Genomic DNA, 56,506 nt, shown 5'->3' with positions numbered 1-56,506 from the left:
GCGGCGGCGCCACCAAGGACAAGGTGACCGAGGCGTTCAAGATCATCACCTCCGACCCGCAGGTGAAGGGCATCCTGGTGAACATCTTCGGCGGCATCATGCGCTGCGACGTGATCGCCGAGGGCGTGGTCGCCGCCGTCAAGGAAGTCGGGCTTCAGGTCCCGCTGGTGGTCCGGCTCGAAGGCACGAACGTGGAGAAAGGCAAGGAGATCATCAACACCTCCGGCCTCGACGTGATCGCCGCCGACGACCTCAAGGACGGCGCCCAGAAGATCGTCAAAGCCGTCAAGGGCTGAGCCTCGTAGGGTGGGTTTTTAACCCACCTTTCCCAAGATTGAATTAAGGAGAACGCCACAATGGCCGTCCTCGTCGACAAGAACACCAAAGTCATCTGCCAGGGCCTGACCGGGTCGCAAGGCACCTTCCACACCGAGCAGGCGATCGCCTATGGCACGCAAATGGTCGGGGGCGTCACCCCCGGCAAGGGCGGCCAGACGCATCTCGACCTGCCGGTCTTCAACTCGGTCCACGAAGCGATGCACGAGACCGGCGCCAACGCCTCGGTCATCTACGTGCCGCCGCCCTTCGCCGCGGATTCGATCCTCGAGGCCATCGACGCCGAGATCCCCCTCATCGTCTGCATCACCGAAGGCATCCCGGTTCTGGACATGATGCGCGTCAAACGCGCACTCGAAGGCAGCAGCTCTGTCCTCATCGGCCCCAACTGCCCCGGCATCATCACGCCCGACGCCTGCAAGATCGGCATCATGCCCGGCCACATCCACAAGCGCGGCTCGGTCGGCGTGGTCTCGCGCTCCGGCACGCTCACATACGAGGCCGTGAAGCAGACGTCGGATGTGGGCCTCGGCCAGTCCACCTGCGTCGGCATCGGCGGCGACCCGATCAAGGGGACCGAGCATATCGACGTGCTGGAATGGTTCCTTGCCGATGACGAGACGGAATCGATCATCATGATCGGCGAGATCGGCGGCAGCGCCGAGGAAGACGCCGCACAGTTCCTGAAAGACGAGGCCAAGAAAGGCCGCTCCAAGCCCTGCGCCGGCTTCATCGCCGGACGCACCGCCCCTCCGGGCCGCCGCATGGGCCACGCCGGCGCCATCGTCGCCGGCGGCAAGGGCGGCGCCGACGACAAGATCGAAGCGATGAAATCCGCCGGCATCACCGTCGCCGAATCCCCCGCGGGACTGGGCGAGGCGGTGTTGAAGGCGATCGGAAAATGACCTGTAGGGTGGGGGTCCACCCCACCCGTTCTTCCGCAGCGGCGGGATGAAATCCCGCCCTACGGTCAACCCCAACGAGGGAGGTTCGCCACGCGGATCGGATTGATACATTTGTATCTCCCCAAGGGGGCTGGCGCCATGGGCGAACACACCGCATAATCACCTCATTGACATGGCTTTTGTTCTTGGTATACCAAACACCAAGAAGCCATCGCAGAGGGGAGGCCGCGCATGCTGCTTGCAGAGTACCAGTCCAAGGAGTTGCTGGCCCAGTACGGCATGTCCGTGCCGCCCGGCAAGATGGCCTGCACCGCCGACGAGGCCGAGGCCGCCTGCGCCAACATCCCCACGCGCAAGTTCGTCGTAAAGGCGCAGATCACGTCCGGTGCCCGCGGGCTGGCGGGCGGCATCAAGTTCGCTGCCACCGCCTCTGCCGTCCGGGACGAGGCGGCCAAGCTTTTGGGAAAGCAACTGGTCACGCACCAGACCGGCGCCACCGGCGAGACGGTCCATGCCGTCTATGTCGAGGCCGACGTCAAGCATGACGCCCAGTATTACATCGCCTTCGCGCTAGATCCCGACACAGGCGCGCCGCTGCTCGTCGCCTCCCCCGATGGCGGGGTTGAGTTCGAGCAGAAGGCGCAGATGAACGCCAGCGAGGTCGCCAAGCACAGCCTGACCGGCACGCCCGACGCCGATCGTGCCGGGCTGACGGAGTTCCTTTCGGGCATCGGGATGACGGACGAGAAGGCGGTCGAGCAATTGCTGTCGGCCTGCGAGGCCTTCATCGAGAACGACATGGCCCTGCTGGAGATCAACCCGTTCGTGCGCACGCCCGACGGCGCATGGATGGCGATCGACGCCAAGGTCGCGCTGGACGCCAGCGCCGCCTTCCGGCACCCGGAATGGGACTCGATGGTGTCGGGCGAGGGTCTGCCCGCGGTGGAGACCACCGCGCAGAAGAGCAATATCAACTTCGTCAAGTTGACCGGCAACCTGGGCGTCGTGGTCAACGGCGCGGGGCTGGGCCTGGCCACCAACGACATGATCATCGACGCGGGCGGCAAGCCTGCCAACTTTATGGATATCCGCACCACGGCCACCAGCATGGACATCGCCCGCGGCGTGGAACTGTTGCTTCAGGAACCATCTGTCACCGCCATCCTGCTGAACGTGCACGGCGGCGGCATGACCGTCTGCGACACTGTCGCCGAAGGCGTCAACTTCGCCTATTCGCGCAACAAGGGCAGCAAGCCCGTGATCGCGCGGCTGGCGGGACAGAACGCGGAATGGGGCCAGCGCATCCTGGTCGACCGCAAGGTCCCGGTCGAGATTTGCAGCACCATGTCCGAGGCCGTCAACCGCGCGGTCGAAATCGCATCCAAGGGGGCACGCTGATGGCCATTCTCGTCGACGAAAACACGCGCCTTCTGGTGCAGGGCATGACGGGCCGCGCCGGGACCTTCTATACTGATCAGGCGATGCGCTATGGCACGAACTGTGTCGCCGGCGTGCGTCCGGGCCGCGGCGGCACCTCTCACCTGGGGCTGCCCGTCTTTCATACCTGCGCCGAGGCGGTCAAGGAAACGCAGGCCAATGCCAGCCTCGTCACCGTGCCGGCCCCCAAGGCGGCGGAAGCGATGATCGAGGCGATAGAGGCCGAGATCGGCGTCGTCGTCTGCATCACCGAACGCGTGCCGCAGCATGATATGCGCCGGGTGAAAGACGCGCTCAAAGGGTCCGACGCGGTCCTGATCGGCCCCAACAGCCAGGGCATCCTGACACCCGGCCAGTGCAAGATCGGCGTGATGCCGACCGTCGACGCCAAGCCCGGCCAGATCGGCATCGCCTCGCGCTCGGCCTCGCTGACCTCCGAGGTTCTGGCCAATTGCAGCGCCGCGAACCTGGGGCAGTCGACCACGGTCGGCGTCGGCGGCGACGTGCTGCACGGGATCGGCTTCGTCGGCTGCCTGGAACGGTTCCGCGAGGATGACGACACCAAGGCAGTCGTCCTGATCGGCGAGATGGGCGGACGCGAGGAAGAACTGGCCGCCGAATACCTGTCTTCGGTCGATTACGGCAAACCCGTGGTGGGGCTGGTGGTCGGACGCCACGCGCCTGTCGGGCGCCGTATGGGGCACGCGGGCACGCTTTCGGTCTTCGGGAACCTCTCGGCGGACGAAAAGATCTCGCTTCTGCGCGACGCGGGCGTCGTCATCGCCAAGGATGCCGGCGACGTGGTCGACACCGTGACGTCCTGCCTGTCCTGAGCGCCGTCACGCGTCCGGGTCTCTCGTGCCCCGGCAGGTGAACGGGCCGCGCGCGCGTGCGCCGCTGGTTTGACGCCATCGAGACCGGTCCTGCCGCCATGGCCGCACCCCCCTGCCCGGCTCAGAGGATCTGGCTGAGAAACTCTTTCGTCCGAGGATCGCTGGCCTGGTCGAAAAAGGACGATGGCGGTCCATGCTCGACGATGACGCCCCGGTCCGTGAAATAGACCTGGTCGGCCACCTCGCGGGCGAACCCCATTTCATGCGTCACCAGGATGCAAGTCATCCCGTCGGCGGCCAGTTCCTTGATCGTGACCAAAACCTCCTTCACCGTTTCCGGGTCGAGCGCGGCGGTCACCTCGTCGAACAGCATCACCTCGGGGCGCATGGCGAGCGCCCGGGCGATTGCGACACGTTGCTGCTGACCGCCGGACAATTCGCCGGGATAGGCGTCTTCCTTGCCCTCGAGCCGGACCTTCCGCAACAGGCCACGGGCGCGTTCGCGCACCGTCTCCCGGTCCTCGCGCAGCACCTTGAGCGGCGCCATCATGATGTTTTCCAGCGCCGTTTTGTGGGGAAAGAGGTTGTACTGCTGAAACACGATCCCGACCTCGCGGCGCAGCGCCAGCGTGTCGAGCCTGGCATCGTTCACCTCGATCCCGCCCACGGTGATCGAGCCCGAGTCGATCGGGTTCAGCGCATTGATGCAGCGGATCAGCGTCGACTTGCCCGATCCGGACGGACCGATGATGCAGATCACCTCGCCGCGGTGAACGGTCAGCGACACGCCCTTGATCACCTCCAGATCGCCGAAGGACTTGTGGACGTCCGTCATGACGACAATCGGCTCTCCCAGTTGATGTTCGGTCATTGGAAAGCTCCTTAGAATTTCACCGACACGCGCCGTTCCAGCCAGATGGTCAAACGTGCGATCGGGTAGCAATAGGCGAAGAACAGCACCAGGGCGAAGCCGTAGAACGGCACCAGCAGTTCCGGCTGGTTGTCCTCGGCGCTCATCGCCTGGCGGCTGAGGGTGATGATCTCCTCGACCCCCAGCAGCGAACAGAGCGGCGTTGCCATGGTCAGGATGGCGTACCAGTTCATCCAGGGCGGGATCATCCGCTTGAAGCACTGCGGCAGGATGATCTCGTAGAGGATCTGCCGCCGGGTGAAGCCCAGCGAATCCGCAGCTTCCCACTGACCCGACGGCACGGACAACACCGCCCCCCGGACGATTTCCGAGATGTTGGCCATCACCGGCAGGGACAGTCCGAAGACCGCTTTCATCCAGGCCGGAATACGGACCGTCTGACCAAAGAGGTTCAGCTCGTAGGGCAGCGCCAGTAACACGATGAAGAGCAGCACCAGCCAGGGGGAATTGCGGAAAAGCTGCGTGACGAACCACGCCAGTTTCCGCACCACGCCGACCCGGGATATCTGGCCCAGCCCCAGCATCACGCCCAGCGTCGTGCCGATCAGCATCGAGAACAAGGAGATCACGATGTTGAACAGAAACCCCTGGGTGACGAGAAACGGCATCCAGCGCCAGAGCGCCGCGAAGGCATCGGTCATCGCCATTCCCGACTGCGCCAGCGCCGCGGTTGGCCAGAGCAGCATCAGCACGGCCACCCAGCGCAGCCGGATGCCCGCCAGCCAGCGGGTGTGATAGAACGCATCGTAGGGCGCGCCTTCCATTCGGAAGGGCTTGAGCACCGGCAGGTCGGTCTTGTCGAAGGTCACGGCCATGTCAGGTGCTTCCGTATCCGGGGATCTTCAGGCGGCGTTCCCAGCGGTTCATCCCCATCACCAGGATGCCCACCAGCCCGATATAGGCCACGAACAGAAGCAGCATCGTCGGGTATTGCGCCGACGGGTAATCCGACCAGATCGAAACGCTTTCATACAGCAGTTCCGGCACCGCGATGGCGTAGGCCTGCGTGGTCGTCTTGACCAGGTTCACCAGGTTGTTGTTCAGCGCCGGCAGGCAGATGCGCAGGCTGAGCGGGAAGACAACGTAGGAAAACGTCTGCGTGCGCGTGAAGCCCAGCGATTCCGAGGCTTCGACCGTGCTGTCCGGCACCGCCTCCAGCCCCGCGCGGAAGATCTCGACATTGAAGGCGCCCGCGAAGAATGACAGCGAGATGATCGCCCAGCCCACGTTCGAGATGATCGGCACCTCGAGCCAGCCATCGGGGCTGTAGGACGGCGTAAACTGGCCCAGCGCGAAATAGAAGAACAGCAGCTGAACCATCGGCGGCGTGTTGCGGAAGAACTGGATGTACCCCTGCACGCAGGCCCGGCCAAAACGGTTCTTCACCCCCAGCAGCCAGACGCCCACGACCCCGATGATGACCGAGAAGATCACGCAGGCCACCGACAGCCATACGGTATAGTACAGGCCGGAAAGGATCCGGCCTGCTTGTCGTTCGTCGTAGAGCCAAATGAAATTCCAGCGCGGGTATTCGGCCGCGAGGTCCTGGAAATAACCCGCGATGTCGACCATGCAGGCTTACTCTTCGGCCAGGTGGTCGGCCATCTTCTCGGACATGGTCTGAAGGTATTGCGTCGGCTTGATGCCCCACTTCTCCTCCAGCTCGATCAGCGTGCCGTCGCGGTGCCAGTTGTACTGCACACCCGACATGAAGTTGCCGAAGATGCAATCCTCTTCTGCCTTGGGCACGGCAAGGCCCCAGGGCGCGTCGTCTTCGGACGCCAGCGGCATCTCGAAATCGTCCCAGTTGCCCGAGGCGATGTCGGACCCGATCGAGCTGTCGTCATAGACGAACGCCACGCATTTCTTGTCGCGCAGCGCCTGCTTGGCTTCGGCCGTGCCCGAGAACGCCACCACTTCGATGTCGTAACGGTCCTCGACGATCTTGTTGTAGAACGCCCCCTGGATGCCGCAGACGGGCTTGCCCGAAAGATCGCTCCACTCGGTGAATTCCAGCGCCTTGGGTGCCATCACGTTCGTGCCCGAGGTATAGTAATTGGGGCCGACGATGCCCACGATCTCGCGCCGGTCGGGGCGGTCGGTCATGGTGGCGATCATCAGGTCGATCTGGCCTTGTTCAAGAAACTGCATCCGGTTCGAGGACACGACCGGCACCAGTTCCAGCTCGACGCCCATCTTGTCGGCCACGTCCTGCGCCATGTCCACTTCCATTCCGACGACATTGCCGTCGCTGTCGCGAAAACCCCAGGGCTTGTAGTCGGCCTTGACGCCCACGGTCAGCGTGCCGCGTTCCATCACCTTCTTCCAGGTCTCGTTGGTGCAGTCCTGCGCGGTGGCGGTGCTTGCGATGGCGCCCAGCGCGGCGCTGCCGAGAATCGCCCTCATGATCCGTTTCGTCATAACAGTCTCCCCATTGGTGTTTTAAGATTGGTTAATGCCGGCAGCTTGGTGCGTCCCTCGCGTTGCGTCAACCACTCCCCTTCCAACGACCCCATGGTCTTTGCCCGCTGCAACCTTTTCAGGCAAACCAAAGGCTTGCCCGCACATCCCCGCCTCAGGCATCTTGCTTAGGCACATCCTAACCAGGCCTAAGGGACGTTTTTCTTTCGCGGCTGCCAGGGTCGTGGCACCACTGTGCAACCCCTTTGCGAAAGGCACGACATGACGGACTATATCGACACACTCGTGGTCGGCGCCGGTCAGGCCGGGATCGCCATGAGCGAACATCTCGGCCGCAACGGCATCCCGCATCTGGTCCTGGAAAAGCACCGCATCGCCGAGGCGTGGCGCACGCGACGCTGGGATTCGCTGGTGGCGAACGGCCCGGCCTGGCACGATCGGTTCCCCAACATGAAATTCACGGCCTCGCACCCCGAAGCCTTTCCGCCCAAGGAAGAGGTGGCCGGTTACATGGCCGATTACGCAAGGATGATCGACGCCCCCATCCGCACCGGCGTCGAGGTCACCCGGCTGGAGCGCAACGAAGGCCGCCCCGGCTTTACCGTGACCACCTCGGACGGCGTGATCGAGGCCGGTTCGGTCGTGGCCGCCACCGGCGCGTTCCAGCACCCCGTGATCCCCGACATCGTCCCGGCCAGCGCGGGCGTGACGCAAGTGCACTCCGCCGAGTACCGCAACCCCGAGGCCCTGCCCGAGGGCGCGGTGCTGGTGGTGGGTGCCGGGTCCTCCGGCGGGCAGATCGCCGACGAGTTGCAACGCGCGGGCCGCAAGGTATTCCTTTGCGTCGGGCCGCATGACCGCCCGCCGCGCATGTACCGGGGCCGCGATTATTGCTGGTGGCTGGGCGTTCTCGGCCTGTGGGACATCCCCGCCAAGGCGCCCGGCACCGAGCATGTGACGATTTCGGTCAGCGGCGCAGAGGGCGGCAAGACGGTGGACTTCCGCAAGCTGGCCCACCAAGGCATGACGCTTCTGGGCCGCGCCAACGACTTCAAAGACGGCAAGCTGATCATCGGAGACGACCTGCAGGCCAACATGAAGGCGGGCGACGATTACTACATCGACCTGCTCGACCAGTGCGACGCCTATGCCGCGCGCCACGGCCTCGACCTGCCGGAGGAGCCGCAAGCGCGGGAATTCCTGCCCGACCCCGACTGCCTGACCAACCCGGTCCGCACGCTGGACCTTGCAGCCGAAGGCATCGGCACCATCATCTGGGCCACCGGCTATCGCCAGGATTTCTCTTGGATGAAGGTCGACACGTTCGACGCCAAGGGCGCGCCAATTCACAATCGCGGGGTGTCGCAAGAGCCGGGCATCTATTTCCTCGGCCTGCCATGGCAATCGCGGCGCGGCTCGACCTTTATCTGGGGGGTGTGGCACGATGCGGCGCATGTCGCCGACCAGATCGCGATCCAGCGCACCTACCGCGACTATCGCCCGATGCCCAGTGCCGCCGCAGCCGAATGACCGGAGCCACAACATGACCCTCGCCAGGCCCATCGCCAACCCAATTGACGCCCTGCGCGCCAATGTCTCGGCGCCGTTCGAGCAGGCCCGCGCCATGCCGCCCGAGGTCTACAAGACCGATGCGTTCCTGCAGGCCGAGATCGAGCATATCTTCCGCAAGGAATGGTTCTGCGTCGGCCGGGCCGACGCCCTCACCAAGCCGGGCGACTACGTCACCTGCGAGCTGGCCGACCAGCCAGTCATCGTCCTGCGCGACCGCGAGGGCGGCCTGAAGGCGTTCTCGAATGTCTGCCGCCACCGCATGTCCACGCTTCTGCATGGCCGCGGGCATACGAAATCCATCGTCTGCCCGTACCACGCCTGGACCTACAATCTCGACGGATCGCTGCGCGGCGCGCCCGCCATGTCCGGCAATTCCGGCTTCTGCAAATCCGATTACGCCCTGCCCCAGATCCGCTGCGAGGAATGGCTGGGCTGGGTCTTCATCACCCTGAACCCGGAGGCCGAGCCTGTCGCCTCCCGCCTGTCGGAACTGGAGCGCATGATCGCCGGCTACGACATGACCAACTACACCGAGACCTTTTTCGAGGAACATGTCTGGGACACGAACTGGAAGGTGCTGGCCGAGAATTTCATGGAAAGTTACCACCTGCCGGTCTGCCACGCGGGCACCATCGGGGGCCTGTCGAAGCTGGAAGAGATGGTCTGCCCTCCGGGTCACGACGCGTTCAACTATCACACGATCCTCAAGGACGACTCCCTGCGCATCGCCATGGCGCACCCGAGCAACACGCGCCTGGCGGGCGACGAGCGTCGAATGACCTATCTGATCGCAGTCTATCCCAGCCTGATGATCACGCTTACGCCGGGCTATTTCTGGTATCTCAGCCTGCATCCCAAGGGGCCGTCGCGGGTAAGCATCCGCTTCGGCGGCGGCATGTCGAACGACTATGCCGGCGACGCCGAGGCGGAACAGAACCTGGCGGACCTTAAGGCCCTGCTGGACGACGTGAATGTCGAGGATCGCGGTTGTACCGAGAAGGTCTATCGCGGGCTTTGCGCCGACGGGGCCGAGCCGGGGCACCTGTCGCATCTCGAACGGCCCAATTTCGATTTCGCGCAATACCTGATGAACCGGATCGACCCGAGCTTCACGCCGAAACTCTAGCGCCTCGGGCAGGCAAGCCCCTGACAGGCCCGCGCGTTTCGGCTATGGCCGACCCATCATTCGTAACGGAGCAGCCCGCATGGCCCACACCCGCATCCGCAAGTTCAACACCTCGGATACCTACCCCGAACAGAATCTCGACAACGACCTCTGCCAGGCCGTGGTGACCGAAGGCTCCGGCAAGATCGTCTGGCTGCGCGGCCAATGCCCGCAGAACCTGGATGACGCCCGGAACATCGACAGTCACGACCCGGTCGAACAGACCCACAAGGTGATGCAGAACATCCGCCAGTTGATCGAGGAAGCGGGCGGCGACATGAGCCATCTGGTCAAGGTCGTGGTCTATATCACCGATGTCCGCCACCGCGAGGCGGTCTACCGGACCATGGGCGAATACATCAAGGGCGTGCACCCGGTATCCACCGGGCTGGTGGTGCAGGCGCTGGCGCGGCCCGAATGGCTGGTCGAGATCGACGGCACGGCAGTGATCCCGGCATGACCTTTTCCCTCGTCGCCCGCTGTGCCGAGACCGGCATGTTCGGCATCGCCATCTCGTCCTCGTCACCCGCCGTCGCGGCGCGCTGTTCCTACGCACGGGCCGGTGTCGGCGCCGTCGCCTCTCAGAACGTGACCGACCCGACGCTTGGACCCCTGACGCTCGACCTGATGGAAAGCGGGTTCTCCGCGCCCGACGCCATCGCAGAGGTGCAAAAGCGCGGCGCCTTCATCGAGTACCGTCAGGTACTGGCCGTCGACGCGCAAGGCCGCACCGCGATCCATTCCGGCCCCAACTCGCTGGGCATCTGGACCCAGGCCGAAGGGCCCGACGTGGCCTCGGGCGGCAATCTTCTGGTCAACGAGGACGTCCCCGCCGCCATCGTCGCGGGCTTCATTGAGGCCAGGGGCCATATCGGCGACCGCCTGCTGGCGGCGATGCGGGCCGGGCTTGCGGCAGGGGGCGAGGCCGGGCCGGTGCATTCGGCGGGCATGAAGATCGTGGACCGCGTCGCCTGGCCGGTGGCCGACCTGCGCTGCGACTGGACAGAGGACTGCCCGATCGAGGCCATCGCCGCCGCCTGGGCCGTCTACAAGCCGCAGATCGACGCCTATGTGCAACGCGCGCTCGACCCGCGCGAGGCGCCGTCCTACGGCGTGCCCGGCGACGATTGAGGCACTGGACGACGACCCGCGAAAACGCCACCATGGCCGGACCCAGCAAGAGCCCGCCCATGCCCCTCAGGTTCACCCTGCGCCAGTTGGAATATTTCGTCACCGCCGGGGAAAGCGGCAGCATCGCCGCGGCCAGCCAGAAGCTGAACGTGTCCTCGCCGTCGATTTCCGCCGCCATTTCCCAGCTCGAGGCAGAGCTTGGCCTGTCGCTGTTCGTGCGTCAGCACGCCCAGGGGTTGCGCCTGACCGAGGCGGGCCGCACCCTTTCGGCACAGGCGCAGACGGTGCTGAGCGAGGCGACCGAACTCACCCGCCTCGCTGGCGCCGTGTCTGGTACAGTGCAGGGGCCGCTGCGCGTCGGCTGCCTTGTGACCTTCGCCCAGATCGTCCTGCCCAGCCTGCGCCGCAGCTTCGAGGCCCGCTATCCCGATGTCCGCATGAGCCAAGTCGAACTGACCCAAAGCGACATCTTCGCGGGCCTGCGCCGGGGCGAGATCGACCTGGCCCTGACCTATGACATGACCCTGCCTGCCGACCTTGAATTTCATCCGATCCGCGACCTCGCGCCGTTTGTCCTTCTGCCCCCGGACCACCCGCTTGCGGGGCGAGACAGCCTCACGGTGCGCGACCTTGCTCCGCATCCGATGGTCTTGCTGGACCTGCCGATGAGCGCCGATTACTTTCTGGCCTTCTTCACCCGCGCCGACTTGCGCCCCACCATTGCCGAGCGGACCCGAGACATGGCCGTGATGCGCAGTCTCGTCGCCAACGGTTTCGGCTATTCCATCGCCAACTTCCGGCCGCTCAATACCACCGCGCCCGATGGCAAGCCTCTCAGCTTCGTCCCGCTGACGAGCGATATCGCACCCATGGCGATGGGGGTGCTGGGCTTGCAGGGGCTGACGAACAGCCGGACCAGCGCCGCGTTTCTCGACCATTGCCGGGCCGAACTGCCCGCCGCCGACGGTTCGTGAGGAAACGGACGGCCGGGACAGCCGCGGCCCTGCCTGACGCCCCCACGTGTCACGCTGCGCAGCGCCGGGCGAAGCTCAGGATCATCGCGTGGCACGCCTCCAGTTCCGCGACCGTCAGGTATTCCTCGGGTCGATGCGCGCGCGCCATGTCGCCGGGGCCGCAGATGATCGACGGGATCCCCGCTTGCTGGAACAACCCCGCTTCGGTGCCGAAACTCACGGCCGCGACCGGGGTTCGCCCCGAGACCTCCGCCATCATGCCGGCCAGCGGGTCGCCGGCCTCCAGCGCGAGGGGCGGATAGGTCGACAGCCACGTGGCCTCGACACCGGCGGTTTCCGCCGCGGCCAGGACCGGCGCCAGAAGCGCCCGAGGATCGGCGCCCGCGATGGCGCGGGCCTCGACCTCCGCCTCGGCGCGCTCGGGAATGATGTTCAGCGCCTGCCCCCCCGCGATGGTGCCCACCTGAAGGCTGGACCACGGCGGCGCGAAACGGTCGTCCCGCGGGGCGTCCTCCTGCAATGCGCGGGCCTGAGCTTCGGCCGCGGCCAGAACCGGCAGTAGCTTGTGAATCGCGTTCTCGCCCAGATCCGGGCGCGCACTGTGGCCCGCCCGCCCCGTCGCACAAAGCCGCAACGCGGCCTTGCCCTTGTGGGCCAGCACCGGCACGAGGCCCGTGGGTTCACCGACGATGCAGCCAAGCGGCGGCGCGCACAATTCGGGCAACGCCTCGATCAGGTGCGGCACGCCGCGACACCCGGCCTCTTCATCGTAGGACAGCGCGATATGTATCGGCACCTCCGGGGCCAGCGACGCCATGTCCGGTGCGGCCGAAAGCACCGCTGCGACGAACCCTTTCATGTCGCAGGCCCCCCGCCCGATCAGCCGCTCCCCCGCGTGGCGCAGCGTGAAAGGGTCGGCCTGCCATTCCGGCTCTTCGGCCGGAACCACGTCGACATGGCCGGACAGGACATAGCCAGGCCGTTCCGCGTCTCCGATCGTGGCGAATAGATTGGCGCGGTCGCCTTCCGGCCCGGTGAGAACACGGCAGGCGATGCCATGCCCTTCCAGCCAGTCGGCCACCGCCTCGATCAGCGACAGGTTCGGCCGGCCGACAACGCTGTCATATTCGACAAGTGCTGTGAGCGTATCCCGCGGCGTTCGTGAAAACGGCATGGTCCGGATGCCTCCTTTTGCAGGGCGAAGCAAAGACATGCCAAATCCGGGCGCAAAGCGAAAGGGCCCGCCGCATCTCCGCGCCCGGCGCATGGCTTCGAGGGTGGCAAGGGACGAGCGACAGTCCCGACAGCCGTCTTCACAGCATTGACCGTCGTCATGCGGCGCCGGGTCGTGCGGTCAACGCGCCCGTCGAACGCGGATTTTCCATTGCCCGGTCGCGTTGACCTGGACGTGGTAACGCCCCGGCATCTCGATCAGGTAAGATCCTTCGCCCTTGCCGCCCCTGTGCAGGTTCTGCACCACCTCGTCGCGCTCATTCAGCAGATAGACCACCATCACCGCGTCGCTGCTTTCGAAGGTCATAAGGCGCGGCGCGACCACGTCGAATTGCGGCGTCACCCCGCTGCCCGACCCGGTGAACTCCTCGGCATCCTCCGCCGCGGCCAGTTCGTCGAAACACGTCAATCGCCTGGCGTCGGACGGGATGTCACGGCAGGCATTCAGGCCGGCCGCAACAGGGGCGGCCAAGACCTGGGACGGGGCAAGCCAGCCAATGATCAGGGCGCACGCGCCTACCAGTCGACCGGACATCCCTTGCAGTTCTCCATATGCGCGCCTTCCCAGATCGCAAACCGGATGTTGTTGTCCTCCATCACGGCCCCGGCAAGGTCGGCATTGTAGAATTTCGTTTCCTGCAGGTTCGACGCCCGGATCGTGGCGCCGACCAGCCGGACTTTCGGCGCCCAGGACGCCTCCATCGAGACCGCGGTCAGGTTCGCCCCTTGAAGCTGGGCACCGGCCAGGCGGGAAAAGTCCAGGTTCGCGCCGGTAAAGTCGGCGTCGGTCGCCGTCATCCCCTGCATGAAGGATTTCGTCAGGACCGCACCGCGCAGGTCGGCACCGGAAAAATCCACTCCCTTCAGCACGGAGTCCGACAGGTCGGCACGCGTCAACTTGGCGCCGCGCAGATTCGCTCCGTTCAGCTGCACGCCCCGAAGATCGGCATGGGACAGGTCGACCCCCGGACAGTCCGCACCGGGCTCTAGCGTACAGTTGCCGATCACCAGCGGACCTTCGCGCGGCTCGTCCGTGTCCACGATCACGGGATAGTCCCGCGCGCCCGGTTCCAATGGCGTGTCAAAGCAGGTCTCGGCGGAGGCGGCGGCGGCGATCGCCAGGGGCAGGACCCAAACCGCACAAAAGCTGGCCTTCAGCATTCACTCTCTCCTTGAACAAAGTGAAGGGCGGCATCATGCCGCCCTTCCTTGTTTGCCTTACTGTGCGCTCGCAAGAAGTTCGTCGGGCACCTCGAAGACCCAGAACGATCCCCCCTGGCTGACCTGCGTGGTCAGAGTGGCCATGTCACCACCCCAGAGAGGAACCGCACCGCCATATCCCGACGCGATACCGAGATACTGCTTTCCGTCCATCTCCCATGTGATGGGCTGCGAAATCACGCCGGACCCTGTGTTGAACTCCCACAGTTGCTCGCCGGTCTCGGAATGGAAGCCTTTGACGTAGCCGTCAGAAGTGCCGGTGAAGACCACATCGCCTGCCGTCGCCAGCACGCCGGCCCAGAGCGGGAACTCCTCGTTATGCTCCCAGACCTTCTTGCCGGTCGCCGGATCATAGGCCCGCAGCGTGCCGATGTGATCATCGTAAAGCCGCTTGATACGGAACCCCTGCCCCAGGTAAGCCGCGCCAGCCTGGTAGGTGATGTTCTCGGTCCAGTAATCCTCGGTCCAGTTGTTCGCCGGCACGTAGAAGAGGCCGGTTTCCTGGCTGTAGGCCATGGGGTTCCAGTTCTTGCCCCCGAGGAAGGGCGGCGTCACCTGGATCGTGGCGCCCTTGGTTTCACCCTCCGCGGGTAGCGGCGGGCGTTGCCCCTCCACTTCGATCGGTCGCCCGGTCTCCAGGTCGATGCCCGTGGCCCAGGTGATGTCGTCGACAAACGGGAACGCATTCAGAAGCGCGGTCGGCCGGTTGATCTTTTCGCCTTCGCGATCCGACAGCGCATCGATGTCGGTCACGTAGAAGAACCCGTTGCGGTCGGCATGGGCACCGGCCCGGTGGGTGTTGCCCTCGGCATCGGTGTAGTCGAACAGGATGATCTCGTTATTGCCGGAGAAGTCCCAGGCATCGTTGGGCGTATGCTGGTAGAAGCCGACGACTTCACCATCCGTCGGGTTCACATAGGCCTGCCCCGAGGTATAGAGAGAGTCGAAGTCCTGGTAGTTGTCGCCTTCCGAACGCTCCCACGTGTTCCACGGCGCGGGGTTTCCGGTGCCCACGATGATCGTGTTTGTCACCGGGTCGAAGCTCGCGGATTGCCACGGGGCGCCGCCACCGTGATACCAGGCTTCCTTCTTGTCGCTTCCATCCTCGTTCATCGGCCAGGACGGCGCGTCCGCGTCGCCGGTCGTGGTGCTTTCGGCCCCGGCCAGACGGCCCTTGTGACCCTCGACAAAGGGCCGCATCCAGATTTCCTCGCCGGTTTCGGGATCTCTGGCGAACAGTTTGCCGACCACGCCGAATTCGTCTCCGGACGAGCCGTGGATCAGCATGACGCGGTCGGTCTCCTTGTCCTTGATGATCGTCGGAGCACCTGTCATCGTGTAGCCGATCTTGTGGTCGCCGAACTTTTCGCGCCAGACCACTTTGCCGGTGTCCTTGTTCAGCGCGTAGATGCTGGCGTCGAGCGCCCCGAAATAGACCTTGTCACCGTAGATCGCGACGCCGCGGTTGATCACGTCGCAACAGGGACGGATATCGTCGGGCAGACGCGCCTCGAATTTCCACAGGCGTTCGCCCGTTTTCGCATCCAGCGCCCAGACGCGGGAATACGACCCGGTGATGTAGATCACGCCGTCATGCACAACCGCCTGGCTTTCCTGCCCGCGCTGCTTTTCATCGCCGAACGAGAACGCCCATGCAGGGCGCAGGTGCTTGACCGTATCGGCGTTGATCTGATCCAGCGTGGACCACCGCTGGGCATTGCTGCCCATGCCGTACATCAGCACGTCATCGGTGGTTTCGTGGTCGTTGAGGATATCCTCCCAGGTCACCTTGCTGGTCTCCGCTGCCGCAAGGTTGGCGGCGGCAGCCAAGGCCAGGACGCTGGCCCCCGTCATTTTCAAGAGATTCTTCACTTCTTTTCCTCCTCCGTCGAAGTTGTCGAACGGTGTGTCCACATCCGTCCGGGTTGGCTCAGGCCCCGCCGACCACCGGCAGGGCCTCGCTTTCGTACTCTGTCCACCGCTGCACGACGCTGCGGTGGTATTCCTCGGGGTTGGCGCCCATTGCCGCGAATTCCGGCATCGGCCCTGCCAGGATCGCCTCCATCGGCGACAGCCCCCGTGTGACGGCCCGCTTCATGCGGTCGTCAAAACCTTCAAGATAGGCGCGGGTCTGCGCCAACGCGGCGCCGGTACGGTCAAGCGGCCCATGACCAGGCACCACCCCTGCGGGGTTCAGGTCGGCTAGGCGCTCCAGCGCCCGTTTCCACGCAGCAATGTCAGCGTCCGGAAGGCTCGGCGCACGGTCGAGGAAAAGAAGATCGCCCGCGACAAGCGTGCCGGTCTCTTCATCGAGAATCGCAAGATCGGCCCCCGTATGACCGGCCTCTCCGATCAACCGCAGCGCGCGGCCGCCGATAACGACGGGGCCCGGCGCAACGGCTTGCGCCGGCGGATGCGGCGCGGTGCCCGTCATCCAGTTTCCAAGAATGGCATAGAGCGCCGTCGCATAATCCGCCCCGTTCGCCTCGGCGGCAGCCTTGCTGTCCGCCAGCGCCTTTATGGGACGGTCGGTGAAGGCCTGGTTGCCCAGCCAGTGATCGGGATGATGGTGTGTGTTGAAGACCGCCGCGACGCCCCCCAGCCTCTGATCCGCGAATGCCCGCAGCGCGGCGCCGAACCGGGCGGTCGATCCGGTGTCGACGATCACCGCACCGGCGTCCGTCTCCAGAAGCACGATGTTGCAGATCGCCCCGCCATTGGCGGCGTCCAGGCTCTCTTGCGCGCCTTCGATCATCCAGACACCCCCGGCAACCTCGAAGGGGTTCAGCGCATAGGTTGAGGCCGCCCGCGCGGGCCGGACAAGGGAAGACGCCGCAGCAATCGCGACACCGCCCAGCAGGACCTGGCGGCGACTTGGGGCGCGCCGGGTCACGACTGTGCCTCCACCCGACCCTCAAAGCGGTAGCCGAGATTGTCGCGGGCCGTTATCGTCACCGGCCGCCGTGCAAGAGCGGCAGGCAGCAGAAACGTCAGTGCCGGGTTTTCCTCCACCGGCTCGTGCAGCTCCAGCCGTGCAATCGTTTCACCGTCGCCCGAGGCCAGTTCAAGTTCGGTCAGATGATGCGCGGCGATGCCCGGTGCAAGGCCGGTATCCATCGGGTGCCGCAGCGACACCCGCAGGCGTCCCGTGTCCGGCCAAAGCCGCGCCCGGATCTCGCCCAGGCGCTCCTGCCAGTCGGGACGTGCATGGGCCGCAGCCGGCGCCGTGCAGCCCCCGCCCATCGCGGCGACATAGGTGGCACCCATCGCCCAACTGCCGTCTTCGCGCTCCACCGATGCGCGCAAGGCGCTGCCGGTCTCGTATTTCACGCCAAAGCCGAGCAGCGGCAACGCCCTGCCCGGGTGAAAGGTCAGCACCAGCGGGATCGGGCTGTAGTCGATCGTCACCACGATCCGCCGTACCTGGCCCTCGATGCCGGTCGCATCCACGATCAGCGGAACATGCGCGGCGTCTTCGGCCGCACTCGGTGCCAACGTCAGGACAGCCGCGTCCTGCTGCCAATCTCGCGGCCCCCCAAGGTATTCTTCCCGGTGCAAAGGCCACATACCGCTGTCGAACGGATCGGATCTGCCCCCGGCCCGGGCCGTCGGCACGGCGCCTGAAATCGGCCCCCCGGGAAGAAGGTGAGACAGCAGCGAGGACATCGACGTGCTTCAGTTCCGCAGGACGGATTGCAGCGCCTCGATCGCCGCATCCGGGTTCGGCGTGTCGCGCTTGAGCATTTGCGCCGCCTCGTCCAGTGCCGTGACCGAGCGCGGCGCACCGGACAAGGGCTCGAAACTGGCCCCTGCCTGCTCAAGCTCGTCGGCAAGCGACGCCGCAGCCTCGGCATCGTCCTTCACTTCCACCAGCTTGCCGTGCATCGCCTTCAGCTCGTCCTGCCGGTCAACCATTTCCTGGTCGTCGGGCCGGGTCTCGACATATGTGCGGATGGCCCAGATCGCTTCCTGGCTCAGAATGTCGGCGAAGGGCGGCATCTTGACCGCGCCGTTCTGCTCGTACCCGTTCAGCACACGGTCCAGGTACCATTCGTCGCCCCAATCATTGGCTTCGAGAAATCGCAGATCCGGCGCCAGCCCGCCCGAGATCGCCTCCAGCCCATGGCAGCGCGCGCAATTGCTGTTGAACCCTTTCGCGCCGATCTCGACGGCTTTGAACAGCACGTCGGGCTCGGCCTCGCGCCACGGGTTTTCCGACGCCATTTCTTCGGGCAGTTCGGGCAGTCCGGTGGTGTCGACGGCTTGCGGCGCGGCGTCGCCATGCGCAAGGGCCATGGCCCCCAGGCCGGCGAACATGGCGGCGGTCGAAAGCTTGCGCTTCATAACGTATCCTCCCAGGTCAAATCCTTCAGCCTGCATTGTGGCGAAGTGCCGGCCCCGCGAAATTGGCGAAACGTCGATGGAAAGGGCCCACCCCTAGACCTTGGTCGAATGGCCCGGGTAGACGAAAACGAGGACCATCGTCGGATGCGAATTTCGAAAACCATCGGTACATTGCTGATCCCGATCCTCATGGCCGGCCCGGCCACGGCCGAGCCCCTGTTCGACCCGGTCACCGGCCTCCGCATCGCCGCCTATCGCGCGCCTGTGCCTGAAAAGGTGCCGGGCGGCGAAACCGTCGGCACCTCCGAGGTCGTTGCGTTGGCGAAGAAAGGCGCGCTGCTGGTCGACGTGCGAGCGGCGCCCGGGCACAGGATCGACGATGACGGGCGCTGGATCGTTGCCGAACGGCACGAAACGCTCGCCGATGCGGTCTGGCTGCCGGAAACCGGCCATGGACGGCTGTCGCCCGCAATGGCCGCCTACCTGCGCCGCTCCCTTGCCCGCTGCACCGGCGGGAACACGGATCATCCCATCGTGATCTTCTGCCGAAACGACTGCTGGATGAGCTGGAATGCGGTTCAGCACGCCGCGGGAATGGGGTACACTCGGATCTATTGGTATCCCGGCGGGGTCGATGAATGGCAAGACATGGCCCACCCCACGACAGAAGCCCGCCCGCTGGCGGTTTCGGCCTCGACATGCTCGTGACCCGCGCGCTCTCCGGCGGCGCGGACAGGTGTCGCGATCAGGCTTTTGGACGCTGCGGGGGTGCCTTGGCATGACACAACTCGAAAACCAGGCCGCCACCGGCGCGGATCGCCCTGTCAAAGACCCCAGGACCATTTCCTCGGCCCTAATCGTCGAGGATCACCCTCTGTTCTGCGATGCACTCATGCTGACACTTCAGCTTGTGGCCGACATCCACAGCGTTCGGACCGCCCACAGCATCGCCGACTGCCTTGCCGCCCTGGAGTCCGGCGCACGGCCCGATGTCATCCTGCTGGATCTCAACCTGCCCGATTCCGACGGGCTGGACAGCCTCTTGCGGGTCAGAAACGCGGCAGGTGAGGCCGATATCCTGATCGTGTCGTCCATCACCGACAGCAAGATCATCGGCGCGGCCATCGAGGTCGGCGCGGCCGGCTATGTGCCCAAGCACAGTCAACGCGCGGTGTTCCAGGCGGCCCTGCGGACGATCTCGGAAGGCCGGACATTCCTGCCCGAGGGCTTCATCGTCAATGTCTCCAAATGTCCCGGCGACGAGCCTACGCCGTTGGAACGATTGCAAAACCTGACCGAGCAGCAAGCCCGTATCCTGAGGCTTATCTGCCAGGGCAAGCTGAACAAGCAGATCGCCTTCGATCTTTCGATCAGCGAAGCGACGGTCAAGGCCCATGTCACCGTGATGATGCGCAAGCTGGGGGTTCAAAACCGCACGCAGGCCGTTCTGATCGCGCAGACCGCGAAGTTTGACAACCTGTCTGCCTCGTGACGTAATTGACCAGCCCTGACGCGGGGGCCACAAGCAAGACTAGGCAAGAGATGGACGAAAAGAACGGGAGGTCGTCCGCTCATGGGGAGGAAGGTGCGCTCGAAGCGGTTCGGGCGCGGCCTGGCTCATCTGAAGCGGCATCGCAGGCGCTGTCTCGGGCAGCCCGGCAGGGCGATTCGCTGATGCGGTCCGCCCATGTCGCATCCGATGCGCCCGACGCGGTCACGCAGCTTTTGCATAACCTTGGTGACGATCTCGCGCTTGCCATCCTGTTCGTCTCGCCCCGCGCGGATTTTTCCGCCGTGATGGATGAAGCAAACCTTCTGTTTGCGGGCACGCAGGTCCTGGGGTGCACCACCGCCGGCGAAATCGCCGGCGGCTATGTCGAGGACGGCATCGTCGGAATCGGCCTGCCGCAAAGCCATTTCGAGGCCAGTGTCGTTACCATCGAGAACCTCGACGAGATCGCACCCACAGCCCTGATCGAGCACATGATTCGGACCCGCCGGGACCTGGAAAAAGACAGTTCCGATTTCGAGAACGAATTCGCATTTCTTCTGGTCGACGGCACATCCCTGCGCGAGGACGCGCTGATGAACGTGCTGGCCCGTGGGCTCGGACCTGTACCGCTGTTCGGAGGCTCCGCCGGGGATGGCACGCGGTTCAGGCAAAGCCTGCTCTACTGCGATGGAAAGGTGCAGAAGAACGCCGCACTGCTGACCTTCTTGCGGACCCGCTGCCCCATCAAGGTGTTCAGCTTCAATCACCTCGACCCCGCCGATCAACGCATGGTCGTCACCCGTGCCAACGCCGCCGCGCGCCGCGTGCAAGAGATCAACGCCGCCCCCGCCGCGCGGGAATACGCGCGCATCCTCGGCAAGGATCAGACCCAGCTCGACCCGTTCACCTTTGCAGCCCATCCGCTCGTCGTGCGCATCGGCGGCCGGTATCACGTGCGGTCCATCCAGCGGGTCGACGGCGACGACCTGATCTTCTTTTCCGCAATAGACGAAGGCGTTGTCCTGACCCTGGCCGAACCGCGCGAGATCGCGCAGACCCTCGCCGAAGACTTCGAAACCCTGAACCACGGGGGCCGGCTGGACAGCATTCTGGCCTGCGATTGCATCCTGCGCCGGATCGAAGCCCACCAGAAACAGCGCAGCCTTGCCGTTTCGAAGGTTCTCCGGCGCAACCGCGTCGTCGGCTTTTCCACCTACGGCGAACAGTTCGGCGCCATGCATGTCAACCTCACCATGACCGGCGTTGCGATCTACGCGCCCGAGGACGACTGACGATGTACGACAATCTCGTCGATCCGCGCGAACCGCTCGAAGTTCAGTTCGAACGCCTGCGCGCCATCAGCGCCGTGCTCATGCGCCGCGTCGAGAGCCACGCCGATCGGGACGGTGCGGCATATGCCCAGTTCGAACGTGCCGTGGTGCTCGAGGATCAGGTCCGCTCCCGCACTCAGGAACTGGAGCGTGCTCTTGATCTTCTGAATGAATCCAATGAACGGCTGTCCGCTGCGAACAACGAGGTCGAGGCCGCCCGCCGCGACCTCTCGGATGCCATCGAAGCGGTGCAGGAAGGCTTTGCACTCTTCAACGAAGAAGACGTGCTCTTGCTGTTCAATCGGCGCTTCTGCTGGCAGATGCCGGATGTGCGCGCAAGGCTGAAGCCCGGCCTCCGCTTTGACGAATATGTCGAAATCGTCAGCCAGAGCCGCGCTTTGCATTTGCCGCCCGATACAGACAGCGGAGATTGGGCGAACGGCCGGCTCGACCGGCACCGTCAGGACCACATGATCTTCAACCTCGGCCTCAAGGATGATCGCTGGCTGCAGATCTCGGAGCATCGCACCGCCAACTCGGGGACGGCGATCGTCCAGACCGATGTGACCGACCTGATGCGCACCGAGCGCGAACAGCGCGAGCGCCTTCTGGACAGTCAAAGCCGCATGATCCGGGCAACGCTGGACCATCTCGACCAGGGGGTGGCGATTTTCGACGCCAAGGCGCAACTCGCGGGATGGAACAGCCGCCTCAAGACCCTGACAGCCTTGTCGCCGCACGCCTTTGTCCTCGGAATGCCCTTCGCTCACATGGCCGAGCATCTCTCGCAGAACTTCCACATGGCCAACCGCGAAGAGGAACGGCGGCTGGCGCTATGGGTCCGTGGCTCGACACCCCGTTCGCCGATCTCGTTCGAACTCACCCAAACCGCGACCGGCCGAATCCTCGACACGTTTTCCCAACGGCTTCCCGACGACGGCTTCATCGTCTCGTTCACCGACGTGACCGCCGAACGGCGCAACGCCCGCGACCTGGCGCGCGTAAATGAAGAGCTCGAAGCCCGGGTCGCCGCCAGAACCGAAGAATTGCAAGCGGCCTTGCTGCAGGCAGAACGCTCGAACGCTGCAAAGTCGCGCTTCGTTGCGGCTGCCAGCCATGACCTCTTGCAACCGCTCTCCGCCTCCAAGCTCTACCTGTCCGCGGCCGAAGACGGCACGCACCCCGAGTCGATCCGAAAGGCCGCCGAGGCCCTCACCAGCGTCGAGGCAATCATCGAGGCCCTGCTCGACATCTCCCGCCTCGACACCGAGGAAGTCCGTTTCACCCCGGTCGAGGTGGCCCTTGACGAGATCCTGACGCCGCTGTCCCACGCCTTTGCCCCGGTTGCCGCCGCCAAGGGGCTGGACCTGCGCATCCGGCCAAGCCGCCTGCGTGTCATGAGCGATCCCTCCTACCTGCACCGCATCCTTCAAAACCTGATCTCCAACGCCATCCGGTACACGACCGAGGGCGGGGTGCTCGTCGGGGCGCGTCGCAGGGGTGACTCCGTCAGGATCGATATCTGGGACACCGGCATCGGCATCCGCGAAGAGGATCGCGGCGTGATCTTCGAGGAATTCAGAAGATTGAACCGCCGCGCGTCCGCCGCCGAGGGCATGGGGCTCGGTCTCGCGATCGTGGAAAGGGCGTGCGCGCGCCTGGGACACAGGATCAGCCTGCGCTCGCAACCGGACCGGGGCAGCGGGTTCATCGTGACGCTGCGCGGCGCGGCGCAGCAGACCCAGGCACACGCCGCCGCGCAGGGGCTTCCGGAACTTCCCGTGGCAAGCCTGCCGCCAAGCCTGCTGGTTCTGATCGTCGACGACGATGACGGAATACGCAACGCTCTGGTCGCGCTGCTCGAACGCTGGGGTGTCAGCGCCCTGGACGCCGCAAATCTGGCCCAGGCGAGCGCGCTTCTCGACGAAGTGGACATCATTCCTGACGCCATCATCATGGACTATCAGCTGGGGAACATGGAAAACGGGCTCGACACGGCGCGCGCCCTCCATGCGCGCTACGGCCCCTGCCCGACCTGCGTGATCTCCGCCAACCGCGCGCCCTGGTTGAGAAGCGAATGCGCGACCGAAGGCTGGACGTTCATTCCCAAGCCTGTTCCCGCCCGCGAACTTCTGGGCTTTCTGGCTGTGACCGGCAACCGATCCGACTGAAATGCGACAGATGCGGCGTGGCACGCCACGCCGAGATCTTTTCGTCTCGCGCTCCCAGGCGACATTGATGCAAAAATGCCAGACCGGCCCGTGCTTGGCACCGCAGGGACCTTGCGCTTTCTTCGCAGCGCCTTAAACGTCACGGCAGAACCGCCAGGGAAGCATGACCGCACGTACCCAGCTTCGACACGATTGAAATGGGACACAGTCATGAACCTCTCTCGCCTCAGCCTCCTGCTGATCACGACCGCTTTTCTGCCCGTGCCTGCCGCCTATGCGCAGGACGGCGACGACGCCACTTTCCTCGGGACGATCCGCATCGGCTCGCCGGAAGCGCAAGCGCTTCTGGGCAATGACGAGATCTCGGAAGAAGAGATCGAACAGCGCAATCCGCAATCCATCCGCGATGTGTTCGACGGGGAAACCTCTGTCACCACCAGCGGCGGGGCGGCGATTGCCAACAAGGTCTTCGTCAACGGCGTCGAGGAAAGCCTGCTGTCGGTCACCATCGACGGCGCGCGGCAGAACAAGTCGGCGTTTCACCACACCGGAAACGTACTGATCGACCCCGCGCTGCTGAAATCGGTCGAGGTCAGCAAGGGCCTGGCGCCGGCGGATGCGGGACCGAACGCGCTGGCCGGGTCGCTGGCCTACGAGACCAAGGACGCCGCCGACCTGCTGGAGGAGGGCGACAATTTCGGCGGCATGACGACGTTGACCTTCGGCACGAACGAGGACCAGGTGCGCGCCGGGCTGACGCTGTTCGGGCGCAGCGGCGGGTTTGAATACCTGCTGAGCGGCACGCGGTCGGACAGTGGCAGCTACGAGGATGGCAGCGGCGTGACCGTTCCCGGCTCGGAGGCGGATCTGACCAGCTACCTGGGCAAGTTCGCCTATACCTCGCCCACGGGGCACCGCCTGGAATTCGCGGCGTCCCAGACCGAGGACACAGGCCTACGGGCCGGACAGGCGGGGCCGGGCGGCATCATCTTCATCCGGCCCGACTTCGCAGGCGTCACCGGACGGCCCAGCGTGCTTGTGCCGGCCCTTTCGAAGCGCACGTCCTATACGCTGACCTATACCAAGGACAGTGCCTCGGACTGGTTCGATCCGTTCTTCCAACTGAGCTACAACGAACAGGAGGTCGACGCGTCGGGTGTCTTCGGCACAAACGAAAGCTTCAGCGGGACGTTCAAGAACCGCTTTGCCATTGCCGGTGGGGACCTGTCGGTGGGTGTCGATTTCTTCGACGAGTCCGCCTCGGGCTTTGGCCGTGGTCCGGGCCCGTTCGGCAGTTCCGGGCGCGAGGATCACTGGAACATCGGGATATTCGCGCAGGCGCGGCAGGATGTCGGCGAGCGCGTGTCGGTGTCATATGGCGCGCGTTACGACTGGCAGGAGTTCGAGGCCGCCAACGGCCAGACCTTCAAGGATGACGGGTTCAGCGCCAACGGGTCGGTCGATTACAAGATTACCGATGCGCTGACCCTGAACGCGGGCTATGCCCATAGCTGGGGCGGGTACGAGCTGGGCGAGGCGGCGCTGATCAATTTCGGCGCGCCGTGGACCTATGCCGGGTTCACCACGTCGCGGTCGGATGCGGGCCGGATCGGTCTTCGGTATGAGCAGGGACCGTGGCAGCTGAGCGGTGCCTATTTCGAGACCTACGTGAACGACATCAACGCCGTGCTGCCCTCGGGCGGCGACCGGGGTGAGATTGCCGACCTGTCCTCCAAGGGCTGGGAAGCATCGGTCGGGTACACGTGGGCCAACGGCTTCATCCGGGCGAACTATACCGATGCCGATGTCGACCTGAACAGCACGACAATCGGCTCGACCGCCTATTACCTTGGCCGCCCGGTCGGCAAGGCGATCGCACTGGAAGGCGCTGTCGATATCACCAACGAGTGGACCCTCGGCGGCACGGCGGAAATTGCATTCAAGAACCGCGACACGCCGGTGCCGCTGTCGGGCTACGAGGTCGCCAACCTCTACGCGACCTACACGCCAAGCAGCTTCGACCGTTTGCAGATGCGGCTGGACGTTCGCAACATCTTTGACACGACCTACACCAGCCGCTCGTCGGACGGGGTCGGGCTGGGTAACGTGATCGCGTTGACGGAACCGGGCCGCTCGGTCAGCCTGACGGCAAATCTCAAGTTCTGATGCGCCCTGCAAGGACCTGACGTTCCGTGTTGCGGAACAGACGGTTACGCGAGGCAGAGACCCCGATCCAATACGAACGATAGCCACCGCCGCGCGCGGTGGCTATTGGCCTGGCCGGTTTGACGACGTGCCGAAAACGCGTAGTGGCGTGCCGCTTCACGACCCTTGGGTCTGGACTTCGAACGGCAAGGACGAGTGGTGCAGCACGATGCGCAGACCGCCCTCTGGATCCTTACGGTATCCAAAGCTCTTGTCGGTCTTCACGACATCGCCATCCTTGTCCGTGAAGAAGAACCATCCCATCCACATGGCGCAGGCCCCGTCAATGACGCTTGCGGCGGTTTCCGAGCGGGTCTGCCGCCATCCCCGAAGGGCAAACCCGGCGTCGAGGGGATACTCGGGGTCATTTCCGACGAAATAGGACAGTGCGCCTTTTCTGGTCGTGCGAAAGGTCTTCTCGCCACCGCTCAGCGTCGGCTTGAACAGGACGGGCCCGAAGTCGAACGCATAAGCCGAGTCTATGATCTGCTCGGCGATCCGCTTCGCCCGGTCGAACCCGCCGGCCTCGTAGGCTGTCGCGATTGCAACAAGCCCGTCGCCCCAGGAGCCGCGTGCCTTGGCAAGGTCGTCTTCGGTTATAGTCAATATACTCTCCCGATGGGAGCAAGGCGCTCGACGCCAGACGCATGGCCCGTCTCACGCGGAGTGCACGGCCCTCCTTCAAGGGTAGACGAATTTTGCAGCCGCATCATCTTTCAGAATGACATCCCTGTCGTATGCACCATCATGCCATCCGCATCCGACCCATCCTCCTTCGGGCGCGTACGCAGGATTTCGAGGCTTTTTTGCAGGCCCTTTGCATCCGTGTCCCGCGCGATGACCACGACCCGGCTGGTCGTGTCGGTCCCGGACCAGGATCGGACATGTACCGGCGTGTCAAAGATGTGCTGCACGCCGTGGAACACGAAGGGCAGCTCCAGGCCTTCCACATGCAGGATCCCCTTGATCCGCAGGATATCCGGCCCCTTTATCGCGATCAGGGTGTCGAGCCAGAAATCAAAGATGCCGGCCGGGATTGGGTCTTCGACTTCAATCGCCGCTGATGAGATCCGATGATCATGATGCGCGTGATGTCCGGCCTGTCCAAACGGGAGTGAGGCCGGCTTGCTGCTTTGCCGGGCAAAGCCCGAAAGCCCCGCAAGCGGGTCCGGCTTTGACGGCTCGGTGCCGAGCCAATCCGAGATATCGCCCGATGTCACGCTCGGACGCAGGGCCGACAGGCCGAACAGCGCGCCCGGCGGGACCCGTCCATGCTCGGCGTGTATGCGGCGGGCCGTGGCGTTGAGGCCCTCGATACGAGCTTCGAACCGCTCAACCTCGTCCGGCGTGACAAGATCGGTCTTGGTCACGACAACCAGGTCGGCCGTCGCGATCTGGTGCACCGCCTCGAACTGGGCATCGAGCGTGCGAGGCCCTACGGCAGCATCGGCAAGAGTCACCACTCCATCCATTCGGAAGGACGGAGCGATCTGCTGGTCTACGACCAGGGTATGAAGGATAGGCCCCGGATCGGCGATGCCTGTCGTTTCGATGACCACTCGGTCGAACGCGAGGTCGCCCCCTTTCCTTCTGTCCAAGAGCGCCCGCATGGTCTCGACAAGGTCGCTGCGGATAGAGCAACAAATGCAGCCCGATTGCATCAGGACAGTTTCTTCGGTCGCTTCTTCGATCAGATCGTGGTCCAGCCCGACATCGCCGAACTCGTTCATGACCACAGCGATCCTACCGGCGTCGGGGTCACGGATGAGGTTATTCAGCAGAGTTGTCTTTCCTGATCCAAGGAAGCCCGTGAGCAAGGTCACGGGTATCCGGTCGTCAGAGGTTTCGGTCGCCATGCGTGCCTCTTTACAATTCTGGCCTGCCGCGCAACGAACGGTACGTTATAACCTGACATATCGCAAGGAGCGGAGATGAACAAAGTGAAGTTCGGGTCACGTGAAACCGTCGAGCAGATCGAAGAGGGATATGAATTGGCGCCGAAATTCGGATCGGATGGCCTGATGCCCTGCATCACGTCCGATGCAAGGTCCGGAGAGGTGCTCATGCTCGGGTGGATGAACGCCGAGGCGCTGCGCCGGACGCTCGAGTCGGGCGAAGCCCACTATTTCAGCCGCGCCCGGCAGGTTCTCTGGCACAAGGGCGCGACGTCCGGTCTTGTGCAGAACGTCGTCGAAGCACGGATCGACGATGATCAGGACGCGATCTGGTTGCGGGTCGAAGTCTCGGGGTCGGGCGCATCTTGCCACGTTGGATACCGATCCTGTTTTTATCGAGCGGTGCCAGTAGGTCAGGAAGCCGGTCAGTCCCTGAAATATCTGGAAGACGCAAAGACGTTCGATCCTGACGAGGTGTACGGCGATGCTCCAAATCCGACCCAGCTCTGACCTGCATTTGATGCGGCGCGCCTTGCACCTGGCTGAACAGATGCGGGGTCATGTCTGGCCCAACCCGCCCGTGGGATGCGTGATCGCCAAAGACGGCCACTCTGTCGGAGAGGCCGCGACCGGAAGGAATTGATGAGTCGTGGGAGGCAAGGTGGGCAAAGGTGATCAGCAGATCCTTTCGTGACGCGTCGCGAACCTTCTGGCACGTTCAGCGTGTCAAAAGCATGATCCGGTGGCACCTGGGGGCCGGGATGCAATGCCTCGTTTCCGTGCGCGAGGCTTACTGCACAGACCCCGGATGCGAGGGCTTCACCACCGAAATCCGAATCGTTCACCTCGGTTTGCGAGAGATACACACGACGGTCCACAAACCGATCGCAGACGTCACCGAGGGCGACATCGCCGCAATCCTGTAAGCCTTGGCTCACAACGCAGGATCAGCGTCGACTTTCCCGAGCCGTTCGGGCCGACGAATGTCACGATCTCACCGGGCTCGACGAGGGGACCGAGGCACGGACCACGGTGATCGACCCCCTCGGCCTCGAGTTTGACACCGGGCCGGGCTTTCATCCGGCGCTCATTCGTTCTCTTGGCGAGAGCATCGCCAACTGCAGATCGTCCTCCTGACACGCGCGTGAAGTACCATCGGCGGCGGGGGGCCGCTGCGAGGCCTCTTGCCCTGAAAGGTTGCCCCGCAAAACTTCCCGGGCACCAAGCGATGGTCCGCCCTGATCTGTCAGAGGCGTGTAGGCGACGGCACGGTGCATAGTGGACATCGTAGGTCCGACGCGGCTTAGGAAAGTCTCTGAGACGGTCGGTCATCTCGCCGATGGCGTGATCGGCGTCAAAGCGGCACCGGAGCATCCCGTCGCGCTCCCGAACAGGGCGCTGATGACAACCGCATTGGTGGCGCGCGGCGCGGGACGGAGCCGCATCAGCGCCGCCTCATGTGCATGATTTCTTCCGATTGCGCCAATTGGAGGGGTTGGCGACCGCCAAGTGGCAGGTTAAACGTTATGATATAACATTAAGCAAAGGCATCGCATGACACAGACAGACTCCCGCCTCCCCGTCACCGTGCTTTCCGGCTTTCTCGGCGCCGGGAAGACGACGCTCCTGAACCGCGTCCTCAACAACCGCGAGGGCCGACGTGTTGCCGTGATCGTCAACGACATGTCCGAGGTGAACATCGACGCCGACCTCGTGCGCGAAGGCGGCGCCAACCTCAGCCACACCGACGAAACGCTCGTGGAGATGAGCAATGGCTGCATCTGCTGCACCCTCCGCGACGACCTGCTGGACGAGGTCCGCAGGCTCGCCGGCGAGGGACGCTTCGACTATCTGCTGATCGAATCGACCGGCATTTCCGAACCGCTGCCGGTGGCCGCGACCTTCGATTTCCGCGACGAGGACGGCGACAGCCTGTCGGATGTCTCGCGCCTCGATACCATGGTCACGGTGGTCGACGCTGTGAACCTGCTCAAGGACTACTCCAGCCACGATTTCCTCAGCGACCGGGGCGAGACCATGGGCGAGGAGGACGAGCGCACGCTGGTTCACCTGTTGACAGACCAGATCGAGTTTGCCGATGTCGTGGTGCTCAACAAGGTCTCCGACGCGGGGCCCGAGCGCACCGATGCGGCGCGCAAGATCATCCGCAGCCTGAACGCCGACGCCCGGATCATCGAGACCGATCATTCCGACGTCGCCGCGGACGCCATCCTCGACACCGGGCTATTCGATTTCGAGAAAGCGCACGAGCACCCGATGTGGGCCAAGGAACTCTACGGCTTTGCCGATCATGTGCCCGAAACCGAGGAATACGGCGTCGCGTCCTTCGTCTATCGCGCGCGGCAGCCGTTCCACCCCGAAAAAGTCCTTGAAATCCTCAATGGCAACCTGCCCGGCGTGATCCGGGCCAAGGGGCATTTCTGGATCGCCACCCGGCCCGACTGGGTGGCGGAATATTCGCTGGCCGGGGCGCTGTCATCGGTCACCCCGCTGGGCCAATGGTGGGCCACGGTGCCCAAGGAGCGACACCCCGACCACGCCGCCGCGCAGGAGTACTTGAGGGCGCACTGGCAAGAGCCGTGGGGCGACCGCCGGCAGGAGATCGTGTTCATCGGGGCCGGTATCGACTGGCCGGCGCTGAAGGCGCGGCTGGACGCGGCGCTGGTGCCCGAAAGCGTGGCACCGGGACCGGACCACCTGCCCGACCTGCCCGACCCGTTCCCCGCCTGGCGGAGGGCCGCGGCATGACGGTCCACAAGGTTATCGAACCCGCCGGCAACCACGGCGTGGTCACCACCACGTCGCTTCAGGGTGTGCGGGAGGTCCGGGACGCTGGCGTCGGCGGTGTCATTTGGGACCGCAAGCCGCTCGACTCGTTCCAGACCTGGATCGACGGGCTCAAACCCGCCCGGCTTCCGTGGGCACGGGTCATTCTGCGCCCCGCCGCGGTTCACAATGCGGTCACCGCGGCCTGCGACAACGCGCGCCTGCCGGACGGCCCGGAGCGGCGCCGCCTGATCGACGACATTTCGGCGCTCTCCGACATGTTCTCGGATGTCATGGACGCCCGCTGGCTGCGCCTGCGCCTCGATGTGGTCGACGGCAATGCCTGCCGCCGCTTTCACGTCGACCGGATCACCGCGCGGCTCATCTGCACGTATCGCGGCACCGGCACGCAGTACGGCGTGACCGCAGATGGAAACGCAGACCCGCAGACGATCCACACCGTCCCGACCGGCTCGCCCTTCGTCATGCGTGGCACGCTCTGGCCCGTGACACCCGATTCAGGCTTGCTGCATCGCTCGCCCCCGATCGAAGGCACGGGGGAAACGCGCCTCGTTCTCGTCCTCGACCCGATCGACGACCCAGCGGACGAACCTGAGAGCAACATCCTTCACTGAAATACCATTCCGGGAGACAAAAACATGAAGACACGTGCCGCCATCGCATGGGAACCGAACCGCCCGCTTGAAATCGAGGAGATCGACCTCGAAGGCCCGAAGGAGGGTGAGGTTCTGGTCCGGATCGTAACGACAAGCCTTTGCCATACCGACGTCTTCACGCTGTCGGGCGAAGACCCGGAGGGCCTTTTTCCTTGCGTCCTCGGCCATGAAGGCTGTGGCGTCGTCGAGGAGGTCGGCAAAGGCGTGACCTCTGTCAAACCGGGTGACCACGTGATCCCGCTCTATGTGCCCGAGGACCCGAATTGCCCCTACATCAAGTCCGGCAAGACCAACCTGTGCCAGACCATCCGCAAGACCCAAGGCGCAGGCGTGATGCCGGATGGTACCTCGCGCTTTTCCTACAAGGGCAAGCAGATCCTGCATTACATGGGCACCAGCACGTTCAGCGAATACACCGTACTGCCCGAAATCTCGGTGGCGAAGATCTCGAAAGAGGCGCCACTGTCTAAGGCGTCGGTGATGGGCTGCGCGGTTCCCACGGGCATGGGCGCGGTACGCAACACCGCCAAGGTCGAGGCCGGCGCGACGGTTGCTGTCTTCGGGCTTGGCGCGGTCGGCATGGCCGTGATCCAGGGGGCCGTCATGTCGGGCGCCTCGAAGATCATAGGCATCGACATCAACCCGTCGAAGTTCCTGCTGGCAAAGGCGCTCGGCGCGACCGAGTGCATCAACCCGAAGGATTACGACGCTCCGATCCAGGAGGTTCTGGTCGAGATGACCGATGGCGGGCTCGACTACACGTTCGAGGCGGTCGGCCATGTCGGCCTGATGCGCGCCGCGCTCGAGTCGTGCCACAAGGGCTGGGGCGAATGCACCGTGATCGGCGTGGCCGGAGCGGGGCATGAGATTTCGACCCGTCCGTTCCAGCTGGTCACGGGCCGGGTCTGGCGCGGCACGGCGTTCGGCGGCGTCAAGGGCCGCAGCGAATTGCCGGGCATGGTGGACGAATGGCTGCGCGGCGATTTCAGCGTCGATCCCTACATCACGCATCACATGACCCACAACCAGATAAATACGGCGTTCGACCTTCTGAAAGCCGGTGAATCGATCCGGTCGGTCATCCATTTCGACCCCGACGCGACAATGACGGTCAACTCTCTGCCCGGCGTGCTCGTCCCCGAATGACACGCTCGGTGGGACGTCGTTGGTTCATTCGCTGTCCGCCGTGAGAAATCATGACCGTCACCGGCCACACGACGCTCGCCGAGCTAACCCCCTACACAAAGGAGGTAAATCGCCCTGAAATGGCTGACGAAGCCATGACGCGTCTGAAGTGGAACGCCCGGCGAACAAAACATTGGCGAACCTACGCAACAGGTTCGCCAATAACACCGCCAAACCCCTGGTGAAAAAGGATATTATTATGTGTGATGGCGGAGACGAAGGGTGCGATACATTTCATTTATCAATATGATAACACTACATAAATATTTATAACAAATAACACATACCACATTTTGCACCACACCCGGAAGCGCGAAAGCCCATCAGGTAGAGCTGTGTCCACTTCGCGCTTCTTCAGCTGACACACGATCTCGTAGCGCTCGCAAAATAACTTCCTCGATCTCTCCAACGCGCAGGCCATGGTCGTATGCGAGCGCGTCAACCAGATTGGCGATCTCCGGGTCCTTGGGACCGTATATGGGCCAGTCGTGTAGCTCATGGCTGTCAGGGTGCAATCGCCGTTCCATCAACTTTCCTCCAAATCACGCTTAGGCTAAACGGGGGAGCGCCGTCCTAGCGAAGCACTCCTATGCACATGGGGCCCGCTAAGATTCTGAATTTCAACAACCTTTCCTAAATCCATGTCTTCATTGGATTTTATTGTCATTCGCCAACTCTAGATGCTACGATGAAGACTGCGGTCCAACCCCAGCGGCCGCGATGAGTGAGACCATGAGCAAGAACTACACGCTGTATATCAAAGCCTACACGCCCGAGACCATTCCGATGGCTCGGTTGGCTCAGTACATGCAAAACCTTGCCGCTATGCTAGGTCATGATACTGCCGTTCACTTCGATACGCTGAAGCCCGGCAGCACGCAACTTGTAACGAAAATCGACCATGAGGACGTGCCGAAGGTTGCGGCTCATATCGCCCAGGTTAAGAGGGGTGATGGGAGCCCGGAGGCAACAAGAGCAAAGACAGAGATCGACCGCTTACTTGCAGAAGACAACGCCACTGGCTTCGTCTATGAAGATGATGACGACAGCGCCGAAATCATTGCCTTTCCAGGCGTGAACCGCCCCAAACCCACAACGTATGGGCCGTTCAATCAGGAAGGCACGCTCGATGGAATACTGATCAGCGTCAGCGGCGCGGATCAGACCGTACACCTTCAGCTACAGAACGGTGAGATTAAGTATACCGGCATCGACACCAATCGCGATACTGCTCGCCGTCTTGCCAAGCATATGTACGAGCCTGTGCGTATTTTCGGCACAGGCCGATGGCTTCGTGATCAAGATGGCAATTGGATTCTGAAAAAGTTTCGTGTGGATAATTTCACCGTGCTCGCCCCCGACGATCTTAAAGACGCTATCGACCAGATGCGTGAGATCAAAGGCAGTGAATGGGCCAATATGGACGATCCGATTGGTGCGCTGAAAGCTCTGCGCGAGAAGGGCAACGGTCTGCACTAATGGTTGTTTTCGATAGTTCGATCTTGCTGCTTGTCCTCGACCCCAACGCCAAAGCACCAGTTGATCCTGCTACCGGCATTTCCGTAGAGAAGGCGGCCGAGCGGATCGAGTATCTGATCGCAAACCTCTCAGTCGACAAGGAGAAGATCGTTATCCCGACCCCTGTCCTGAGTGAGGTGCTGGTCCATGCCGGAGGTGCCATGCAGGCATACCTCGACACCCTCAACGGACAAGCAGCCTTCAGGATCGCACCGTTCGACCAGAAGGCAGCAATCGAAGCGGCCATTGCCATGAGTGATGCGATCAAGCGCGGTGGCCATCGTATCGACGCGGCAAATCCCGACGCGACCAAAACCAAGATTAAGTTTGACCGTCAGATCGTTGCGATTGCGAAGGCAGAAGGCGCGCACGCAATCTATTCGGACGACGCTGATGTGCACAGCTACGCAAAGCACGCTGGGTTGGACGCATACCGGACGGCCGAACTCGACCTTCCCCCCGAAGACCCGCAGCAGTCCTTGGATTTCGACGAAACCTGAACAGGTCGAATATCCAGGGCAGTGCGTGAAAACTTGAGAACTTCGCACGTCCAGCAGACGCATGACAATCAAAACGCGAATTCGTCCTGTCGGTCATCTCCTGCGCGGGTCGTGGCGGAGCTGTCGTCGTCAAAAACGCCCTCGGCACGTAGCAACTCGGCGTCAATAAGCGGGCCAGAACAGATACGCTCCAAGAGGTCGGCCTGGTCGAGCTCCAAGGCGGTCAACAGCGTCAAAACGTGAAGCAGGTTGATGAGATCTTCGGTATAGGACGCGGGCCAGCGGTCGGGCTGGATCTGTTCTAGCGGCGACGGCGGGCGGCGGTCGCCGATAATCGGACGGCTGCGGTCAAGGCGGCGGTAACTGAACCATTGGTCAATGATGTTCTTACCTGAGACCTCGTAGGCCCGGACCTCTGGTGATACATTGTCAATGAAACCTTCGCCGACATAGAGGCGTTGCGCGGCCTCGTCATAGCTCAATTCATTGGGGAACTTGTCGGGCTCCGCCGGGATGGCACCGCCCCGTGGGATGGTGGGCCCTCCTGTAGCCCTTGGTGGGCCTGCAGGACGGTTACTCGCGGGGTCAGTGAAGCGTTCGCCGTAGGTGTGGAGCCAGACCACACGCTTGCCGATTTCCACACCCTCTTGGAACAGATCGTAGCGGGCGGTCAGCGGTATGCGTAGACCGGGCTGGACAAGGTCGGATTGAAAGCGTGCGGTATAGGCTGGGTTGGCTGCCACAGCCGCGATGTAGGCCAACAGATCGGGGGCCGCTACCGGGTTGCTCAGGCTGCGCGTGAGCGCGGCAAGAAACGCGGGCCGAATGTTGGATTGGCTGGCGGCTCGATCGGCCCAGAGTGGGAACACACGGCCTCCGCGACCGTGGTAGTGGTCTTGGTCAGGTATAGCACCGCTGAAAGACAAGCCCGGCCCTCCGTTCGGAGATGTCTGCGACAAGCCAGTCAAATAGACCTGCGATATTGAGAACTGGGACCATAACTCTGGACGCGCTGACAGCAGTAGTCGATTGTCGGGAATAATCCACTGCCGGTCCAGCGTTCGGAACGAGTAGCGCACAGGGGTCACGGCCTCGTCCGTATCGGAGGCTACGGTATAGTTGCGGAACTCGTGACCCGGCAAACCATCGCGCACCACCTTGTTGGTGTGGCGATCTGCCAACTCACCTCCTCTGAGGGTTGGATGGAACAAGACTTCTTTGCGCTCAGGATTGGCCTCATCCCGCATACGCCGCCAGCGCTCTCGTAAGCTCTCGGCGTCGGGTGCGATGACCCAGGTGCGTCCCGGCAGGACTCCAGAACTGTCAGTCAAGAAGATATCGTCTATCGGCGCGGCGGTTCCCCAAACTCCCTGTGCGGCTGGCAGGAAAGGCGCTCGCGATTGGTTCGGGCAAACTTCCCAATCCGGATCATCGATTCCGATGGCAGCAAGTGCCTCAAACTTGACCTCTCGACGTTCTGCAGGCAATCGGCGAAAACGCACTGTGGCATGTTCGGGCGTTCCTTCGTCGCTATTCCGGGCAGCGATGACGATACAGACGGGTCGCTGAACGCCCTGAAAGATCCGGCTATTGACTGGGGGTTGAAGCCCCTCGGGCGTGGCGTCGATGACCCAGATTTCATCGGCGTCCCGGCGCAGGTCCGCCCGCATCTTCTGGAAGCCTGGCCCATTCAGGAACCCGGCCACGGTGATGAAGCACACAACTCCTTTACGGTCGGGCCTTGGGGCCTCGCCTTCGGCGGGCGGGTCGCCAAAGACTTTCCAAGTCGCCCATCGCCAGAAATAGACATAGAGATTTTTGAGGTGTTTGAGGTGCGCCCCGGCGCCCCATTCCGGTGGGGTTTTCCATTGGTCCAGCGGCGCGGCTTCCCCGTCCCGTCCTTTCTCTATCCAAGCCCCCCGGCCCTTGGCCTTTTCCTTGTAGGGCGGGTTGCCGATTACCACTGTTATAGGTTCCTCGCCCTTGATGCGGTTCGCCTCCTCGTAACTGGCCGTGAGAGGCGCAAAGAGGGACGGCAGACGGGCGCGGGATTCTTCGGGGTCGCTGAGCGTATCGGTGACGAACAGGCGGGGGTGAATAGACCCGGAGCCGGTCAGTTCCAACAGCTCACTCAGGAGGCGGAGTTGAGCCACCACGAAGGGGCCAAACTGTAACTCGAACCCGATGAGACGGCGGGCGATTGCTTCCATCACGCCGGGGACCGCTCCCGCCCCAAGGTCGGCCTCCACTTGCTCGGCGATATGGCGCAGGATGCCCAAGAGAAAGGTGCCAGTGCCAACGGCGGGGTCCACGACTGTCACTTCGTCGGCCCGATAGCCGCCGGTCAGGGCAAAGCGGGCGGGGTGGCGCAAGATATCGTCGGTCAGGCGCACCATCGCCCGCACCACTTCGGGCGGGGTGTAATAGGAGCCTGTCTGCTTGCGGAGTTTGTTGTCGTAGGTTTCGAGGAAGAACTCGTAGAAATAGAGCCATGCATCATCATCGCCCCGTGACACGGTGGGCCAGTCCACAGCGTCCAGAACGCGGGTGAGCGATTTGAGAGAGGTCGCCAGCGTGTCGGGATTGGAGGTCAGGAATCCAAGCGCGGTCCCGATGAGAGAATCCGTCGTTCGAAGGTCGCGCGCCGCATGGTCGATACCATCGGCCAGCGAGACGCCACGAGCACGAGCCATCAAGAGACCGAAAACGACCGCTTGAGCGTAACCGTCCGCGAACTGCTTGTCGTCAGCCTCCGGGAACAGGATTTGTCGCCAATCGGACCGCAGCGCGGCGACCTCGGAGTCGTCGGCTTCCAGTTTTTCGATGGTCTCATCCCTGAGCAGGCGGCACAGGCGGGCGGATATACGGGCCAGCTCGCGGGCGTTGCGTGGGCTGGTAGGTGTCCACGTGAGAAAGTTGTTGAAGATGGACACAAGGTCCGCAGACCCCGTCAGACCACCTCCAGCAGTCCGAATGTCCCCGCTGAGGCGTACTATGCCGGACCCACTCGACGCCTCCTGAAGTTCGCCGTCGTGCCAGACGGAGAACTCATTGCCGTCGGTGTAGATTAGGTTGGGGAGGGCTTTCAGCTTCTCCCACTGCTTCTTGTCGTGCGCGTCTGTGAACCTTCGAGGGTCCGCGCCCTTGCCGGGAGCTTTAATCTCCACGAAGCCTATGAGGTCCGACGCTGCCCCCCGCCGCCGCATAATGGCGAAGTCTGGACGGATGGCCAATTCCGGCATCGGCGTCTCGGGCACGAGGAAGATATCGGAGACAGCAAGGCCGCAGATCTGGGCGAGCCCAGGAAAGAGGGTTTCAAGCGGGCCTCTTAGCTGTTCCTCGGGGCGACCAGAAACTACAGACGAGAGGCGGCGTTGCGCTTCGATCCCGAAGCGGGAGATCAGGTCATCGAAATCGGGCACTGCTCAGCACTTTCCTTTTTAAAACGGAAACTAACTCTTGCCGCAGCAAAAAAGCAATAATTCGTTACCTTCCAGTCTTCTTCTATCTGTTGTCACCTGCTGGAACTACGGTCGACATGGCCCACTCAACGGCCGCTGCTCGGACACGAAAGGGTTGGGTGCGGGTTGCCAACGACAACCGCAAAGTGCTCGATCTCCGCCTTGCCGTTGGGAGTAGCCAACAGTCGAACGAATAGGCTATCGCCTAGAATCCTTCCCACGCTGGCAGGTGCCTATCGACAAAGAAAGGAGCACTAGCATGAGTTTCGGCAAAGAGCTGATCCAGAGCGCCAATGAGGCGCTGGAAATCGCACGGGGCAATGCGGAACCTGCCGCTGTCTATGTGCCCGAGACCGTTGACGTAGCAGCGATCCGCAGGCAGCAAGGGCTTACTCGGTCCGCTTTTGCTGAACGATATGGGCTGGCAGAAAGCACCATCAGGGATTGGGAGCAAAACCGGCGCAGCCCGGATCGGGCTGCGGTGTTGCTCCTGAAGGTGATCGAGCGCCACCCGGATATAGTGGCGCAAGCTGTTCGTGCATGACCAAGGGTTTCCGACCACTTGTCCTGCCATACGTCGAAAGACGCAACCACGCGCGCCTCGGGGCCTTACTCGTAAATGACATTCTCCCTGCGCCCGTCCTTCCAGCGCGGCAGTATCTCGCCGGTGTTCCATTCATAGAGCCACCCGACGACCTCGCGCGTCCTGGCATCGAGGATGCGCTTGATTGCCTTTGCTTCCAGTCTTTCCTGTCTCGGCATGGTTTCTCTCCGTTTTCATTGATCCACGGAGCGCCCCGTTCCCGCACCTTCGTCATCATCAAAGGGAGGGTAAGCGCCCGCTTACCCCTGCCGAGTGGCGAGCGTGAGAGGATGGGGGTGAAGCGAAATCGACAGGGGTGGTGCGGCCCGCAGGCATAGCCGAGGACACGGCCCTGTCTATTTCGCTTCAGGGGGAAGGAAGCCGAAACTCCTTCCCCCTTTTACGGATGGATGTGGCGCGGCTGGCCGCGCCCCTTCTGTCTTTCAGTGCGGATGCACGGGGTTGCTGCTTGCACGAGTGGCATCTGCTGGCCACAGTGTAATAGCCCATTGAAGCCAAGCGGATGGCAAGATGCCCGATTTGATCCTTAACCTGTCACACGACCTCTTTGGGCGGCTTTGTGAACTGGCGCGGGACGATGGGGTTTCCGCTGAAACGCTGGCCCGCCAGACCATCACCTTGAAGGTCGGCTGCAACCCGTCTTCGGGGGAGAACCCGATCTCCACCGGCTTTCTGAGGCGGCATGCCGACGATGTTCTGGCGATTGCAGATAGAGAGCCCGTTTATCTCAAAGATTCGGAAGATCGGAAGTTCGTCTTGGTTTCAAGTGATTACGACCCGAGGCTTCTGTCACCCGCATCTTCCGAGGGGTGACGCCCAGCTAGGGGGCTGTCTGCCCCCGTGCCTGGCGGCACTCCCCCGAGGATTATGCGTAAGACATTGCCCCCATTTTCGCGTCTGCGAAGATAGGGGCGGTCGGTTTCCTTGATGGCCATCTGGGAAGCTGGTGGCGGGCGGGCCTCCCCGAGGAATGACCCGATCTGCGGTCGCAAAGTATCTTGCCACCCGTCACGTCTGTCCGGCCATCCGAACGGTAGAAGGGCCTTCGCGGCCGAGCATAATCGAGGATAACGACAAAGATATGAGCAGTATTTCAAGCGAGGTAGATCGCACTAACATCATTGCCTTCGAAGTTTCCAAAGCCAGCCTGACGGTTCACAGCCTGCCTGATGATCGACAGGTCACGATCCCGAACACTGACACCGCGATCACGAAGTTGCTGAAGGCGAGGTCCAGGAACTGTCCGCCGCTTGTCATCTGCGAAGCTTCCGGCGGGTATGAACGGCATGTTCTGCATAGCTGCGTCGAACTGGACTTACCTGTTCACCGCGCCCACGGAACCCGGACCCGGAACTTTGCGAAATATCTCGGCCTTGCTGCCAAGACGGATGCAGTTGACGCACGGATGCTGGCTCTGTTTGCGGCAAAATCAGAAGACCTACGGCTGTGGCAGCCTCCGACACCGGAAACGGTGGAACTGCGCGGGTTGCGTCGGCGGCGAGATGACCTTTCTCAGATCATCCGCACCGAACAGAACCGGCTCGAACACCCACAAGTCAAAAGTGTGGAACGATCTCTCAAGCGCCATGTTCGTGCCATGACCAAGGAGATCAAGGAACTGGATGGGCAGATTGCCAAGTTGATCGCAGCGACGCCAGAGTTTCGGCGGAAGTCCGATCTGCTGACGTCGGTGATCGGTGTCGGACCCAAGACAGCGGCAGCTTGCCTCGCCTACGTGCCGGAACTCGGATCGCTGACCAAGGGGGAAGCCGCCGCCATCGTCGGCCTCGCACCCCATGCACAGGATTCAGGGACGTTGAAGGGCCACCGCCGCATTTCAGGCGGCAGGCGAGAGGTCAGAGCAAGCCTCTACATGGCGGCGATGACCGCCCTTCGCCTTGATTCAGCTATGCAAACCTTCGCACGTCGCCTGCGAGAACGCGGTAAGCCCGCGAAGGTCGCGATCACTGCTGTGATGCGCAAGCTGATCGTGATCCTTAACGCAGTGCTCAAGACAGGTGAACCAGCACGGCGTGGTTTGCCAGCCTAGCGTTTGCAGACCTTCGCCGCGACGGATGCGAACTGGAAAGATGCGGACAAAGCCACCTTTTGCAGGCTCGGCCATTGTTAACGCAGAAATCTTTCGCTCTGGCAGCATGCTGGTCGTAGCGATGCCACGCATGTCGTCGAAGCGGTCGTTTAGACCAATTTAGACGGAAAGGGCCAATTTGAGCTATGTAGTGTATGACTTAGCGCGGCACCCGGGAGGATAAGGTGCCGCGCATCGGTGGCAAACGTTCGGTTTGATCGGAAGCCTCTATCTGACTGCAACCACTTCGAACTTTCCATCCACCACTTCGAAGATGCGATAGGTCCCGGGAGCTTCCCCAAATTCGTCGAAGACAACACTGGTCGCGCCCTCGTAGTCGATTTCTCCACCCGAGCCCAGTATTTCGAGACCTTTCGCCAGTTCGCCGGGATAAATTTTTTCGCCCGGCGCGTTTGATACATTGCGGATGTTATTGCGGATCGCTTCTCGGTCTGCAGAACCTGCTGCCTGAAGAGCGAGCGCCAATACGGCAGCTGCGTCGTAAGACTCTGCTCTGAAGCCGCCATCGCCGTCGAAGCCAGCTTCAGATGCAAGTTGAATGAACCTATCTGCTGCCTCAGATGAACTTCCGGGCTGAGTCCCAAATGCGCCCTCAAGCCCAGGCCCTACGTTATCAAGGAGAACTTGGCTGATCATACCGTCTGCCAAGACAAAACTCTCGAAAGCGCCTACATCCAGTGAAGACTGAATGATTCCTCGGCCGCCTTGGTCAAATCGGCCAAATACGACCAACACCTCAGCGCCAGAGGCGGACAAAGCGCCAGCTTCCGCGGAGTAATCACCTCTCCCATCCTCGTGGGCGGCGTTCATGAGCACTTGGCCGCCGCGTTCGACAAAAGCAGTCTCGAAAGATGTGCTTAGGCCCTTTCCATAGTCATCGTTGACATATGAAACTGCGACGGTATCGACACCACTTTCCAGAGCATATTCGGCCAGGACGACACCCTGCCTAGCGTCCGATGGAACCGTGCGAAATGTGTAATCCCCGTCATCCAATTCGGTGATTGCCGGAGACGTTGCGGCCGGCGAAATCATCGTCACGCCGATGTTGCCGGTGACATTCTTGGTGACAGCCACGGTGATTCCGGAACACGTGGGTCCCATAATCCCGACAACACCTTCCGAATTTACAAGACGTTCGGCAGCTGTAACCGCTGTGCTTGAGTCCTGGCAGGTACTGTCTCCACGGACCGGGACAATTGTCGCTCCGCCCAACAAAAGGCCGGACTTGGACGCTTCCTGCCAGGCCAGTTCTGCGGATAGGGCCATATTCGTGGCCAAGGACTCGGCTGGCCCTGTAAATCCGAGCAGGATGCCCATCTTGATTTCTTCGCCAAAGGCCGGGCTGGACAATAGCATCGGGACCGCCGCGGATGCCAAAATGAAATTTCTGTACATTGGTCTCTCCATGTTGAAAGTTATTACTTGGCCCGGTTGTGCGGGCGCTCTGGTATCAATCCACTGGGATTGAATCGCAGGACCAAGAGAAGGATTGATCCCATGATGAGTAATCGGAGATGCTGGGATTGGGCCAAGAGTTGAGCACGTATGTCAGAGTCCTGAGTCATCCGGCTTGTCGCCATGTCGACAATCCAGAACCCGAGTGGCTCGGCCTGGATCCAGACAAGCCAGATCAGGAATGCCCCGAAGATTGACCCAGCGTTGTTTCCTGAACCGCCTACGATCACCATGACCCAGATCAGAAATGTGTAGCGGAGAGGGAGGTAGGAGTTCGGAGTGAACTGGCCTTCGTAAGTGACCAGCATTGCGCCTGCGATGCCCACAACTGAAGAACCGAGAACAAGAATCTGCATGTGGCGGGCACCGACATTCTTGCCCATTGCAGCCGCAGCCGTTTCATTGTCGCGAATTGCGCGGACCATGCGCCCCCAAGGTGACTTCAGGGACAGCTCGCTCAGAAGAACCAAGAAAAGGAGAACTACAGCGAACAGGCCTGCAAAACCGAGTTTCACAATAAGGGACGCGACTTCGGCAGAATGCAATTTCAGAGCTGCATTCATCTGGGCATCCGACATCTGCGCAAGTTTGTCGCCGTTCAACCATGCAGTGATGTCTTGCACCCACCCATTGTTCTGTAAGTTCTGGATTGGGGGAAAGGGGCTTGGCAGTCCTGTCGCGTTCTTCACCCCGCGCGTCAGCCAATCTTCATTCTTAAAGAAGGAAACGAGGATTTCAGAGATGCCTAGCGTCGCGATCGCGAGGTAGTCCGCACGAAGTCCAAGCGAAACTTTTCCGATGATATAGGCAACGGCCGCGGCGGCGGCCCCGCCGATCGGCCAAGACAATATTATCGGAAGGCCCAGCCCGCCTAGGAACCCAGAAGACGCAGGTTCAAAGGCCTCGATAGCCTCTTTCGCGCCAGAGAACGCGCGAACTGCGATCGGAACGCTTGCGAGAAGAACAATGAGAACGAGGGGCCTTCGGAGTTTGCGGGCCGCAAAGCGCCTAACTCCAACAACGATGGCAAATGCGGCAAGCAAAATCGCCAGAGCAGCAAGTATTCCACTGCCCCCCGCTGCGACCGCACCTTGAATGGGCGGGTGCGATATGAGCAAGGCAGCGGTTCCACCAACCGCGGCAAAGCCCATGATCCCGGCATTGAAGAGACCGGCATAACCCCACTGGATGTTGACTCCGAGGGCCATGACCGCAGAGATGAGGCACAGGTTCAGGATGGATAGAGTGACAGACCACGACTGTAGATACCCAGTCGCAATAAAGAGGAAAAACAAGGTTCCGAACAAGGCGATATTCCGGGTCACAGGCTCACCCCCCGAAAGAGGCCGCTCGGGCGGAGCAGCAGAACCAGAACGAGAATGGTGAACGAGATCGAGAACTTGTAGTCCGTCGGAACCAGTTGGAGGATATACCCGTTCAGGTCGATATCCGGGTAGATGTATAGAACGACTTTCCTATAGGGATAGGTCAGCGCAATTTCGGAAAACGAGATGATGAACCCGCCGACCACCGCCCCGAGCGGGTTGCCGACACCGCCAACAATGGTTGCCGCGAAAATGGGAAGTAGAATCTGGAAGTAGGTGAATGGCTTGAAACTCTTGTCGAGGCCATAGAGAACCCCGGCAACAACAGCGAGCGAGGCCGCCAAAATCCACGTTATCCTGACAACGGCTTGTGAGTTGATTCCGGATAATGTTGCAAGCGTCCTGTTGTCAGAATAGGCTCGCATGGCTGTGCCTGCCCGTGTCTTCTGAAGGAATAAGTACAGCAGTACGAACAGGAGGATCGATATAAAGACCGTGATTGCCTGTGTGCTGCGAATGGAGACGCCCTCAGCCAAGCCGGTGTATGCCTTCACCTCCGAGGCGGTAACGATGAAGCGTTCACCGTCGAAGAATTGCCGGTCCCCAGGGCCGACAAACAGCCGTACGGCCCCATTCAGAACAAACATGATGCCCAATGACGCCATCATCAGGATAACGGGCTTGGCCTTGGCCTCTCGGTAGTAGGAATAGACAATCTTGTCCGCCGCCAAGGAGAAACAGACAGTGGCAAGTATGCCAATTGGCAGCGCCAAAAGGGCCGTTGGAAGCGGGTAGATCGATATGGAGGACTTCTGAAAGACCCAAGTCACCAGGATTGTGACCATCGTTCCAAAAGACATCATTTCGCCATGGGAGAAGTTAGAGAAACGAAGGACGCCAAAAATGAGAGTTACGCCTAGTGCACCCAAGGCCAACTGCGCGCCGTAGGTTATTGATGGCACCAGCACGTAGTTGGCGAAAATCAGGAATGCGTTTGCGAGTTCCAAACCGAGTTATCCTCCCAAGAATGTCTTTTTGACTTCGCGGTCTTTGAGAAGGTCAGGGCCGCTTCCCGTGAACTTGTTCTCGCCCATGACGAGCACGTAGCCGGTATCAGCGATCTCAAGTGCTTGCCGCGCGTTTTGTTCGACCATGATAATGGCCATGTCCCGCGTCTTCAGATTTGAGATTTCATACAGGAGCTGCGCGGAAACGTTGGGCGATACGCCCGCGGTGGGCTCATCGAGAAGGAGAACCTGTGGATTCGTCATCAGAGCTCTGCCGACTGCAAGCTGTTGGCGCTGTCCCCCTGAAAGCGTTCCCGCAAGCTGCTTGCGTCGATCACCGAGAACTGGGAAGAGTTTGAAAACCTCCTGTTTCGTATCGGCGACGCTATCCGCTCTAAGGTAGCCGCCCATCGACAGGTTTTCATCAACGGTAAGCCCCGGGAAGATGTTCTCGGTCTGCGGCACAAAGCCGATGCCGGCCATGACCCGTTGGCGCGTATTCAGGGCATCAATGGACTTCCCATCCAAGAAGACGTCGCCGGATGTCAGCTCCACCAAGCCAAGCAAGGCCTTCATTGCTGTTGATTTTCCGGCGCCATTCGGCCCCACAATGACCGAAACTTCTCCAGGTTCGACAGATATGGAACACCCGTTGAGAATTTTGATGGGGCCGTAGCCGCCATACATATTGGATCCACCGAAGAAACTCATGTGACCACCTCTGTTGCGGTGGCACCGAGGTAGGATTCGATCACCTCCGGGTCTTGCAGGATCTCATCTGCTCGCCCCGTGGTCAAAACACGGCCTTCGACCATGACAATCACGGGATCGCAGAGGCGGGAAATAAACTGCATGTCGTGTTCGATCATGCAAAACGTATAACCCCGCTCATCGTTCAGCCTTTTGATAGCGGTTCCGATTTCCCGGAGGAGGGACCGATTGACGCCGGCACCTACCTCATCGAGAAACACGATTTTCGCATCGACCATCATTGTTCGGCCGAGTTCCAAGAGCTTCTTTTGCCCGCCGGATAGGTTTCCCGCCGGTGTATGGGCGAGATGGTCCAAGTTCAGGAAATCAACGACACTTTCCGCTGTCTGTCGCAGCGCGGCCTCTTCCTGCTTTATCTTCTTTCGATTCAACCAAGTGTTTAAAATCCTCTCGCCAGATTGTTCTGCCGGAACCATCATCAGATTTTCCAGAACGCTCAATGTCGGGAATTCGTGGGCAAGCTGGAATGTCCGCAGGATGCCCCTTGCAAAAAGCTCGTGCGGCGGCAGACCGCTGATGTCTTCACCTTGGAAAACGATCTGCCCGCTATCTGCGCGATGATGACCTGCGATAGTGTTGAACATGGTCGTCTTGCCCGCACCATTGGGGCCGATGAGACCGGTTATTGAGCCGGCCTCTACATCGAATGACGCGTGATCGATCGCCCGAACGCCACCGAAACTCTTCACAATATTTCGCACCGAGATCACAGCGCTGCTCCGGTACTGCGGGCACCAATGAGGTGCAAGGCCAATGCACCCATCTCGTAAAAGGGTTCGCGGAACTTCTTGAGAACAGAATATCTGGTTTGAGATAGCTTGAGCGGGAGCATGTCTGGATCATCCGTATGGAGATAGTTGGCAATCGCCTGTCCAAACATCGTTCCGGGCGCGATACCCCTGCCACTGTACCCGTAGGAACCAATAGCCCTGGGTCCCAAATCGACAAGACGGGGAAGCTGGTCGGGCGTCATCCCCATGCTTCCATGCCATGAAAATTCTAGCGGGACTGGCCCTAATTCCGGAAAGAGTTCAATTGATCTCCGCTTCAACCAACGCAGGTGTATTCCTGACAATATCGAATCCAGCTTGCCGACGCTCCCGATTATGAAGCGGCCGTCGACGTCTCTGGTAAACGACGTCATTACACGGCCGGTATCCCAGCACCCCTGCCTTGAAGGCAGTATGTGGTCATAATCCTTACTGAGTGGGTCGGTTGCACAATTGAAATACCAGAGCCGCCACATCGGGTTGATTGATCCAAACCTCGTATCTCTATGGTACGCATCCGTTGCAACAACCAGGGCCTGTGCAGTCAGAGTGCCGCGCGGCGTGTGGACCAACCATTGAGTGCCGGAACGTTCGATTTTCGTGGCAGGGCTGTTCTCGAAAATACGGGCGCCGTGACGCGTTGCGGCCTGGGCCAAGCCACGCAGGTACGCCAATGGTTGAATTGACGCGGCATCTCTGTTCCACAGGCAACTTTGGAAATACTCTGTGCCGAGATGTCTCTTTGTCTCATCCGCCCCCAGGACCTGCACGTCCATGCCCTGAAGGCGTTGACTTTCAGCCCGGGCCCGAAGTTCCGACAGCCCCCGGCCATCTCGCGCGCAATGGAACGTGCCGCTAGCGTTGAACTCACAGTCGATATTGTGCTTCTCGACGAGCTTTCTGACTTCGGTCGGCCCGTTGCACAGTAGAGAGTTGAGTTTGTTGCCAGAATTCTCCCCCAAACGCGCGCATATTTCCTCTTTGGTGAGCCAAAGACCTGGATTCAGATTTCCGGAGTTTCTGCCGGAGCACCCTGCCCCAAGCGTGCTTGCCTCCAGCAGCGTCACATCGAGACCCAACTCCGCGCCATGAAGGGCCGTTGAACAGCCCGTGTAGCCGCCCCCGATCACCGCGACGTCGCAGTCCAAGTCGGCATTAAGGACATTCGCCGAAAATGAATTCCTAGCGGATGCTCTCCAAAGCTCTTTCACGCCATCGTACCCTTCCAGTTTCGAGGAAGAGTGTCGCAGTTATGGGGCGTATGTATTGTTCAAAATTAATTAGAAAATGAAATATTTTCATATAATATTCATCGTTAATGTAAAAATATTTCATTAAGACCGAATTGTGTGTCGCTCTTCGAAACACGCCTTGATCAACCCAAGGGTAGCCCCTTTTCATTCGGCTACCTTGTCTCGTCGAAATGCAAGAAGGGTTCAAACTTGATGGTCTTGATCGCAAAGTAACTGTTGATCGATGCTATTTCGGGAATGACCGCCAACGGTTCCGTTATCTTCTCTGCGAACTCGTCCATGTCCGACAACATGGCCACGAACATCAGGTCGCGGTCGCCAGTAACATTCAGGCAGAATATAACTTCTGGAATGCTCCTGATGTGCCTGATCGCGTTATCCCTGGCTTGGCGCTCGTGATTGTTGAGCTTAACTTCGGAGATGGAGATGAGGGTGCTGCCTACTTTCTCCGGATTCACCAAGGCAACCTCTCTTTCGATGTAGCCTTCCGTCCTGAGGCGCCTTGTGCGGCGCATGCACGAGGGTGCCGACGTGCCAACCTCGGCGGCCAGATCAGCATTCGTGATCCGACAATCGCGCTGCAATCGGTTCAGAATCTTGCGGTCAATCTGGTCCAAGCCAGCCGGTCTCCTTGACATTCTCAAACGCCTCCTCTGATGACTGTTATGAAATCTTTGATCGATAAGCTGAGCATGAATGATCGAATGTTTCAAGAAGGCGGTCTCAAAGTCCTACTCGGCAATAGGGGTTATGCTAACTTCAAGCGCAGGATCATGAGGGGATGGTGGCGCAAGTGCTGGATGCTTCAAACGAACAGATATTCGATTTTCGCAGTGACACGCTCACGTCGCCGAGCGACGCGATGCGCAAGCGCATGGCATCAGCGGAGGTCGGCGATGATTTTTATCGAGAAGACCCGTCAATTCGCGCGCTGGAGGATTTGACGGCGACGATACTCGGCAAGGAGGACGCCCTGTTTGTCCTCAGTGGCACGATGGGCAATTTGGTTTCCATCAGGTCGCAGGTTCCATCGGGTCATTCAGCAATTGTGAGCGCTACATCCCATTTGCATGTCAACGAAACTGGTCATCTGGCTTCGATTTGCGGGATTACATCACAAGCGTTTTCAACGCCCGGTGGAAAGTTCGATCTAGGCGAACTCATGAACTTCGCAAAGATCCCCTCACCGAATGCGCCTCGGTCGGTTCTTACGCCACCCTTGAAGCTGATTTGTGTGGAAAATACGCACAATGGAGAAGGAGGCCGTTGCCTCGACAAGCCCTATCTCAATCAGCTCAAAAGGTTCGCGGATGAACGCGATCTGATCTTCCATATGGACGGGGCTCGATTGTTTAACGCTGCGGTTGCGCTTTCAGTAGATCCTTCTGACTTGGTCGCTCCTGTTGATAGTGTGAGTTTCTGCCTCTCGAAGGGGTTGGGCGCCCCAGGCGGCGCGATGATCGCAGGTTCCAGGGACTTCATCGAGGAAGCGCGGCACTGGAGGCAGATGGTGGGTGGCGGCATGCGGCAGTCGGGAATTATGGCCGCTGCGGGACACTTTGCCCTGAAGGAAAACCTGAAAAGGCTACACGAAGACCATAGCAATGCGAAGGCGCTCGCTTTGGGCTTGGACGCGTTGGGTTTCGAAATTGCCGTCGAAACAGTGGAAACAAACATCGTTATGGCCTTTTTGCCGAAAGAACTCGGCGAGCCCGCGTCGCTCCATAAGAGACTGTATCAGTCTGGTGTCCGCGTGTTGCCTCCAAAAGGAAATCGTCTGCGCTTTGTCACCCATATGGGATTGAACTCCGATGACATTGAGGCGGCCCTGAAGGTAATTGGCAGGTTGGTTGAAGGAAGGAGCTGAAGAATGAACATCGACAAACCGACATGCGTTGTGAATGAGCGCAACACGCTGGGCGAAGGTCCCCTCTGGGACGAAGAACAGAAAGCTCTTTACTGGGTGGATGTCACTGAGAAAATTATCCATCGATACGATCCGAAAACACAGCAATTGGAAAAGTTCGCGGCACCGGATGAATTCAGTGCAATTGCCTTGTGTGAACAAGACGGCAAGTTAATCGCCGGGACTCGGGACGGATTTGCATTTTTTAACCTCGAATCCGGCGCGTTCGACCTATTCGCCGACCCTGAACGCCCGCACCCGCAGAACCGTATGAATGACGGCGCTTGTGATCCCCTGGGGCGGTTTTGGTGTGGCAGTATTCACGAGGTCTCAGATCCAGCGCTTCGCCAGCCGATTGCATCGGTTTACAGAGTAGACGGTGATCATTCCGTAGTTAAGGAACTCTCTGGCATCAAGACCAGCAATGGGTTCGCCTGGAGTCCGGATGGGCAAACGATGTACTTTACCGATACGCCAACGCTCAACATCATGGCCTATGATTACGATCTGAAGAACGGAACGATCTCCAACGGGCGAATTTTCGCGACGGTCCCTCCGAACCAGGGTCGACCTGATGGCGCCGCTGTCGATGAAACAGGATGCCTTTGGAGTGCGCATTTTGCCGGTTCGAGAGTCACGAGGTATTCTCCTGAAGGGGAGGTGCTCGACACAGTGCTGTTACCCGTTGAGAATGTGACCTCCTGTGCTTTTGGCGGTGAGGATATGTCGACCCTCTTCATCACGACAGCTACGGAAGACCTGACCGAACAGCAGCTCATCGAGCAACCGCTCGCGGGTGGATTGTTTGCGTACTGCCCCGGGGTGCGTGGGCTGCCAATGCACCGGTTTGCAGGGTAGCGCAACCGAACCAACAGACACCAACTCGAATGCTATGGGAAAGAATATGAAACGAATTTTGCTTGTCGGCGCGGCCGGGCGTATCGGGAAAGTCTTGCGGGCAGGCCTTGCGGGCCCGGACAGAATATTGCGCCTTGTTGATATTGCGCCGCTTGGAGGCGCTGCTGAGCGCGAGGAGATATGCAATATTGATGCGACCGATCTCGATGCGTTGATCCTGGCCATGAAGGACGTCGATGTCGTCGTCAATCTTGCCGCTTTTCCGGAAGAAGCCGACTGGGAAACGATTTTCCCGCTGAACTATGATCTCACACGGACAGCATTCGAAGCGGCCCGCCAAGCCAGGGTGACACGCTTTGTATATGCAAGTTCGGTGCAGGCGGTCGGGTTCCACCCTCTCGCCACAACGATTACCGATGATGTGCGCATAAAGCCGAGTGGCTTTTATGGCGTCTCAAAGGCGTTCGGTGAGGCTTTGGGAAGCCTCTATGCAGACAAATATGGGCTAAGCGTCGGCTGCTTGCGCATTGCATCCTTTGAAGAAAGACCGACTGACGAAAGGATGCTGTCCACTTGGTTGAGCTTTGACGATGGAATTCATCTGTTCAACTGCGCGATCGACGCCCCGGATCACCACTATTATCGGGTGTTTGGTGTTTCAAACAATACGCGCAGTCGCGTCGACAATTCACATGTCGCCTGGCTCGGGTATCGCCCTTCATCCGATGCCGAAGACTATCTCGACGAGGTAAGAGCCACGGGCAAGCAATTGGGACCACTCGGGGGTATCACTCAGGGAGGGGGAGCGTGTGATGTTGGTTTCTCCGGCGATTCAGATGCCGCCCTCAAAGCCTGCTGACCGCGGCAAGATACGAAAGTGGGACCAGTGAAACTCACAAACCTTTACATTGACGGAAAATGGGTCGAAAGCGCCTCTCGCGCGCGCTTCGACGTCGTCAACCCATCCAATGAACGTGTCATCGCCTCAGTGGCCTCAGCTGATTTATCCGATGCCGACAGGGCACTGGATGCAGCAGAGAGAGCGATGGCGCTTTGGCGTTCTGAAACTCCGCGGTATCGCTCAGAAGTCTTACGTCGGGCTTTCAATCTTATGAGTGAAAGGATCGAACATTTCGCACATCTAATTAGTCTGGAAAACGGAAAGGCTTCCGCTGACGCTGTTGGCGAAGCTAGTTATGCGGCGGAGTTCTTTCGCTGGTTTTCTGAAGAAGCGGTACGTGCTGAAGGAACCATCAGCCATGCCCCCTCTTCCGGGGCTCGGATCCTCGTCCAACAAAAGCCTGCCGGAATTGGGCTTTTGATCACGCCGTGGAACTACCCTGCCGCGATGGGGACGCGAAAAATCGCCCCCGCACTCGCAGCAGGCTGTGCGGTCATCATAAAGCCAGCGGCCGAGACACCGCTTACCATGCTCGCATTGATGCCCGTGTTGGAGGAGGCCGGTGTCCCAAACGGGCTCGTGAATGTGCTGCCAACAACGCACCCCGGAGCACTCGTTGATCACATAATGGACGACCCGCGTATTCGCGTTGTGAGCTTTACTGGCTCAACGAGTGTTGGGAAAGAATTGTTGCGCAACGCAGCGGGTCAAGTCCTCAAACCAGCCATGGAGCTTGGAGGGAATGCGCCGCTGATCGTTTTTGAAGATGCCGATCTCGATACTGCGGTTGAAGGTGCTTTCCAGGCCAAAATGCGCAATTTGGGTGAGGCGTGCACTGCCGCAAACAGAATCTATCTGCACGAAAACATCGCTGCTGAGTTTATTTCTGAGTTCGTGGCAAGGATGAGTAAGCTGAAACTAGGTGATGGCACGGATCAGCGTAGCGATGTTGGTCCATTGGTAAATGAGGAAACGAGAACAAAGGTCGCTAGACTAGTTGAAGATGCTGTCGCAAAGGGAGCAATAGTGGAGTTAGGCGGATACGCTCCTGAAGGACCCGGCTATTTTTATACCCCTACAGTACTATCGAATGTGCCCGATGATGCTGATTGTATTCACGATGAGATTTTTGGACCGGTCGCGGTCATCCAATCATTTACAGATCAAGACCAGGTCATTTGCCGAGCAAACGACACAGAATACGGCTTGGTAGCCTACGTTTTCTCGAAGAATATGAAACGGGCTTTGAACGTCTGCGAGCAGCTTGAATTTGGGATGGTTGGCTTAAACAGAGGTATCGTTTCCGATCCCGCAGCTCCATTCGGAGGTGTCAAGCAATCGGGACTTGGCCGCGAAGGTGGCAAAGACGGCATGCTCGAGTTCATGGAAACTCAATATATTTCAGCGGCTTGGTAGATATTTGATACAAGCTGATCTCGGGTGTCAGGAGTGAGGCGGTGCTGGATGCCGGTCACCACTGGGTTTAACGGCTGCTATTCGCTCTGTCATGCAGCATGGATGCCTTTGCAATTACGACAAAATTTGCGCTGCGAGCGCACGCAGCATGACTTTGCTATGTCCGAGTTGGGCTCGCTACCGACCTTCGCCGCGCCAAGCATGAACGGCAGCTCGGTATTATCCGCAAGGGCATCGAGCGTTCCGATATTTGGTGTCTCCACGCTCGATGCCCTTGCTAACGTTCGGCTAGGACGTTGACCAACACCACACGGTAGATACTTGGAGGAAGATGAAACCATGGCCCGGATGCAGCGCATTGAGAGCACATGAGGCGTCGCACCCATTCGCTGCGCATAGCGTGAGTCGTAAAGTTTCAGGACGAAGCCACCCTTTCTTGAAAGCATCTCACATCAAATAGTTCTTTATTTGTTCCCATCCGAACCTTAGAGTTTCGGACAGGGCCAAACAGGAAAGCACGATGAAGATCAGGGTTAGCCAGTTCGTCGATTTCGCGTACGGCGACAAGCGCAAAGATAAGGCGAAAGTCAGAAGCATAATTGACGCGCTCGATTTGCCATATGATCCGGTCAGGGATCGCTACAAGCAGTTTCGGGAAGCATTGATATCTTTCGAAGATCAAAAAATTTCGACCAAAGAGTTTCTATCACTGTATTCCAGCGTTTCCGCAAATAAGTCTGCTGGATACAAGGTTTTGTGCCAAAACTATCTGGATTTGAAAGAGGATCACGCGCTCATTTGGCAGGGCCGCAGCCCTATCGAAGCAGAGATTGTTGGCCTACACATCGCAACGGCTTGGTACTTACGTACTGAAGCAAACAATCAGAGACGCATCATTTTCCTACATTTTGGAAAAGAACAACTGCCACGGAAGAAGGAGCGGGGCCTGCTAACTATACTACGGTTGGCTAAACCGGATTCGGCAGGAGTCGGCATTCTGAACATCCAGCCGGGGACACTGATAACCGCAACACGGCTGGACCAAAGCGAGGCCGACTACCTACGTAAGCGCGCTGAAAAATTTGTAACTTTCGCTAAGGATATTAAAGCAGGCGACTAGCGGGATTGAACGCCGCTGAAATGCTCACCGCCCTGCGGCAAAGGATTGCATCCTTTGCCGCAGCCCAGTTGTCAGCCAATGAAGCATCACCGCTTCTTCTTTGCGTCTTCACTCAGGCGTTCCGCGCGGTCCATCATGCGTTGCATCTTGGCCCCTGTGCCAGTCGAAGGGCGGTGATCTGCTGCGGAGTTTGAGGAGCGGGTTGTGTCTGCTCCGGCATTCAACCTCCGGCTCGTATCGCTCGTTGCGTTCGAGGATGCGCGGTTCGATTGCTGCGGGCGGGATTGCGGCATCATTCTCCGCATGCTGCCGCCGACGGCCGCCGCGGCCCAGCCCGCCTGCAAATTGCCCGAGATCATCGGCACGATGAAGGGGATTGCGATGACCATCGCAAGCGAGAGGATGACCACCGCCAGAAACGGGATGGTCCCACCGACTTGTTCGACAGAATCCGCCGATCCAATCTGGCTGACCAATAGCCCCACCAGGCCGAAGACCATCGAGAAAATGCCAGCCATCACGACCGGGTAAAGGGCAAAGCTCGCCAGCGAGGACAGCCAGCGGTGGAAATAGTCCTTCGTTACCGGGAACATCGAGCAGAGGACCATGATGGGGGCGATGCCGATCAGGAACGTCATCATCATCTTTGCGAGGACGAGAACGGCACCCGCCGCGCCACCGACCACAGCCAGAAGAGCCATGAAGAACACCCCCATCACGGCCTTGCTGACCGCCCCCATATGCGATGTGGCCGAGTTGCCGTATTCGGCCAGCCTGTCGAGTTGAAGGTCGAAGCGCGCAGCGAAATACTCTGGCCCCGCACCGTCGTCTCCGGTAGCGGAGCCGATCAGCCTTCCCGCGAGTTCATCGAGGCCGTCGATGATGTGCCCGCTGACGAAGTTGAAGTTTGCCCAGTTGAACGCGAATGTGTTGATCAGGCCGATCTTGAGCGACAAGACCAACAGCTCCCTTCCATCCATCGGACGGATTTGCCAGGCCATGTTGATGAACAAGGCAATCATCGCCAGCGTCGCAGCTCCGACGACCACCGTGCCGGAAACCTCCGCGACCGCCGCAAACTGAGAGGTCGCCACGGTTTCGAGGCCCTGATCGGCCGCCTCAACGATAAAGGAAACGATACCCATCACTCCGCCTCCTGGCACTGAATGCGCAACCGATCACGAAGATCGGAAATGACAGGGAAATACTCTTCCGCAGACCATGCGATATGCAGACTGTCGGTGCCGGTCGGGGCGGCAAAGCCCAGCTCCTCGAACTCGCCCTCGATGATGGACCAGTCGGGCCACAGAGTCTCGCAATCGCAAGAACCGGCCTCCAGCGCCATCTGATGACGCCGAAGACTATAGAGATCGTCCGCTGCGACGGAGCGCCACGCATCGCGAAAAGAGCGGAAGGTCAGGCGGTCCGGGCGCGGGCGGATCGCGCAACCGTAGCGGTCGGTCTCTGCGGGTTGGATAGAATTGCTCAACTCGATCTGGTCCGCCATCGCCGGAGCGGCAATCAAAGCCAGAAATAGGATAGCTCGATAAATCATGCGGTTGCTCCCGTCGTTTGTTCAGTGTTCAGTGTTGCATGTTCGGTGTTGCGTGTTGCTTGTCGCTTGTCCGGTGTCGCCTGTTGCGTGTTGACTGTCCGGTGTTGAGTGGCCACGGTCGCGTGTCGCGTGTCGCGTGTCGCGTGTCGCGTGTCGCGTGTCGCGTGTTCAGTGTCCGGTGTTGCCTGTCCCCTGTTCAGTGTCGCGTGTTGCTTGTTCAGTGTTGCGTGTCCGGCGGAGAGCCGGATTTGCCCATCAATGGCGTAGCCCATGCACGTCCTCCCCCATCTCGTCGTTCACCGCGTCCCGAGGCGCTTCTGCGCCTCCAGCGCGAGCGACAGGCTGTCCTTCAGCTTCGACGGGGCCTGCGTGGTGTCGGGGCCATCCTGCATCCAGCCGTTCAAGGCTTCGACCAATGAGAGCTGCGACCTGAGCAACGCGATCATGGAGCCGCGCAACCCATCCAGTTCCGTCCGCCTGTCCTGTCCGGAGGCGGCCAATTCCCGCGCGGATGCCTTCGAGGCTTCCGTCAACTGCTCGACGTAGCCCAGCAATTCGCGTTCGAGCGGCGTCAGACCATCCATCGCTCACTCCTTCGGGATCATGAGGCAGTCCACGGGTTCCCCCGCCAGCGAACAGCGGGCCAGCACCGCCCGGCCGCTGCGCGGGATCAGATAGGTCGCCTCCGGCCGCTCGATCACCCGGAGCCCCATCGTGTTCAGGTTGGGCATCAGCCAGGTCATCACCGTCCAGGTCGAGACCCCGGCGCTGATCATCAGGCAGCAGGCCACCAGCATCGGCCACATCAGGGCCTTCCATTCCGGCCGCGCTGCGTTCGCGCTCTGCCTCATGAGGTGCTTCCTCACGCGCAGCAGGTAGCCTTCCGTATCGGTCTTGATTGTAGCCAGCGCGTTTTCGGCAATGGTCTTCAAATCGGTCCTGAAGCTCTGCAACTGTGCGTCGATCGAGGCGGCGTTCTCTGCCCTGATCCGCTCCATGTCTGCGTTCAGCTTTTCGCTCAGCCGTTGCTTCGGCTCTCCAGTCTTCATGGAAAATCTCTCCTCTCAGGCGAAACCGTTCTTCGGTCTCGGGGTCTTTGACGGTCAGGTAATTCTTGCCCGCGCGGGGCACTTCGAAACCCGCATCGGTCAGCGCAGCGATCATTCCGGCACGGTCCTCGATCAGCCCCATGGAAATCTGGTCGCCGATCCAGGCATGGAGCCCGTCGCGCCCGGCGGCGCGGTCGGGCGCTTCGGACACCGGCTTGACCTCGGCCGCGCGTTCCACATCCATGGGATCGGCCCAGTCGTGGGTCTTGTTCATCAGGTCGCGCAGGCTGTCGAAGGCGCGTTCGTAGCCGGGGGGCGCGATGTTGAGGCTGCGTCCGCTGTGCAGCTCCATGCGCGGCGTGCAGAAATGCAGCTCGACGCGATCCTCGTGGGTGTGGCGCACCCAGAGGCAGGCGTAGCGGTCGGCGTCGAGGCCGGCGAAGGCGATCTCCTCGAAACGGTCGATCACCTCCTGCTGCTGGTCTTCGGTCGGGGCGTCCTCGCGGGCGAAGCTGACGACACCGGCGCGATAGGTCCATTTGTGCGGGCAAGCGTCGATCAGGTCGATCATGCCCTGAGGATCGCCGCGCAGGACCTCCGGCAGCGGTTCGCGGATCACGGTCATGGGCTGGCCGGATGCATCGCGGATCAAGTCGCGGTTGTCGTCATAGGCCAGCA

The 56,506-nt window shown here is 61.1% G+C and carries 55 protein-coding genes and 1 pseudogene (1 of these 56 only partly in view); 29 read left to right on the top strand and 27 right to left on the bottom strand.

What is annotated here, in order from left to right:
* The 4 genes from sucC to FIU89_RS03710 form a co-directional block, all read left to right on the top strand.
* Positions 1-296, top strand: the end of a protein-coding gene (gene sucC / locus FIU89_RS03725; RefSeq protein WP_152491347.1) for an ADP-forming succinate--CoA ligase subunit beta. It extends 898 nt beyond the left edge of the window; the window shows 296 of its 1,194 coding nt (coding positions 899-1,194); its start codon lies off the left edge, out of view; the stop codon is at positions 294-296.
* A gap of 60 nt (positions 297-356) precedes the next feature.
* Positions 357-1,241, top strand: a complete 885-nt coding sequence (gene sucD, locus FIU89_RS03720; protein ID WP_152491346.1) for a succinate--CoA ligase subunit alpha — start codon at positions 357-359, stop codon at positions 1,239-1,241.
* A 231-nt stretch (positions 1,242-1,472) separates the two neighbouring features.
* Positions 1,473-2,639 carry a succinate--CoA ligase subunit beta gene (locus FIU89_RS03715; RefSeq protein WP_152491345.1) on the top strand — a complete coding sequence of 389 codons (1,167 nt, stop codon included), beginning with the start codon at positions 1,473-1,475 and terminating at the stop codon, positions 2,637-2,639.
* On the top strand, positions 2,639-3,511 hold the full coding sequence (locus tag FIU89_RS03710) for a succinate--CoA ligase subunit alpha (protein WP_152491344.1): 873 nt from the start codon (positions 2,639-2,641) through the stop codon (positions 3,509-3,511). The genes FIU89_RS03715 and FIU89_RS03710 overlap by 1 nt, the downstream gene beginning before the upstream one ends.
* A 121-nt stretch (positions 3,512-3,632) precedes the next feature.
* Here FIU89_RS03710 and FIU89_RS03705 read toward each other — a convergent pair whose 3' ends face one another.
* The 4 genes from FIU89_RS03705 to FIU89_RS03690 are packed head-to-tail and all read right to left on the bottom strand — an operon-like array spanning position 3,633 to position 6,863.
* Complete coding sequence (locus FIU89_RS03705; protein WP_152491343.1) at positions 3,633-4,382, bottom strand: amino acid ABC transporter ATP-binding protein; 750 nt, start codon at positions 4,380-4,382, stop codon at positions 3,633-3,635.
* An 11-nt stretch (positions 4,383-4,393) separates the two neighbouring features.
* The gene (locus FIU89_RS03700; protein ID WP_152491342.1) at positions 4,394-5,257 is read right to left on the bottom strand and encodes an amino acid ABC transporter permease; all 864 of its coding nucleotides are present in this window, start codon (positions 5,255-5,257) and stop codon (positions 4,394-4,396) included.
* Position 5,258: 1 nt separating this feature from the next.
* Positions 5,259-6,014 (bottom strand): amino acid ABC transporter permease, encoded by a 756-nt coding sequence (locus FIU89_RS03695; protein ID WP_152491341.1) that lies wholly within the window; start codon positions 6,012-6,014, stop codon positions 5,259-5,261.
* Positions 6,015-6,020: 6 nt separating this feature from the next.
* On the bottom strand, positions 6,021-6,863 hold the full coding sequence (locus tag FIU89_RS03690) for a transporter substrate-binding domain-containing protein (protein ID WP_152491340.1): 843 nt from the start codon (positions 6,861-6,863) through the stop codon (positions 6,021-6,023).
* Between the two features lie 261 nt (positions 6,864-7,124).
* Here FIU89_RS03690 and FIU89_RS03685 point away from each other — a divergent pair, with 261 nt between their 5' ends.
* The 5 genes from FIU89_RS03685 to FIU89_RS03665 all read left to right on the top strand — a co-directional run bounded on the left by FIU89_RS03685 (position 7,125) and on the right by FIU89_RS03665 (position 11,705).
* Positions 7,125-8,393, top strand: a complete 1,269-nt coding sequence (locus FIU89_RS03685; protein ID WP_152491339.1) for an NAD(P)/FAD-dependent oxidoreductase — start codon at positions 7,125-7,127, stop codon at positions 8,391-8,393.
* A 13-nt stretch (positions 8,394-8,406) separates the two neighbouring features.
* Positions 8,407-9,561, top strand: a complete 1,155-nt coding sequence (locus FIU89_RS03680; protein WP_152491338.1) for an aromatic ring-hydroxylating dioxygenase subunit alpha — start codon at positions 8,407-8,409, stop codon at positions 9,559-9,561.
* Positions 9,562-9,640: 79 nt separating this feature from the next.
* Positions 9,641-10,060: a RidA family protein gene (locus FIU89_RS03675; protein WP_152491337.1), complete on the top strand. Its 420-nt coding sequence runs from the start codon at positions 9,641-9,643 to the stop codon at positions 10,058-10,060.
* Positions 10,057-10,731, top strand: coding sequence for a DUF1028 domain-containing protein (locus tag FIU89_RS03670; protein WP_152491336.1), 675 nt, complete (start codon positions 10,057-10,059; stop codon positions 10,729-10,731). The genes FIU89_RS03675 and FIU89_RS03670 overlap by 4 nt, the downstream gene beginning before the upstream one ends.
* Before the next feature lie 59 nt (positions 10,732-10,790).
* Positions 10,791-11,705: a LysR substrate-binding domain-containing protein gene (locus tag FIU89_RS03665; protein ID WP_152491335.1), complete on the top strand. Its 915-nt coding sequence runs from the start codon at positions 10,791-10,793 to the stop codon at positions 11,703-11,705.
* Positions 11,706-11,754: 49 nt separating this feature from the next.
* Here the strand turns inward: FIU89_RS03665 and argE are convergent, their stop codons facing one another.
* The 7 genes from argE to pedF form a co-directional block, all read right to left on the bottom strand.
* The gene (argE, locus tag FIU89_RS03660) at positions 11,755-12,879 is read right to left on the bottom strand and encodes an acetylornithine deacetylase (RefSeq protein WP_152491334.1); all 1,125 of its coding nucleotides are present in this window, start codon (positions 12,877-12,879) and stop codon (positions 11,755-11,757) included.
* Between the two features lie 180 nt (positions 12,880-13,059).
* Complete coding sequence (locus FIU89_RS03655) at positions 13,060-13,473, bottom strand: hypothetical protein (protein ID WP_152491333.1); 414 nt, start codon at positions 13,471-13,473, stop codon at positions 13,060-13,062.
* The gene (locus FIU89_RS03650) at positions 13,455-14,099 is read right to left on the bottom strand and encodes a pentapeptide repeat-containing protein (protein WP_152491332.1); all 645 of its coding nucleotides are present in this window, start codon (positions 14,097-14,099) and stop codon (positions 13,455-13,457) included. The genes FIU89_RS03655 and FIU89_RS03650 overlap by 19 nt, the downstream gene beginning before the upstream one ends.
* Before the next feature lie 57 nt (positions 14,100-14,156).
* The gene (locus tag FIU89_RS03645; RefSeq protein ID WP_302849004.1) at positions 14,157-16,031 is read right to left on the bottom strand and encodes a PQQ-dependent methanol/ethanol family dehydrogenase; all 1,875 of its coding nucleotides are present in this window, start codon (positions 16,029-16,031) and stop codon (positions 14,157-14,159) included.
* Positions 16,032-16,089: 58 nt separating this feature from the next.
* Positions 16,090-17,052, bottom strand: a complete 963-nt coding sequence (locus FIU89_RS03640) for a quinoprotein relay system zinc metallohydrolase 1 (protein ID WP_152491331.1) — start codon at positions 17,050-17,052, stop codon at positions 16,090-16,092.
* Positions 17,049-17,726 carry a quinoprotein dehydrogenase-associated SoxYZ-like carrier gene (locus tag FIU89_RS03635; RefSeq protein ID WP_254701781.1) on the bottom strand — a complete coding sequence of 226 codons (678 nt, stop codon included), beginning with the start codon at positions 17,724-17,726 and terminating at the stop codon, positions 17,049-17,051. The genes FIU89_RS03640 and FIU89_RS03635 overlap by 4 nt, the downstream gene beginning before the upstream one ends.
* A gap of 108 nt (positions 17,727-17,834) precedes the next feature.
* Complete coding sequence (pedF, locus tag FIU89_RS03630; RefSeq protein ID WP_152491329.1) at positions 17,835-18,503, bottom strand: cytochrome c-550 PedF; 669 nt, start codon at positions 18,501-18,503, stop codon at positions 17,835-17,837.
* Between the two features lie 144 nt (positions 18,504-18,647).
* Here pedF and FIU89_RS03625 point away from each other — a divergent pair, with 144 nt between their 5' ends.
* The 5 genes from FIU89_RS03625 to FIU89_RS03605 all read left to right on the top strand — a co-directional run bounded on the left by FIU89_RS03625 (position 18,648) and on the right by FIU89_RS03605 (position 25,663).
* Positions 18,648-19,211, top strand: a complete 564-nt coding sequence (locus FIU89_RS03625; RefSeq protein ID WP_172978018.1) for a rhodanese-like domain-containing protein — start codon at positions 18,648-18,650, stop codon at positions 19,209-19,211.
* 70 nt (positions 19,212-19,281) lie between these two features.
* The gene (locus FIU89_RS03620; RefSeq protein WP_152491327.1) at positions 19,282-19,995 is read left to right on the top strand and encodes a response regulator transcription factor; all 714 of its coding nucleotides are present in this window, start codon (positions 19,282-19,284) and stop codon (positions 19,993-19,995) included.
* Positions 19,996-20,000: 5 nt separating this feature from the next.
* Entirely contained in the window at positions 20,001-21,287 is a 1,287-nt protein-coding gene (locus tag FIU89_RS03615; protein ID WP_368373277.1) for an FIST N-terminal domain-containing protein, read from the top strand.
* A gap of 2 nt (positions 21,288-21,289) precedes the next feature.
* Positions 21,290-23,497: a PAS-domain containing protein gene (locus tag FIU89_RS03610; protein ID WP_152491326.1), complete on the top strand. Its 2,208-nt coding sequence runs from the start codon at positions 21,290-21,292 to the stop codon at positions 23,495-23,497.
* Positions 23,498-23,707: 210 nt separating this feature from the next.
* Positions 23,708-25,663 (top strand): TonB-dependent receptor, encoded by a 1,956-nt coding sequence (locus tag FIU89_RS03605; protein ID WP_152491325.1) that lies wholly within the window; start codon positions 23,708-23,710, stop codon positions 25,661-25,663.
* Between the two features lie 156 nt (positions 25,664-25,819).
* Here FIU89_RS03605 and FIU89_RS03600 read toward each other — a convergent pair whose 3' ends face one another.
* Together FIU89_RS03600 and FIU89_RS03595 are read right to left on the bottom strand one after the other, a co-directional pair.
* The gene (locus FIU89_RS03600; protein ID WP_152491324.1) at positions 25,820-26,308 is read right to left on the bottom strand and encodes a phosphoribosyl-AMP cyclohydrolase; all 489 of its coding nucleotides are present in this window, start codon (positions 26,306-26,308) and stop codon (positions 25,820-25,822) included.
* Between the two features lie 110 nt (positions 26,309-26,418).
* The gene (locus tag FIU89_RS03595) at positions 26,419-27,558 is read right to left on the bottom strand and encodes a GTP-binding protein (protein ID WP_152491323.1); all 1,140 of its coding nucleotides are present in this window, start codon (positions 27,556-27,558) and stop codon (positions 26,419-26,421) included.
* Positions 27,559-27,633: 75 nt separating this feature from the next.
* On the opposite strand from FIU89_RS03595, the gene hisI reads away from it, so the two are divergent.
* The 7 genes from hisI to FIU89_RS03560 all read left to right on the top strand — a co-directional run bounded on the left by hisI (position 27,634) and on the right by FIU89_RS03560 (position 34,264).
* Positions 27,634-28,107, top strand: a complete 474-nt coding sequence (gene hisI, locus FIU89_RS03590; protein ID WP_152491322.1) for a phosphoribosyl-AMP cyclohydrolase — start codon at positions 27,634-27,636, stop codon at positions 28,105-28,107.
* A gap of 224 nt (positions 28,108-28,331) precedes the next feature.
* The gene (locus FIU89_RS22190) at positions 28,332-28,523 is read left to right on the top strand and encodes a hypothetical protein (protein WP_172978017.1); all 192 of its coding nucleotides are present in this window, start codon (positions 28,332-28,334) and stop codon (positions 28,521-28,523) included.
* Positions 28,524-29,151: 628 nt separating this feature from the next.
* The gene (locus FIU89_RS03580) at positions 29,152-30,366 is read left to right on the top strand and encodes a GTP-binding protein (RefSeq protein WP_152491320.1); all 1,215 of its coding nucleotides are present in this window, start codon (positions 29,152-29,154) and stop codon (positions 30,364-30,366) included.
* Complete coding sequence (locus tag FIU89_RS03575) at positions 30,363-31,019, top strand: DUF1826 domain-containing protein (RefSeq protein ID WP_152491319.1); 657 nt, start codon at positions 30,363-30,365, stop codon at positions 31,017-31,019. The genes FIU89_RS03580 and FIU89_RS03575 overlap by 4 nt, the downstream gene beginning before the upstream one ends.
* Before the next feature lie 24 nt (positions 31,020-31,043).
* Positions 31,044-32,207, top strand: a complete 1,164-nt coding sequence (locus FIU89_RS03570) for an S-(hydroxymethyl)glutathione dehydrogenase/class III alcohol dehydrogenase (RefSeq protein WP_152491318.1) — start codon at positions 31,044-31,046, stop codon at positions 32,205-32,207.
* A gap of 771 nt (positions 32,208-32,978) precedes the next feature.
* Positions 32,979-33,725 carry a hypothetical protein gene (locus FIU89_RS03565; protein WP_152455658.1) on the top strand — a complete coding sequence of 249 codons (747 nt, stop codon included), beginning with the start codon at positions 32,979-32,981 and terminating at the stop codon, positions 33,723-33,725.
* The gene (locus FIU89_RS03560) at positions 33,725-34,264 is read left to right on the top strand and encodes a hypothetical protein (protein WP_071972598.1); all 540 of its coding nucleotides are present in this window, start codon (positions 33,725-33,727) and stop codon (positions 34,262-34,264) included. Before FIU89_RS03565 ends, FIU89_RS03560 begins: the two co-directional genes overlap by 1 nt.
* A gap of 68 nt (positions 34,265-34,332) precedes the next feature.
* Here FIU89_RS03560 and FIU89_RS03555 read toward each other — a convergent pair whose 3' ends face one another.
* The gene (locus tag FIU89_RS03555; RefSeq protein ID WP_071972599.1) at positions 34,333-37,686 is read right to left on the bottom strand and encodes a type ISP restriction/modification enzyme; all 3,354 of its coding nucleotides are present in this window, start codon (positions 37,684-37,686) and stop codon (positions 34,333-34,335) included.
* Between the two features lie 298 nt (positions 37,687-37,984).
* Here FIU89_RS03555 and FIU89_RS03550 point away from each other — a divergent pair, with 298 nt between their 5' ends.
* Positions 37,985-38,269, top strand: a complete 285-nt coding sequence (locus FIU89_RS03550) for a DNA-binding transcriptional regulator (protein ID WP_071972600.1) — start codon at positions 37,985-37,987, stop codon at positions 38,267-38,269.
* Between the two features lie 65 nt (positions 38,270-38,334).
* Here FIU89_RS03550 and FIU89_RS22185 read toward each other — a convergent pair whose 3' ends face one another.
* Positions 38,335-38,487: a hypothetical protein gene (locus tag FIU89_RS22185; protein WP_156874930.1), complete on the bottom strand. Its 153-nt coding sequence runs from the start codon at positions 38,485-38,487 to the stop codon at positions 38,335-38,337.
* A 352-nt stretch (positions 38,488-38,839) separates the two neighbouring features.
* Between FIU89_RS22185 and FIU89_RS03545 the strand changes: the two genes are divergently transcribed.
* Both FIU89_RS03545 and FIU89_RS03540 read left to right on the top strand, forming a co-directional pair.
* The gene (locus tag FIU89_RS03545) at positions 38,840-39,142 is read left to right on the top strand and encodes a hypothetical protein (protein WP_071972601.1); all 303 of its coding nucleotides are present in this window, start codon (positions 38,840-38,842) and stop codon (positions 39,140-39,142) included.
* Between the two features lie 268 nt (positions 39,143-39,410).
* Entirely contained in the window at positions 39,411-40,379 is a 969-nt protein-coding gene (locus tag FIU89_RS03540) for an IS110 family transposase (protein WP_071972602.1), read from the top strand.
* Positions 40,380-40,646: 267 nt separating this feature from the next.
* Here FIU89_RS03540 and FIU89_RS03535 read toward each other — a convergent pair whose 3' ends face one another.
* The 7 genes from FIU89_RS03535 to FIU89_RS03505 all read right to left on the bottom strand — a co-directional run bounded on the left by FIU89_RS03535 (position 40,647) and on the right by FIU89_RS03505 (position 47,640).
* Positions 40,647-41,837 (bottom strand): ABC transporter substrate-binding protein, encoded by a 1,191-nt coding sequence (locus FIU89_RS03535; RefSeq protein ID WP_071972603.1) that lies wholly within the window; start codon positions 41,835-41,837, stop codon positions 40,647-40,649.
* Between the two features lie 23 nt (positions 41,838-41,860).
* Positions 41,861-43,105, bottom strand: coding sequence for a branched-chain amino acid ABC transporter permease (locus tag FIU89_RS03530; protein WP_152455956.1), 1,245 nt, complete (start codon positions 43,103-43,105; stop codon positions 41,861-41,863).
* A 113-nt stretch (positions 43,106-43,218) separates the two neighbouring features.
* Positions 43,219-44,229: a branched-chain amino acid ABC transporter permease gene (locus FIU89_RS03525; protein WP_152455660.1), complete on the bottom strand. Its 1,011-nt coding sequence runs from the start codon at positions 44,227-44,229 to the stop codon at positions 43,219-43,221.
* 6 nt (positions 44,230-44,235) lie between these two features.
* Positions 44,236-44,940 (bottom strand): ABC transporter ATP-binding protein, encoded by a 705-nt coding sequence (locus FIU89_RS03520; protein ID WP_071972606.1) that lies wholly within the window; start codon positions 44,938-44,940, stop codon positions 44,236-44,238.
* On the bottom strand, positions 44,937-45,710 hold the full coding sequence (locus FIU89_RS03515; protein WP_071972607.1) for an ABC transporter ATP-binding protein: 774 nt from the start codon (positions 45,708-45,710) through the stop codon (positions 44,937-44,939). Before FIU89_RS03515 ends, FIU89_RS03520 begins: the two co-directional genes overlap by 4 nt.
* Positions 45,707-46,981 (bottom strand): FAD-binding oxidoreductase, encoded by a 1,275-nt coding sequence (locus FIU89_RS03510; protein ID WP_172978016.1) that lies wholly within the window; start codon positions 46,979-46,981, stop codon positions 45,707-45,709. Before FIU89_RS03510 ends, FIU89_RS03515 begins: the two co-directional genes overlap by 4 nt.
* Before the next feature lie 194 nt (positions 46,982-47,175).
* Positions 47,176-47,640: an Lrp/AsnC family transcriptional regulator gene (locus tag FIU89_RS03505; protein ID WP_172839544.1), complete on the bottom strand. Its 465-nt coding sequence runs from the start codon at positions 47,638-47,640 to the stop codon at positions 47,176-47,178.
* Positions 47,641-47,804: 164 nt separating this feature from the next.
* On the opposite strand from FIU89_RS03505, the gene FIU89_RS03500 reads away from it, so the two are divergent.
* The 5 genes from FIU89_RS03500 to FIU89_RS03480 all read left to right on the top strand — a co-directional run bounded on the left by FIU89_RS03500 (position 47,805) and on the right by FIU89_RS03480 (position 53,224).
* Positions 47,805-48,890 (top strand): low specificity L-threonine aldolase, encoded by a 1,086-nt coding sequence (locus FIU89_RS03500; protein WP_071972610.1) that lies wholly within the window; start codon positions 47,805-47,807, stop codon positions 48,888-48,890.
* Positions 48,891-48,893: 3 nt separating this feature from the next.
* Positions 48,894-49,787, top strand: a complete 894-nt coding sequence (locus tag FIU89_RS03495; RefSeq protein ID WP_083545527.1) for an SMP-30/gluconolactonase/LRE family protein — start codon at positions 48,894-48,896, stop codon at positions 49,785-49,787.
* A 46-nt stretch (positions 49,788-49,833) separates the two neighbouring features.
* Entirely contained in the window at positions 49,834-50,646 is an 813-nt protein-coding gene (locus tag FIU89_RS03490; protein WP_071973827.1) for an NAD(P)-dependent oxidoreductase, read from the top strand.
* 27 nt (positions 50,647-50,673) lie between these two features.
* Complete coding sequence (locus tag FIU89_RS03485; protein ID WP_071972611.1) at positions 50,674-52,104, top strand: NAD-dependent succinate-semialdehyde dehydrogenase; 1,431 nt, start codon at positions 50,674-50,676, stop codon at positions 52,102-52,104.
* A gap of 520 nt (positions 52,105-52,624) precedes the next feature.
* Positions 52,625-53,224, top strand: a complete 600-nt coding sequence (locus FIU89_RS03480) for a hypothetical protein (RefSeq protein WP_071972612.1) — start codon at positions 52,625-52,627, stop codon at positions 53,222-53,224.
* An 86-nt stretch (positions 53,225-53,310) separates the two neighbouring features.
* On the opposite strand, the gene FIU89_RS03475 is transcribed toward FIU89_RS03480, so the two are convergent.
* The 5 genes and pseudogenes from FIU89_RS03475 to FIU89_RS22525 all read right to left on the bottom strand — a co-directional run.
* The gene (locus tag FIU89_RS03475) at positions 53,311-54,369 is read right to left on the bottom strand and encodes a type IV secretion system protein (RefSeq protein WP_071972613.1); all 1,059 of its coding nucleotides are present in this window, start codon (positions 54,367-54,369) and stop codon (positions 53,311-53,313) included.
* Positions 54,369-54,779, bottom strand: a complete 411-nt coding sequence (locus tag FIU89_RS03470) for a hypothetical protein (protein WP_071972614.1) — start codon at positions 54,777-54,779, stop codon at positions 54,369-54,371. The genes FIU89_RS03475 and FIU89_RS03470 overlap by 1 nt, the downstream gene beginning before the upstream one ends.
* 296 nt (positions 54,780-55,075) lie before the next feature.
* Entirely contained in the window at positions 55,076-55,363 is a 288-nt protein-coding gene (locus tag FIU89_RS22535) for a hypothetical protein (protein ID WP_254701900.1), read from the bottom strand.
* Between the two features lie 3 nt (positions 55,364-55,366).
* A complete protein-coding gene (locus tag FIU89_RS22530; RefSeq protein WP_254701899.1) occupies positions 55,367-55,828 on the bottom strand; it encodes a hypothetical protein in 462 nt (153 codons plus the stop codon).
* A 37-nt stretch (positions 55,829-55,865) separates the two neighbouring features.
* Positions 55,866-56,399: pseudogene (locus FIU89_RS22525) on the bottom strand (relaxase/mobilization nuclease domain-containing protein); the annotation flags it as partial.
* Between the last annotated feature and the right edge of the window lie 107 nt (positions 56,400-56,506).

Source organism: Roseovarius sp. THAF27, assembly GCF_009363655.1.
Lineage (GTDB): Bacteria > Pseudomonadota > Alphaproteobacteria > Rhodobacterales > Rhodobacteraceae > Roseovarius.
This window is presented reverse-complemented; position numbering and strand designations above follow the sequence as displayed.

Excerpts from the sequence above, each read along its gene's own strand:
- sucD (WP_152491346.1), top strand. The coding sequence starts at position 357 with ATGGCCGTCCTCGTCGACAAGAACACCAAAGTCATCTGCCAGGGCCTG.
- FIU89_RS03715 (WP_152491345.1), top strand. The coding sequence starts at position 1,473 with ATGCTGCTTGCAGAGTACCAGTCCAAGGAGTTGCTGGCCCAGTACGGC.
- FIU89_RS03710 (WP_152491344.1), top strand. The coding sequence starts at position 2,639 with ATGGCCATTCTCGTCGACGAAAACACGCGCCTTCTGGTGCAGGGCATG.
- FIU89_RS03705 (WP_152491343.1), bottom strand. The coding sequence starts at position 4,382 with ATGACCGAACATCAACTGGGAGAGCCGATTGTCGTCATGACGGACGTC.
- FIU89_RS03700 (WP_152491342.1), bottom strand. The coding sequence starts at position 5,257 with ATGGCCGTGACCTTCGACAAGACCGACCTGCCGGTGCTCAAGCCCTTC.
- FIU89_RS03695 (WP_152491341.1), bottom strand. The coding sequence starts at position 6,014 with ATGGTCGACATCGCGGGTTATTTCCAGGACCTCGCGGCCGAATACCCG.
- FIU89_RS03690 (WP_152491340.1), bottom strand. The coding sequence starts at position 6,863 with ATGACGAAACGGATCATGAGGGCGATTCTCGGCAGCGCCGCGCTGGGC.
- FIU89_RS03685 (WP_152491339.1), top strand. The coding sequence starts at position 7,125 with ATGACGGACTATATCGACACACTCGTGGTCGGCGCCGGTCAGGCCGGG.
- FIU89_RS03680 (WP_152491338.1), top strand. The coding sequence starts at position 8,407 with ATGACCCTCGCCAGGCCCATCGCCAACCCAATTGACGCCCTGCGCGCC.
- FIU89_RS03675 (WP_152491337.1), top strand. The coding sequence starts at position 9,641 with ATGGCCCACACCCGCATCCGCAAGTTCAACACCTCGGATACCTACCCC.
- FIU89_RS03670 (WP_152491336.1), top strand. The coding sequence starts at position 10,057 with ATGACCTTTTCCCTCGTCGCCCGCTGTGCCGAGACCGGCATGTTCGGC.
- FIU89_RS03665 (WP_152491335.1), top strand. The coding sequence starts at position 10,791 with ATGCCCCTCAGGTTCACCCTGCGCCAGTTGGAATATTTCGTCACCGCC.
- argE (WP_152491334.1), bottom strand. The coding sequence starts at position 12,879 with ATGCCGTTTTCACGAACGCCGCGGGATACGCTCACAGCACTTGTCGAA.
- FIU89_RS03655 (WP_152491333.1), bottom strand. The coding sequence starts at position 13,473 with ATGTCCGGTCGACTGGTAGGCGCGTGCGCCCTGATCATTGGCTGGCTT.
- FIU89_RS03650 (WP_152491332.1), bottom strand. The coding sequence starts at position 14,099 with ATGCTGAAGGCCAGCTTTTGTGCGGTTTGGGTCCTGCCCCTGGCGATC.
- FIU89_RS03635 (WP_254701781.1), bottom strand. The coding sequence starts at position 17,726 with ATGTGGCCTTTGCACCGGGAAGAATACCTTGGGGGGCCGCGAGATTGG.
- pedF (WP_152491329.1), bottom strand. The coding sequence starts at position 18,503 with ATGAAGCGCAAGCTTTCGACCGCCGCCATGTTCGCCGGCCTGGGGGCC.
- FIU89_RS03625 (WP_172978018.1), top strand. The coding sequence starts at position 18,648 with ATGCGAATTTCGAAAACCATCGGTACATTGCTGATCCCGATCCTCATG.
- FIU89_RS03620 (WP_152491327.1), top strand. The coding sequence starts at position 19,282 with ATGACACAACTCGAAAACCAGGCCGCCACCGGCGCGGATCGCCCTGTC.
- FIU89_RS03610 (WP_152491326.1), top strand. The coding sequence starts at position 21,290 with ATGTACGACAATCTCGTCGATCCGCGCGAACCGCTCGAAGTTCAGTTC.
- FIU89_RS03605 (WP_152491325.1), top strand. The coding sequence starts at position 23,708 with ATGAACCTCTCTCGCCTCAGCCTCCTGCTGATCACGACCGCTTTTCTG.
- FIU89_RS03595 (WP_152491323.1), bottom strand. The coding sequence starts at position 27,558 with ATGGCGACCGAAACCTCTGACGACCGGATACCCGTGACCTTGCTCACG.
- hisI (WP_152491322.1), top strand. The coding sequence starts at position 27,634 with ATGAACAAAGTGAAGTTCGGGTCACGTGAAACCGTCGAGCAGATCGAA.
- FIU89_RS22190 (WP_172978017.1), top strand. The coding sequence starts at position 28,332 with ATGATCCGGTGGCACCTGGGGGCCGGGATGCAATGCCTCGTTTCCGTG.
- FIU89_RS03580 (WP_152491320.1), top strand. The coding sequence starts at position 29,152 with ATGACACAGACAGACTCCCGCCTCCCCGTCACCGTGCTTTCCGGCTTT.
- FIU89_RS03575 (WP_152491319.1), top strand. The coding sequence starts at position 30,363 with ATGACGGTCCACAAGGTTATCGAACCCGCCGGCAACCACGGCGTGGTC.
- FIU89_RS03570 (WP_152491318.1), top strand. The coding sequence starts at position 31,044 with ATGAAGACACGTGCCGCCATCGCATGGGAACCGAACCGCCCGCTTGAA.
- FIU89_RS03565 (WP_152455658.1), top strand. The coding sequence starts at position 32,979 with ATGAGCAAGAACTACACGCTGTATATCAAAGCCTACACGCCCGAGACC.
- FIU89_RS03560 (WP_071972598.1), top strand. The coding sequence starts at position 33,725 with ATGGTTGTTTTCGATAGTTCGATCTTGCTGCTTGTCCTCGACCCCAAC.
- FIU89_RS03550 (WP_071972600.1), top strand. The coding sequence starts at position 37,985 with ATGAGTTTCGGCAAAGAGCTGATCCAGAGCGCCAATGAGGCGCTGGAA.
- FIU89_RS22185 (WP_156874930.1), bottom strand. The coding sequence starts at position 38,487 with ATGCCGAGACAGGAAAGACTGGAAGCAAAGGCAATCAAGCGCATCCTC.
- FIU89_RS03545 (WP_071972601.1), top strand. The coding sequence starts at position 38,840 with ATGCCCGATTTGATCCTTAACCTGTCACACGACCTCTTTGGGCGGCTT.
- FIU89_RS03540 (WP_071972602.1), top strand. The coding sequence starts at position 39,411 with ATGAGCAGTATTTCAAGCGAGGTAGATCGCACTAACATCATTGCCTTC.
- FIU89_RS03535 (WP_071972603.1), bottom strand. The coding sequence starts at position 41,837 with ATGTACAGAAATTTCATTTTGGCATCCGCGGCGGTCCCGATGCTATTG.
- FIU89_RS03530 (WP_152455956.1), bottom strand. The coding sequence starts at position 43,105 with ATGGCCCTCGGAGTCAACATCCAGTGGGGTTATGCCGGTCTCTTCAAT.
- FIU89_RS03520 (WP_071972606.1), bottom strand. The coding sequence starts at position 44,940 with ATGAGTTTCTTCGGTGGATCCAATATGTATGGCGGCTACGGCCCCATC.
- FIU89_RS03500 (WP_071972610.1), top strand. The coding sequence starts at position 47,805 with ATGGTGGCGCAAGTGCTGGATGCTTCAAACGAACAGATATTCGATTTT.
- FIU89_RS03495 (WP_083545527.1), top strand. The coding sequence starts at position 48,894 with ATGAACATCGACAAACCGACATGCGTTGTGAATGAGCGCAACACGCTG.
- FIU89_RS03490 (WP_071973827.1), top strand. The coding sequence starts at position 49,834 with ATGAAACGAATTTTGCTTGTCGGCGCGGCCGGGCGTATCGGGAAAGTC.
- FIU89_RS03480 (WP_071972612.1), top strand. The coding sequence starts at position 52,625 with ATGAAGATCAGGGTTAGCCAGTTCGTCGATTTCGCGTACGGCGACAAG.
- FIU89_RS03475 (WP_071972613.1), bottom strand. The coding sequence starts at position 54,369 with ATGGGTATCGTTTCCTTTATCGTTGAGGCGGCCGATCAGGGCCTCGAA.
- FIU89_RS03470 (WP_071972614.1), bottom strand. The coding sequence starts at position 54,779 with ATGATTTATCGAGCTATCCTATTTCTGGCTTTGATTGCCGCTCCGGCG.
- FIU89_RS22535 (WP_254701900.1), bottom strand. The coding sequence starts at position 55,363 with ATGGATGGTCTGACGCCGCTCGAACGCGAATTGCTGGGCTACGTCGAG.
- FIU89_RS22530 (WP_254701899.1), bottom strand. The coding sequence starts at position 55,828 with ATGAAGACTGGAGAGCCGAAGCAACGGCTGAGCGAAAAGCTGAACGCA.